Origin of the sequence: Novimethylophilus kurashikiensis (assembly GCF_003112435.1) — a bacterium.
Classification (GTDB): Bacteria; Pseudomonadota; Gammaproteobacteria; order Burkholderiales; family Methylophilaceae; genus Novimethylophilus; species Novimethylophilus kurashikiensis.
Genome location: NZ_BDOQ01000006.1, coordinates 57,672 through 115,342, shown reverse-complemented (window position 1 = coordinate 115,342; position 57,671 = coordinate 57,672). Strand labels below are relative to the sequence as shown.

The 57,671-nt window shown below is 56.1% G+C and carries 49 protein-coding genes and 2 tRNA genes (1 of these 51 only partly in view); 39 read left to right on the top strand and 12 right to left on the bottom strand.

Annotated elements, in window-relative coordinates:
• Positions 1-76: the 3' end of a two-component system response regulator gene (locus NMK_RS08100; RefSeq protein WP_109015276.1), read on the top strand. The gene continues 1,784 nt to the left of window position 1, outside the view; the window shows 76 of its 1,860 coding nt (coding positions 1,785-1,860); the start codon falls outside the window, past its left edge; the stop codon is at positions 74-76.
• Between the two features lie 132 nt (positions 77-208).
• On the top strand, positions 209-2,374 hold the full coding sequence (locus tag NMK_RS08095) for a CHASE2 domain-containing protein (protein ID WP_227871420.1): 2,166 nt from the start codon (positions 209-211) through the stop codon (positions 2,372-2,374).
• Between the two features lie 6 nt (positions 2,375-2,380).
• Here the strand turns inward: NMK_RS08095 and NMK_RS08090 are convergent, their stop codons facing one another.
• Both NMK_RS08090 and NMK_RS08085 read right to left on the bottom strand, forming a co-directional pair.
• Complete coding sequence (locus NMK_RS08090) at positions 2,381-3,004, bottom strand: OmpA family protein (protein ID WP_109015274.1); 624 nt, start codon at positions 3,002-3,004, stop codon at positions 2,381-2,383.
• A gap of 10 nt (positions 3,005-3,014) precedes the next feature.
• A complete protein-coding gene (locus tag NMK_RS08085) occupies positions 3,015-3,563 on the bottom strand; it encodes a FecR family protein (RefSeq protein WP_109015273.1) in 549 nt (182 codons plus the stop codon).
• A gap of 134 nt (positions 3,564-3,697) precedes the next feature.
• On the opposite strand from NMK_RS08085, the gene NMK_RS08080 reads away from it, so the two are divergent.
• The gene (locus NMK_RS08080; RefSeq protein ID WP_109015272.1) at positions 3,698-6,487 is read left to right on the top strand and encodes an HD domain-containing phosphohydrolase; all 2,790 of its coding nucleotides are present in this window, start codon (positions 3,698-3,700) and stop codon (positions 6,485-6,487) included.
• Positions 6,488-6,586: 99 nt separating this feature from the next.
• On the opposite strand, the gene NMK_RS08075 is transcribed toward NMK_RS08080, so the two are convergent.
• Positions 6,587-7,537, bottom strand: a complete 951-nt coding sequence (locus NMK_RS08075) for a GGDEF domain-containing protein (RefSeq protein WP_109015271.1) — start codon at positions 7,535-7,537, stop codon at positions 6,587-6,589.
• A 159-nt stretch (positions 7,538-7,696) separates the two neighbouring features.
• Between NMK_RS08075 and NMK_RS08070 the strand changes: the two genes are divergently transcribed.
• From NMK_RS08070 to NMK_RS08060, 3 genes are all read left to right on the top strand, one after another.
• A complete protein-coding gene (locus NMK_RS08070; RefSeq protein WP_146187144.1) occupies positions 7,697-8,053 on the top strand; it encodes a hypothetical protein in 357 nt (118 codons plus the stop codon).
• Positions 8,054-8,198: 145 nt separating this feature from the next.
• Entirely contained in the window at positions 8,199-8,510 is a 312-nt protein-coding gene (locus NMK_RS08065) for a hypothetical protein (RefSeq protein ID WP_109015269.1), read from the top strand.
• Positions 8,507-9,259 carry a YdcF family protein gene (locus NMK_RS08060; RefSeq protein WP_109015268.1) on the top strand — a complete coding sequence of 251 codons (753 nt, stop codon included), beginning with the start codon at positions 8,507-8,509 and terminating at the stop codon, positions 9,257-9,259. Before NMK_RS08065 ends, NMK_RS08060 begins: the two co-directional genes overlap by 4 nt.
• A gap of 16 nt (positions 9,260-9,275) precedes the next feature.
• Here NMK_RS08060 and NMK_RS08055 read toward each other — a convergent pair whose 3' ends face one another.
• Genes NMK_RS08055 through sucC form a run of 4 tightly spaced genes read right to left on the bottom strand, consistent with a single transcriptional unit; the run spans position 9,276 to position 13,930 of the window.
• Entirely contained in the window at positions 9,276-10,886 is a 1,611-nt protein-coding gene (locus NMK_RS08055; RefSeq protein WP_109015267.1) for an NAD+ synthase, read from the bottom strand.
• Positions 10,887-10,916: 30 nt separating this feature from the next.
• Entirely contained in the window at positions 10,917-11,864 is a 948-nt protein-coding gene (locus NMK_RS08050) for an ankyrin repeat domain-containing protein (RefSeq protein ID WP_109015266.1), read from the bottom strand.
• A gap of 14 nt (positions 11,865-11,878) precedes the next feature.
• Positions 11,879-12,754: a succinate--CoA ligase subunit alpha gene (gene sucD / locus NMK_RS08045; protein ID WP_109015265.1), complete on the bottom strand. Its 876-nt coding sequence runs from the start codon at positions 12,752-12,754 to the stop codon at positions 11,879-11,881.
• Between the two features lie 15 nt (positions 12,755-12,769).
• Positions 12,770-13,930 carry an ADP-forming succinate--CoA ligase subunit beta gene (gene sucC / locus NMK_RS08040; protein ID WP_109015264.1) on the bottom strand — a complete coding sequence of 387 codons (1,161 nt, stop codon included), beginning with the start codon at positions 13,928-13,930 and terminating at the stop codon, positions 12,770-12,772.
• A 253-nt stretch (positions 13,931-14,183) separates the two neighbouring features.
• Between sucC and NMK_RS08035 the strand changes: the two genes are divergently transcribed.
• The 16 genes from NMK_RS08035 (at position 14,184) to NMK_RS07960 (ending at position 29,448) form a co-directional block, all read left to right on the top strand.
• A complete protein-coding gene (locus NMK_RS08035; RefSeq protein WP_109015433.1) occupies positions 14,184-14,540 on the top strand; it encodes an NADH-quinone oxidoreductase subunit A in 357 nt (118 codons plus the stop codon).
• Positions 14,541-14,544: 4 nt separating this feature from the next.
• Complete coding sequence (locus NMK_RS08030; RefSeq protein ID WP_109015263.1) at positions 14,545-15,021, top strand: NuoB/complex I 20 kDa subunit family protein; 477 nt, start codon at positions 14,545-14,547, stop codon at positions 15,019-15,021.
• Between the two features lie 13 nt (positions 15,022-15,034).
• Positions 15,035-15,631 carry an NADH-quinone oxidoreductase subunit C gene (locus NMK_RS08025; RefSeq protein WP_109015262.1) on the top strand — a complete coding sequence of 199 codons (597 nt, stop codon included), beginning with the start codon at positions 15,035-15,037 and terminating at the stop codon, positions 15,629-15,631.
• Positions 15,624-16,877 (top strand): NADH-quinone oxidoreductase subunit D, encoded by a 1,254-nt coding sequence (locus NMK_RS08020; protein ID WP_109015261.1) that lies wholly within the window; start codon positions 15,624-15,626, stop codon positions 16,875-16,877. The genes NMK_RS08025 and NMK_RS08020 overlap by 8 nt, the downstream gene beginning before the upstream one ends.
• On the top strand, positions 16,877-17,350 hold the full coding sequence (nuoE, locus tag NMK_RS08015) for an NADH-quinone oxidoreductase subunit NuoE (protein WP_109015260.1): 474 nt from the start codon (positions 16,877-16,879) through the stop codon (positions 17,348-17,350). Before NMK_RS08020 ends, nuoE begins: the two co-directional genes overlap by 1 nt.
• Positions 17,350-18,624: an NADH-quinone oxidoreductase subunit NuoF gene (nuoF, locus tag NMK_RS08010; protein WP_109015259.1), complete on the top strand. Its 1,275-nt coding sequence runs from the start codon at positions 17,350-17,352 to the stop codon at positions 18,622-18,624. Before nuoE ends, nuoF begins: the two co-directional genes overlap by 1 nt.
• A 14-nt stretch (positions 18,625-18,638) precedes the next feature.
• Complete coding sequence (nuoG, locus tag NMK_RS08005; protein ID WP_109015258.1) at positions 18,639-21,026, top strand: NADH-quinone oxidoreductase subunit NuoG; 2,388 nt, start codon at positions 18,639-18,641, stop codon at positions 21,024-21,026.
• Positions 21,026-22,042 carry an NADH-quinone oxidoreductase subunit NuoH gene (gene nuoH / locus NMK_RS08000; RefSeq protein WP_109015257.1) on the top strand — a complete coding sequence of 339 codons (1,017 nt, stop codon included), beginning with the start codon at positions 21,026-21,028 and terminating at the stop codon, positions 22,040-22,042. Before nuoG ends, nuoH begins: the two co-directional genes overlap by 1 nt.
• A gap of 16 nt (positions 22,043-22,058) precedes the next feature.
• Positions 22,059-22,550, top strand: coding sequence for an NADH-quinone oxidoreductase subunit NuoI (gene nuoI / locus NMK_RS07995; RefSeq protein ID WP_109015256.1), 492 nt, complete (start codon positions 22,059-22,061; stop codon positions 22,548-22,550).
• A gap of 12 nt (positions 22,551-22,562) precedes the next feature.
• Positions 22,563-23,207, top strand: a complete 645-nt coding sequence (locus NMK_RS07990; RefSeq protein ID WP_181376201.1) for an NADH-quinone oxidoreductase subunit J — start codon at positions 22,563-22,565, stop codon at positions 23,205-23,207.
• Positions 23,204-23,512: an NADH-quinone oxidoreductase subunit NuoK gene (gene nuoK / locus NMK_RS07985; RefSeq protein ID WP_109015255.1), complete on the top strand. Its 309-nt coding sequence runs from the start codon at positions 23,204-23,206 to the stop codon at positions 23,510-23,512. Before NMK_RS07990 ends, nuoK begins: the two co-directional genes overlap by 4 nt.
• Positions 23,513-23,539: 27 nt before the next feature.
• Entirely contained in the window at positions 23,540-25,567 is a 2,028-nt protein-coding gene (gene nuoL, locus NMK_RS07980; protein WP_109015254.1) for an NADH-quinone oxidoreductase subunit L, read from the top strand.
• Positions 25,568-25,594: 27 nt separating this feature from the next.
• A complete protein-coding gene (locus NMK_RS07975) occupies positions 25,595-27,079 on the top strand; it encodes an NADH-quinone oxidoreductase subunit M (protein ID WP_109015253.1) in 1,485 nt (494 codons plus the stop codon).
• A 2-nt stretch (positions 27,080-27,081) separates the two neighbouring features.
• Positions 27,082-28,530, top strand: coding sequence for an NADH-quinone oxidoreductase subunit NuoN (gene nuoN, locus NMK_RS07970; protein WP_109015252.1), 1,449 nt, complete (start codon positions 27,082-27,084; stop codon positions 28,528-28,530).
• A 12-nt stretch (positions 28,531-28,542) separates the two neighbouring features.
• Positions 28,543-28,836, top strand: coding sequence for a DUF2818 family protein (locus NMK_RS07965; RefSeq protein WP_109015251.1), 294 nt, complete (start codon positions 28,543-28,545; stop codon positions 28,834-28,836).
• A gap of 69 nt (positions 28,837-28,905) precedes the next feature.
• A complete protein-coding gene (locus tag NMK_RS07960; RefSeq protein WP_109015250.1) occupies positions 28,906-29,448 on the top strand; it encodes an NUDIX domain-containing protein in 543 nt (180 codons plus the stop codon).
• Here the strand turns inward: NMK_RS07960 and NMK_RS07955 are convergent.
• Positions 29,445-30,893, bottom strand: coding sequence for a pyridoxal phosphate-dependent decarboxylase family protein (locus tag NMK_RS07955; RefSeq protein WP_227871419.1), 1,449 nt, complete (start codon positions 30,891-30,893; stop codon positions 29,445-29,447). The genes NMK_RS07960 and NMK_RS07955 overlap by 4 nt on opposite strands.
• A 65-nt stretch (positions 30,894-30,958) precedes the next feature.
• On the opposite strand from NMK_RS07955, the gene NMK_RS07950 reads away from it, so the two are divergent.
• The 13 genes from NMK_RS07950 to NMK_RS07890 all read left to right on the top strand — a co-directional run bounded on the left by NMK_RS07950 (position 30,959) and on the right by NMK_RS07890 (position 47,239).
• A tRNA-Val gene (locus NMK_RS07950) sits at positions 30,959-31,035 on the top strand.
• A gap of 203 nt (positions 31,036-31,238) precedes the next feature.
• The gene (locus NMK_RS07945; protein ID WP_227871418.1) at positions 31,239-31,754 is read left to right on the top strand and encodes a thermonuclease family protein; all 516 of its coding nucleotides are present in this window, start codon (positions 31,239-31,241) and stop codon (positions 31,752-31,754) included.
• Positions 31,755-31,975: 221 nt separating this feature from the next.
• Positions 31,976-33,859: an EAL domain-containing response regulator gene (locus tag NMK_RS07940; RefSeq protein ID WP_109015248.1), complete on the top strand. Its 1,884-nt coding sequence runs from the start codon at positions 31,976-31,978 to the stop codon at positions 33,857-33,859.
• A gap of 45 nt (positions 33,860-33,904) precedes the next feature.
• Complete coding sequence (locus NMK_RS07935) at positions 33,905-39,628, top strand: HAMP domain-containing protein (protein ID WP_227871417.1); 5,724 nt, start codon at positions 33,905-33,907, stop codon at positions 39,626-39,628.
• A gap of 152 nt (positions 39,629-39,780) precedes the next feature.
• The gene (gene thrS / locus NMK_RS07930) at positions 39,781-41,700 is read left to right on the top strand and encodes a threonine--tRNA ligase (RefSeq protein ID WP_109015247.1); all 1,920 of its coding nucleotides are present in this window, start codon (positions 39,781-39,783) and stop codon (positions 41,698-41,700) included.
• A gap of 32 nt (positions 41,701-41,732) precedes the next feature.
• Positions 41,733-42,263, top strand: a complete 531-nt coding sequence (gene infC, locus NMK_RS07925; protein WP_109015246.1) for a translation initiation factor IF-3 — start codon at positions 41,733-41,735, stop codon at positions 42,261-42,263.
• A gap of 95 nt (positions 42,264-42,358) precedes the next feature.
• A complete protein-coding gene (gene rpmI / locus NMK_RS07920) occupies positions 42,359-42,556 on the top strand; it encodes a 50S ribosomal protein L35 (protein ID WP_109015245.1) in 198 nt (65 codons plus the stop codon).
• Positions 42,557-42,568: 12 nt separating this feature from the next.
• Complete coding sequence (gene rplT / locus NMK_RS07915) at positions 42,569-42,931, top strand: 50S ribosomal protein L20 (RefSeq protein WP_109015244.1); 363 nt, start codon at positions 42,569-42,571, stop codon at positions 42,929-42,931.
• Between the two features lie 63 nt (positions 42,932-42,994).
• Complete coding sequence (pheS, locus tag NMK_RS07910; protein WP_109015429.1) at positions 42,995-43,978, top strand: phenylalanine--tRNA ligase subunit alpha; 984 nt, start codon at positions 42,995-42,997, stop codon at positions 43,976-43,978.
• 5 nt (positions 43,979-43,983) lie between these two features.
• Entirely contained in the window at positions 43,984-46,341 is a 2,358-nt protein-coding gene (pheT, locus tag NMK_RS07905) for a phenylalanine--tRNA ligase subunit beta (protein ID WP_109015243.1), read from the top strand.
• Between the two features lie 14 nt (positions 46,342-46,355).
• Entirely contained in the window at positions 46,356-46,655 is a 300-nt protein-coding gene (locus NMK_RS07900) for an integration host factor subunit alpha (protein WP_109015242.1), read from the top strand.
• Positions 46,639-47,073 carry a MerR family transcriptional regulator gene (locus tag NMK_RS07895; protein ID WP_109015241.1) on the top strand — a complete coding sequence of 145 codons (435 nt, stop codon included), beginning with the start codon at positions 46,639-46,641 and terminating at the stop codon, positions 47,071-47,073. The genes NMK_RS07900 and NMK_RS07895 overlap by 17 nt, the downstream gene beginning before the upstream one ends.
• Positions 47,074-47,162: 89 nt before the next feature.
• Positions 47,163-47,239: transfer RNA gene (locus tag NMK_RS07890), tRNA-Pro, on the top strand.
• A gap of 75 nt (positions 47,240-47,314) precedes the next feature.
• Here the strand turns inward: NMK_RS07890 and NMK_RS07885 are convergent.
• Positions 47,315-47,677: a hypothetical protein gene (locus NMK_RS07885; RefSeq protein ID WP_109015240.1), complete on the bottom strand. Its 363-nt coding sequence runs from the start codon at positions 47,675-47,677 to the stop codon at positions 47,315-47,317.
• A gap of 142 nt (positions 47,678-47,819) precedes the next feature.
• Between NMK_RS07885 and NMK_RS07880 the strand changes: the two genes are divergently transcribed.
• From NMK_RS07880 to eda, 3 genes are all read left to right on the top strand, one after another.
• Positions 47,820-49,079 carry an MFS transporter gene (locus NMK_RS07880; protein WP_109015239.1) on the top strand — a complete coding sequence of 420 codons (1,260 nt, stop codon included), beginning with the start codon at positions 47,820-47,822 and terminating at the stop codon, positions 49,077-49,079.
• Positions 49,080-49,352: 273 nt separating this feature from the next.
• A complete protein-coding gene (gene edd / locus NMK_RS07875; RefSeq protein ID WP_109015238.1) occupies positions 49,353-51,173 on the top strand; it encodes a phosphogluconate dehydratase in 1,821 nt (606 codons plus the stop codon).
• Positions 51,164-51,808, top strand: coding sequence for a bifunctional 4-hydroxy-2-oxoglutarate aldolase/2-dehydro-3-deoxy-phosphogluconate aldolase (gene eda / locus NMK_RS07870; RefSeq protein WP_109015237.1), 645 nt, complete (start codon positions 51,164-51,166; stop codon positions 51,806-51,808). Before edd ends, eda begins: the two co-directional genes overlap by 10 nt.
• Positions 51,809-51,868: 60 nt before the next feature.
• Here the strand turns inward: eda and NMK_RS07865 are convergent, their stop codons facing one another.
• From NMK_RS07865 to NMK_RS07855, 3 genes are all read right to left on the bottom strand, one after another.
• Positions 51,869-53,053: a cation diffusion facilitator family transporter gene (locus NMK_RS07865; RefSeq protein ID WP_109015236.1), complete on the bottom strand. Its 1,185-nt coding sequence runs from the start codon at positions 53,051-53,053 to the stop codon at positions 51,869-51,871.
• 140 nt (positions 53,054-53,193) lie between these two features.
• Positions 53,194-54,180: a Tim44 domain-containing protein gene (locus NMK_RS07860; protein WP_109015235.1), complete on the bottom strand. Its 987-nt coding sequence runs from the start codon at positions 54,178-54,180 to the stop codon at positions 53,194-53,196.
• A 113-nt stretch (positions 54,181-54,293) separates the two neighbouring features.
• Positions 54,294-55,532, bottom strand: a complete 1,239-nt coding sequence (locus NMK_RS07855) for a cation:proton antiporter (RefSeq protein ID WP_109015234.1) — start codon at positions 55,530-55,532, stop codon at positions 54,294-54,296.
• A gap of 125 nt (positions 55,533-55,657) precedes the next feature.
• Here NMK_RS07855 and NMK_RS07850 point away from each other — a divergent pair, with 125 nt between their 5' ends.
• Entirely contained in the window at positions 55,658-57,640 is a 1,983-nt protein-coding gene (locus NMK_RS07850; protein ID WP_109015233.1) for a GGDEF domain-containing protein, read from the top strand.
• The last annotated feature ends 31 nt before the right edge of the window (positions 57,641-57,671 follow it).

The following is a 57,671-nucleotide window of genomic DNA, read 5'->3' as shown; positions in this document are numbered from 1 at the left end:
TTTTGGCAGGCCAGTGCCGGCTGAAAACTTTCAGGTAGGGACCTTGCATCCCATCACATTCATGTTGGGATCTTAATACGTAGTATCAGTATAAAAATCAGGTATTACTCGGCATTGATCCGTTGCAATCCTGGCTCACGAGCGAAGGGCTGAACTTCGTGAGACACTAGGACCAGCCTGGGTATTAATGTTCAGGGGATAATATCAATTGATTAAAGTCCTGCTTCAAAAGATCACCACGATACTTTCTGACCGGCTAATGCAGTTGGGACTGTTAGCTGTGATTGGTGCCATTCTTGCCGGAGGCTTCGTTTATCTGACCGAGCCGCTGCCTTTGCAGGTTCTGCGTAATTCCCTGTTTGACCAATATCAACGCTGGCAGCCCCGCCAGTACAAACCCCAGCCGGTAAAAATTATCGATGTAGACGATGCCAGTCTAGCAAGAATGGGCCAGTGGCCTTGGCCGCGTACACGCATCGCGGAGTTGATCGAGCGTCTTCAGCGTGCCCAAGTCGCAGCGATTGGTTTTGACGTGATTTTCGCCGAGCTGGATCGTACCGCGCCCAAGGCCATGTTGAACCTTTGGAACTTGCCGCCTGCTGCGCGAAATACCATCAACAGTCTGCCTGATCATGATGCCGTCATGGCCGAGGCGCTAGGCAAGGGGAGAGCGATTGTCGGTTTCTCGCTGGATCAAGACGGGGCTGGAAGCAAGTTACCGAGTCGGTCGTTCAGCGTGGTGACGCTAGGTGAATCCCCGTTGCCTTTTTTGCACGGGTTTTCGAGTGCCGTGACCTCGCTCCCCGATTTTGAGATGAAGGCTTCCGGTAACGGAGCGCTGACATTCGTGCCGGACGCCGATGGTGTTGTGCGGCGTGTGCCACTTTTCCTGAAACTGCATGATCAGGTATTGCCTACCCTCGTCTCGGAAGTGTTGCGCGTGGCGCAAGGGGCGAGCAATTACATCATCAAGACTTCGCAGGTGGAGAAGACTGGCATTGAAACAGTTGGCATTGGGAAACTGAAAATCCCGACTACGCCCAAGGGGGAGCTGTGGGTACATTACACGCCTGCAGTGGCAGATCGCTATATTCCTGCATGGAAGATTTTTTCAGGAGAAGTGCCGGCGGAATCAGTGAAAGGCAGCATTGTGCTGGTGGGCACCTCGGCACAGGGATTGATGGATTTGCGCCTTAATGCCCGAGGAGAAGTCATGCCGGGGGTGGAGGCCCATGCTCAGGTACTGGAACAGATTCTAGGCGCTACTTATCTCGAACGGCCTATTTGGGCGGGATCGATTGAAGCGTTGGTAATCGTCGTGGGTGGGTTGCTGCTTGGCATTCTGACGCTGGTGACGGGCGCAATTGCTTCGGCCGGGCTGGCAGCGTTAATGGTTGTAGGGATGAGTGTTGGTGCATGGTTTGCATTTTCGCGCCATGGTTTGCTGCTTGATCCCCTCACGCCCAGCTTATGCCTGATCGCGATTTTTATTCTCGCCAGCGTTATTCATCATCTATCTACCGAGCAAAAGCAGCGATGGATCAAGCAGGCCTTCGCACGTTATGTTTCACCTAACCTGGTCTCGTATCTAGTGCAGCATCCGGACGACCTCGAGCTTGGCGGGCATCGACGGCAGTGCAGTTTCATCTTCACCGACCTCGCCGGATTTACCAGCCTCATGGAGAAAATCGATCCTGCTGAGGCAGTGGCGATGTTGAATGCCTATCTGGATGAAATGATTGCAATCGCTTTCCGCCACCAAGGTACGCTGGACCGTATTGTAGGAGATGCGGTTGCCATCATGTTTTCTGCGCCGGTGACGCAGGCTGACCATCAACAGCGTGCGTATGATTGCGCCTTAGATATGCATGCGTTTGCGTCAAAATATGCTGCTGAGCTCAATGCCAAAGGCATCCCTTTCGGCCAAACCCGTATCGGCATTCACAGTGGAGAGGTGATCGTCGGTAACTTTGGGGGATCGACAATTTTCGACTACCGTGCGTTGGGCGATACCGTCAACACGGCATCACGACTGGAAAGTGTCAACAAGCATCTCGGTACCAAGGTGTGCATTTCCGAGGCGACCTTGGCAGGATGCAGCCAAGCGGATGTGCGTCCGGTCGGCCGTTTGGTGCTGAAAGGTAAAACGCAACCGTTGATGGTCTATCAACCTTGCATGACAGCGCTGAGTTCGCAAGCGCCGGTCGCAGAGTATGTGCAAGCCTATTCAATGCTTCAGGGTAACGCCGAGGATGCCTTGTTTGCTTTCGAAGTATTGGCTACCAATTATCCCGAAGACCCACTGGTAAGGCTCCATCTCGATCGACTGAAAGCCGGTCAAGCGGGGGAACTGATCGTGATGGCCGAGAAGTAGGCTGCCTTAACGCACGGTAATTTCGACACGACGGTTCCGTTCTTCCGCGACTTCGTCCGCCGTTTTGATTAGCAGATTGCGTTCGCCATGTGACGTCACCGTAATGTCCTTGGTCTTGATTCCCGCTTGTTCGATCATGTCAGCAATAGCTTGGGCGCGCTTCAGCGCCAACGCTTCGTTGACTTCCGCTTTGCCCACAGTATCAGTGTGTCCGATGATGGAGACGTCTGGTGCCTGGCGGTTTTCAACTTCACGCAATACCTGGGGGACCAAGGCTTCCGATTCTGGGGTCAGCGCGGTGCCGCCGGTCTTGAAATACAACAAGAAACTCACAGGCAACGGCGGCCTGATCGAGGTCGCCTCCTTGAAGTCGTTGGCCAGTTTGTCCTTATCCAGCTCATGCGAACCTGCAGCAGGATCATTGAGTTCAACAGCCAAACCGGCATGATCCACAGTCGTGGAGTTGGCAAAATTATCGCTGACGATGATTTGCCCTGTGCTGCCGTCATTGTTCTGCATCAGAACGACGTAAGAATCCGGTTTCCTTGGTTCGGGTTGGGCGAGTTCGGGTTGTTGGGCGCATCCTGCCATCAACATCAGGAGCATGCTGGTCACGATTTTATAACGCATGATGTTCTCCCTATTCTTGTGGTGTTTGTGGATTGTTCATGGACTGCTCTTCTGCATTGGGCGTGTCTGCACCTTCTACTGCCTTGGCCGATTCGTTGGCGTCGTCCGAGGGCGATTCGGAGAGATCGTCCACTTTCACCATGAAGTGCGTCCCGCGAACCCCGATTGTGCCGGTAGGCGTTTTTATTGCGACGGCCTGCGGTTTAAGCTTTGCAATGACACCAGAAACATATTCCATGGTGCCCTTGTTGATTTTCGCGCTTAACGAGAGTTGCTCCTTGCTGGGCGCGTAAAGAAATTCATCAATCGTGATTTCAGTGTTGGGCCCGAAGGACATGACCGTATTGTCCTTGAAGGTCACGCCCATCGCTCCGTTTGACGCAGTCTTGAGGGCGTCTTTCATATATAGGGGAGTGCCGGGAACTGCTTGAATGGGTGTGCCGGCATGTGTAACAGCGGCAGATCCGGTGACGGTTTTCACGTAGCCAATCACTTCGTCATTGGCAGTGGCAGCCATCGATGCGAGAAACAATAAAAATGCCGTAATCAGACGTTTCATTTTTATTCCCCCAATTTAGAGAAACTGCTGAGTGAGATAATATCCTTAAAAAAATTAAAGGACTAGAATCTTAACGACAAGCATGAGATTGAGGTTGTTAGCAGCATTTTTCTATTTCCAATAGTAGAGGACATATGTCTAACATTGGTCGGAACGGAAAAATATTCCTGGTATTTCTCGCCTCAGCGCTGCTGGTTTGGTCGGCGGATAAGGTATACGTCCGCTATCAGAAGCAGCATGAACTCAATGTTTTCAGGAGCAATGTCGAAAAAATTGCCCGCAGTCTCGAGTTTGAAACCATGCGCGGACAGGCTATGGGCATGGTTTCGCTATTGGGGTTGAACGAGCCTCTTATCAAGGATGTTGCCCGCGGCAAACTACCCAGGGATGCACCACAAGCCTTGGCCAGATTGCGGAGCACACGCCAGCTGCTCGGTGCGAACGGTCTATTTATCATCAATGCTGACGGCATTATCGTCGGCCACGAATCATCCACTGAAAAAAGCACAGGAAAAGACGTTAAGTTCCGGCCTTATTTCCAGCAGGCCTTTTCCGGTAAGGAAAATATCTACGCGGCTGCGGGGACGACGGGTGGTGTCAGAGGTCTTTATATTGCCGCGCCGCTAAGGGAGAACGATTCTCCCCAGGGGAAAATTATTGGTGTCGTGGCGGTCAAGATGCTGGCGGCCTTTCTTGACGAAAAACTCAAGCTGTTTGGATCGCAAGGAATGCTACTGACGCCCCAAGGGGTCGTGTTCGCGTCGACTCAAGAAGATTGGCTGTTTCATTTTTCGGGTGAAGCAACACCTGAACGAATAGCTTCTATCAAAAATCAGAGGCAGTTCGGCAAGGTCTTCGAACAGGCGGATCCTGTGCGGTTGCCGATTTCTCTCGATCAGGATTATGTTCAATATGCTGGAAATACTTACGCGGTAGCCTCTAGCAAATTGCACTGGGCCGATCCCGCAGGATCATGGGACGTCGTGATTCTGCAAAACACGGCTCACTGGGTGCCATTGGGTGAACGCGTGGTGCTTTCCACCGTGCTGGGGTTTGGCAGCCTGTTAATTGGATTGTTGGCACTGCTTCGTCATGAAACCAAGCTGCGGAATCTGGTGTACAAGCAAAAGCTTGAAGATTCCAATAAAGCGTTGGAGACGTTGACGCATACGCTTGAAGACAAGGTTAATGAGCGTACTGCGGAATTAATTGCGACACAGATGAAGCTTGAAAACCTCATCGATACTGGCCTTGAACTCGGACGCGAGCGGGACCGGATGGCTTTGCTGCACAAAACTTTGTTTTCCGGAAAAACTCTCCTCAATTGCGATGCAGGCACCATGTATCTGGTGACGGATCACAAAACCCTGCGTTTCGCGCTTCGTACTAGGGATGATGAATTGCCTTCATTCGAGATCCCCTTGTACGACGAGGAAACCGGCCAGCCGGTCGAACGGTTCGTTTCGACTTATACCGCGCTCCATAATGAGCCGGTTGTGATCGATAACATTTATGAGGAAACGCGTTTTGATGTTTCCGGCGCCAAACGCTTTGATGAGGTTTCCGGCTATCGTACGGTTTCGATGTTGACAGTACCGCTTACGCCTCGCGACGGTGAAGTGATCGGCGTCATGCAGTTCCTGAATGCAATGGATCCGAATACCGGTGCAGTGACGACCTTTAACCCGGAATTGGTACGGTTCGTAACAGCGATGGCAGCACAGGCTTCATTGGCGCTGGATAACTATCAGCTGATTCAAGCTCAGAAGGATCTCATGGATTCTTTGATCAAGCTGATTGCCGGCGCTATCGACGCCAAGAGCCCTTACACGGGCGGCCATTGTGAGCGTGTGCCGCAACTCGCCATGATGCTCGCTGAACAGGCGTGCAGGCAGACGGAAGGTGCGTTTGCCGATTTCGACTTCAAATCGGACGATGAATGGCGAGAATTCCGCATTGGCGCGTGGCTGCACGATTGCGGCAAGGTAACGACGCCTGAGTTCGTGGTAGATAAAGCCAGCAAGCTCGAGACAATTTATAACCGCATCCATGAAATCCGGACACGTTTTGAAGTGCTGCTGCGCGATGCGACCATTACTCGGCTTGAGGCTGTGGCAAGCGGCATTGATGAGGTAGAGGCGGCTCGAATCTTTGAGGCACGCAAGGTACAGCTGATCGACGACTTTGCATTTGTTGCCGAGTGCAATATTGGTGGCGAATTCATGGCGCCCGAAAAGCTGGAACGGCTGAAACGCATCGCGGAAGAAACCTGGGTAAGACACTTCGATGATCGGCTGGGACTGGCCCATGGAGAATTGCTACGCTACGAGGGTGAATCGGAAGCGGTACCGGCGCAGGAGCAATTGTTATCCGATAAACCCCACCATATCCTACCGCGTAAAGATTTCCGCGCATTCGATCCGAAATATGAATTTAAGGTCAACGTTCCGGAGAATCTTTACAACTATGGAGAAATTTACAATCTTTCCATTGGACGCGGCACGCTGACTGAAGAAGAGCGCTTTAAAATCAACGAGCATATTATTCAGACCATCGTCATGCTGGAGCAGCTTCCGTTGCCTAAAAATATGAAACGGGTTGCTGAGTATGCCGGCACTCACCATGAAACCATGATTGGGACCGGTTATCCGAGACAGCTTGATGGAAGCAGTTTGTCGATTCCTTCGCGCATCATGGCGATTGCTGACATATTCGAAGCGCTGACTGCCTCTGACCGGCCCTATAAGAAAGCCAAGACACTTTCGGAGTCGATAAAAATATTATCGTTTTTCAAAAGAGACAAGCATGTGGACGCCGATCTTTTTGATCTGTTCCTGACATCTGGTGTTTATCGCCAATATGCTGAGAAATATTTGCTGCCTGAGCAGATCGATGAAGTTGATATTGAGCAGTATCTTGCTTGAGCGCGGTAACTTATTAAGTATCAAAACTCTTGAAAACAGCCCTTCGCGGATTGTTTTTGTTTCAAGCGGTAGGTACTTGAAAACATGACCGCGATGTACCTAAGATTTTTTGGCGACAGTCACGAGTCGATTCCTGCCATTTTGCTTTGCAGAATAGAGTAAGCGATCAACACTTTCGACAAAACCAACTTGTTCATCCCCGCGCGCAGGGATTATTGTGCCAACCCCCATGCTTATTGTAAGTAATTGGCTTACTTGCGATTTTTGATGGGGGATTTGCTCTTTGAATATGAGTTCCCGGCATCGTTCTGCGACCTTCTTGGCAGACTCTTCACTTGTTTCTGGCAATACCAATACGAATTCTTCTCCGCCGAAGCGTGCAATAAAATCCCTGGATCGTGTTGCTGCCAAGCCTAGAACTTGTGCGACTTGTTTTAAGCAGTTGTCGCCCTGTATATGCCCGTAATGATCGTTATATTGTTTGAAATAATCGATATCGATCATGATTAATGAAAGTGGCTGCTGGTTGCGCTGAGCGTGCGACCATTCCTCTTCTAGGATCAGATCAAATCTGCGTCGATTCGAGATTCCCGTCAAACTATCCTTGAACGATAACTCCTCGAGTTCTTTCTGGAGAATGATGAGTTGTTGTTCGGTAGCTTTTCGCTCGCTAATGTCGAACATGAATCCAATGAGGGAATCCACTTCCCCCGCTTCGTTCCTGACGACATGCACGACGTCACGAATCCACACATATTCGCCACTCTTTGTCAGTGCGCGATAATCGGCTTCATGATCAGTGCCGGCCTTTGACTGCGCTACGCAAAAATCTACCACCCAGTCCCTGTCCTCAGGGTGCATTCTTGATGCCCAGTCTTCGATCGACACCCAACTGGATGGCGACCACCCAAGTAAACTCTCAATCTGCGGACCGATGTACGAAAATGTCAGGCTGTTCCAGTCGATTTTCCACGGAATGGCTTTCGTGGATTCCAACAGGGTTTTGTATACCGCGCTGTCAATATCAATATGATTTCTTGTATCAGCCATGAGATGAGAGTTATCAGTAACTATTCAATGAGATTATATAGGCGGGTGGATACAAAAACGCGGATTTGATGCAACCAAAATCGTTACCTAATCTCGAAAGCGATAAGGTACATTGAGTGCCTCGTAATCCACATCTTAACGAAATAAGAGGGCTTCTTAATGATGAGAGCAAGACTGCGTAAGGTAGCCGCATTTGCGGGTATGGCGGTATTGATTGGACTCTCCGGTAGCGTGTTGGCGGGAGATTTCGAAGGCAAGTGGCTACTGGACGACACCAGCGGCAACCCATTCGAGGCTGTCCTGAGTAGCGACGGAACAGCCAGCGGCACGCATGGTGACTCAATGAAACACGGCACGTGGAAGGAAGAAAATGGAGCCGCCGTCATTCACTGGAACACAGGATGGACGACACGCATCTTTAAACAGGGTAACAAGTACATGAAGGAAGCATTTAAACCGGGTGCGTCACTTACTGACAAGCCGACGAACACTTCGGGTGCGAGTAAAAAGGACTGAGCAGGATAGACCCGAGCACCATAAGCACAGCCCATCGAAAAGCTCGATGGGCTGTTTGTTTTTACGGTCTGATAAGTCGTGTCGTATTAAAATTGGCATAATCCGTAGCACCATTAACTAAATCAAAAATGTCAGGAATGGGTACATGAGATTTGCCGCGAGTAAATGGCTGGTTCTGATTGCTGTGTTAGTGGCTCCCTCTTTGGTAGAGGCACGTGACGTCATCACCGAGCAGCATAACGTTGCCGTTGCAGAGCGTATCCTGGAAAAAGCACAGTCTGCCTACGACCAGGATGCAGAGCGGGTCCGGCTGCTCAAGGAGCGCTTGGCACAGCAGCAGAGCCAGTTGGCCGATGCTGAGAAAAAAGCGGATGCCTCTCGTCGCAACCTTGATAAAGCGCGTGAGGAGTACGACCACCAGCAGAAAATCCTCGATCAGGCCTGGAAGGCGCATTGAGTTATCTCACGATCAAGTTTGTTTCGGCATTCCTGCTGCCGCCCCTGAGTTTCCTGTTAATTGCCATCGTTGGACTGGTGCTTGTGCGTCGCCTCCCCATCGCTGGATGGCGAGTAGTGGCAGTCGGCATTGCACTCTTGTGGCTATTTTCTTTGCCCGTTGTCGGCAACGCTATGCTGATGTGGTTGGAGCGCGATAGTCGTCCTGCTGTTGTTGTGCCGGCATCTGCTCAAGCCATCGTCGTGCTGGGTGGGGGTGTTTATCTGGATGCGCCTGAGTATCCGGGGGGTACGGTAGGGCGGGATACGCCGGAAAGATTGCGTTATGCGGCCCGGCTTTACCGACAGAGCAGGTTGCCGATTCTTGTGACGGGCGGAGATGCCGGGGAGCGAGGGGTTTCTGAAGGCAGTTTGATGAAGCGAACGCTTGAGGAGGATTTCGGCGTTCCGGTGAAATGGGTTGAATCCACCTCAACCGATACGCTGCAAAACGTCGCGTTCAGTAAAAGAATATTGGACGCTGCGCATATCAAGACCATCGTGTTGTTAACGCACGCCTGGCACATGCCGCGATCGAAGCAGTTGTTCGAGCAAGCCGGTTTTCAAGTCATTCCAGCGGCGATTGGGTTTCATTCGCTAAAGCATCTGGACATCACGGATTTTCTTCCCAACAGTGACGGGCTTCATGCCAGTCGCCTGTTTTTTCACGAAGCGATCGGCATGATATGGTCGCGGCTTCATCAGGCGTGAGGCGCAACACGACTCATTAAAACGTCAAGGGGCGATATCCCGAGGTGATGGGGTAGCGTCTATCCTTGCCGAATCCACGATGGGTAATACGAACGCCTACGGGAGATTGGCGGCGTTTGTATTCGTTGCGATCGATAAGGGTGACCACTCGCCGCACGTCCTGCTCTAGATAACCTGCACCGACAATATCTTCGGGGCTCCGGTCGTTCTCGACGTACATTTCCATGATGGCGTCCAGAATTTCGTAGGGCGGCAAGGAGTCCTGATCGGTCTGGTTGGCACGAAGTTCGGCAGACGGTGCACGAGTAATGATGCGTTCCGGGATGGTCGGCGACAGGCTGTTGCGATAGTGCGACAGGCGATATACCAAGGTTTTGGGGACGTCTTTCAAGACTGCGTAGCCGCCTGCCATGTCGCCATATAGCGTGGAGTAGCCTACGGCCATTTCGCTCTTGTTACCGGTTGTGAGGACGATGCTGCCGAATTTGTTGGACAGCGCCATGAGCAAGGTGCCGCGAATCCGGGCTTGAAGATTTTCCTCGGCAAGGTCGAAAGGCAATCCCTCGAACTCGCCTGCCAGTGTCTGCAAGAAACTATCGAACACCGGTTTGATGGGCATTTCGTCGTAACGTACCCCCAGGTTGTCCGCCATGATTCTTGCATCGGATACGCTGATCCCGGCGGTGTATTCGGAAGGCATCATGACTGCCCGAACCCGATCTTTGCCCAGCGCATCGACAGCAATTGCCAGCGTCAATGCAGAATCGATGCCGCCGGATAACCCTAGTAGTACGCCTGGAAAGCCGTTCTTGACAACGTAGTCGTGGACGCCCAGGCAGAGCGCCTTGTAAACGCTGGCTTCGATTCCTGGGTCGGAAAACAACGGGCCTGGGGCGGGGTTGCCGTCTGCGTCGATTTCGATGAAATGCAGGCTTTCCTCGAACGCGGCGAGCTGATGGATGATCTCTCCCCGTTGATCCATAACGAAGCTTGCGCCGTCGAACACCAGCTCATCCTGCCCACCTACCATGTTGGCGTAGACGACCGGCATGCCCGTCTGATTGACACGGTCGCGGAGGGTATCGTAACGAGTGAATTGTTTTTCCAGGTGATAGGGCGAAGCGTTCAGCGCAAGCAGACATTCGGCGCCGTGCTGCTGCGCCAGCTTGGCCGGCGCGGATTCCCAAACGTCCGCACAGATGTTGATACCGAACTTGATGCCATCCAAATCGAATACCACCGCCTCTGTGCCTGGCGTGAAATACCGCACCTCATCGAAGACGCTATGGTTGGGCAGGATATGCTTGAGATAGGTGGCCTCGATCTGGCCGTTCCTGATCAGGGAGGCGGCGTTGTAGAGCTTGCCGTGCCGCTTGTGCGGGTGGCCGACAAGTAGCGCGATACCGCGGGTTTGTTCTGCAAGCTGAGCCAGTACTGTTCCGCACGCCCGGATGAAATCGTCGCGCAGCAGTAGGTCTTCCGGCGGATAGCCGCACAGCGCCAGTTCGGGCGTCATCAGGAGCTGGGCGCCGCCTGCACGAGCCTTCTCGGCGGCATCCAGAATCAAGCGGGTATTACCCGCAAGATCGCCTACGGTGAAGTTGAACTGGGCGATTGCGAGCTTCATCGAATCGAATTCCTGGGGTTGATAATAGCCTTAATAAGTACCGCCGGCATCCTTGAGAATCTTGACCATCTCGGTTTGGCCGCGCTTCATGGCGTACACCAGCGCGTTCAAGCCATATTGGTCTTTGGCCTTCACTTTGGCGCCGTGTTCCAGCAGAAGCTGCAAAATAGGCACGGAACCGCTATCCACCGCGAAATGAAGCAAGGGGATATCTTCGGAATCCTTGATGTTGACGTCGCTGCCGCGTTCGACCAACAGCTTGACGGCATCTACCTGGGCCTTGCGGATAGCCCAGGTAAGGGCAGTCCAGCCAGTGTTGTCCTTGAGATCGATCTGCGCACCCTTGTCGAGCAGCAACTGCATCCCCGGCACATTGCCCTGGCGGGATGCGTACATGAGCGCGGTCGTTCCGAAGCGGTCGCGGGTGCCGGTGTCTGCTCCATGCTTGAGCAGTGTTTCGATCGTGGGGGAGTCACCGTTTTTAGCGGCGTACATCAGGACGGTCTTGCCGTCGTCGCTCTTGGCGTTGGCGCTGGCGCCGTGGTCGATCAACAAGCCCACGGCATCGCTGAAGCCTGACGTTGCGGAGAGTCCCATCGCGCTCCAGCCGGCCTCGTCGCGAATGCTAAGGTCGGCGCCGTGGTCGAGCAGGATTTTCATGACTTCGACGAAGTCCTTTTTCGCTGCAAACATCAATGCCGTCCAGCCGCCATCATCCTTGGCATTGACCTCTGCGCCTTTTTTGAGCAGGGCCTGCACGACGTCGGCATTGCCTTTGCGTGCTGCATACATCAGCGCCGTAATGCCGTCCTTGTCGCGGGTGTTGGGGTTGACGCCGCTATCCAGCATCGCCTGAACTGTTGCGATATCGCCCCTGGCCGAAGCGTTGAGCAGAAAGGGGATGCTTTCTTCCGCCATGGCAGACAACGGCAGCAACAGCACGCCGCACAGTACCAACAAACGCCCGATCAATTTCATGCCTGAGTCCCTGGTTATTTTGCGTTAATGGCAGCGAGGACGGCTTCGCCCAAACCGGCAGGCGAGCTGGCGATGACCACGCCGGCTTTTTCCAGCGCGGCCATCTTGTCTTCAGCCTTGCCGCTGCCACCCGAGATGATTGCGCCGGCATGGCCCATGCGCTTGCCTTTGGGGGCGGTTACGCCGGCGATATAGCCGGCCACTGGCTTGGTGACGTTGGATTTAATAAAGTCAGCCGCAGCCTCTTCATCGCTACCGCCGATTTCTCCCACCATGATGATGGCTTCGGTCTCGGGGTCGGCCTGGAACATTTCCAGGCACTCGATGAAGTTGAGCCCCTTGATGGGGTCGCCGCCGATGCCGACACAGGTGGTCTGGCCGAGGCCGAGTTGCGTGGTCTGGTGAACCGCTTCATAGGTTAGCGTGCCGGAGCGGGAAACGATCCCTACCTTGCCGCGCTTGTGGATGATGCCGGGCATGATGCCGATCTTGCATTCGTCCGGGGTGATGACGCCGGGGCAGTTGGGTCCGATGAGCTTGACGCCGTTGGCCTTGAGCGCGGCCTTAACGTTAAGCATGTCCAGCACCGGGATGCCTTCGGTGATGCAAACTACCAGTTCGATACCGGCGTCGGCGGCTTCGATAATGGAATCGGCTGCGAAGGGCGGCGGGACGTAGATCACGCTAGCATTGGCTCCGGTCGTTTTAACGGCATCGCGCATGGTGTTGAACACTGGCAGGCCGAGATGCGTTTGTCCGCCCTTGCCGGGGGTGACGCCACCGACCATCTTGGTGCCGTAGGCCAGCGCTTGTTCAGAGTGGAATGACCCCTGCTTACCGGTAAAGCCTTGGCACAGGACCTTGGTATTGCTATTGACCAGAATACTCATATTAGAAGCGTGACCTTATGCCACGGCGGCGACCGCACGCTTGGCAGCGTCGGTCAGGCCGTCGGCGGAAATGATGGAAAGACCGCTTTCAGCCAGCATCTTGCGGCCGAGTTCTACGTTGGTGCCTTCGAGGCGTACCACGACGGGCACTTGGACACCGACTTCCTTCACTGCGGTGATGATGCCCTCGGCGATGATGTCGCAACGCATGATGCCGCCGAAGATGTTGACCAGGATGGCCTTGACGTTGCTGTCGGAGAGGATGATCTTGAACGCTTTTGCCACCGTCTCGGCCGTTGCGCCGCCGCCTACGTCGAGGAAGTTGGCCGGCTGGCCGCCATGCAGTTTGATCAAGTCCATAGTGGCCATTGCCAAACCGGCGCCATTGACCATGCAACCAATGTTGCCGTTGAGCGCGATGTAGTTAAGGCCGGAAGCATGGGCTTCCGCCTCCTTGGGGTCGTCCTGGCTCCAGTCGCGCTGCTCTCCCAGCTTTTTCTGGCGGTACAGTGCGTTGTCGTCTACGCTGATCTTGCAATCCAGCGCCACTAGGGTGCCTTGCTCGGTCACGATCAGCGGATTGATTTCCAGCATGCTCAGGTCGTTGTCCTTGAACAGCCGGTAGAGATTCTTGAGCAGTTTGGTGAATGCACTGATCTGCTCGCCTTGCAGACCCAATGAAAACGCAAGATTGCGGGCCTGGTAATCGACCATGCCAAGAAGGGGGTCGCATACTTCGCGCAGGATTTTTTCCGGGGTAGCAGCCGCGATCTCTTCGATTTCCATGCCGCCCGCGGCTGAGGCTACGATAACGATACGCTCTGCAGTGCGATCGACCAGCAGGCTCAGATAAAGCTCGCGGGTGATGGGCAGGGTTTCCTCGATCAGGAGTTGATTGACGGGCTGGCCTTCGGGCGCGTTTTGCAGGGTGACGAGTGGTTTGCCGAGCAACGAACCAACCACCGACTTCAATTCGTCTAGCGACTTGGTGACCTTGACGCCTCCAACTTTGCCGCGTCCACCGGCGTGAATCTGGGCTTTGGCGACCCAGGCACTACCCCCGAGTTCCCCCGCGGCTGCCACGGCAGCATCGACACTATCGGCAGTCAAGCCGCGAGGCGTGGGTATGCCGTATTGCTGCAGCAACTGCTTGGCCTGAAATTCATGCAAATTCATGAAAAATCCCGTGCAAAAAAATTATTGCAATTTTGGCGGAAAAGCCGAAAAGAAGCCAGCGACGTCAGGCGGGGAATCGGGTGCGATGGAACCAGAGAATAATCGGTCGACCAAAATGTTGTCTTTTTCGTTACAAATTCGGTTGACCGGCAATCGCGGTATCTAGGATAATTGGCTCCGCTTGAATGACGGGTCGCCGGATTGCGTTGTACAGCCGTGCGGCTTTACAAAAATTTATTGTGGTACTGACGTCGTGCTGGAAAATTATTTCCCGATTCTGTTGTTTATCCTGGTGGGGCTTGCCGTCGGCGTGGCACCCATGGTGCTAGGCAAGATCGTCGGTCCCAATCGCCCTGACAGCGAAAAGAATTCCCCCTACGAATGCGGCTTCGAGGCCTTCGAAGATGCGCGCATGAAGTTCGACGTGCGGTATTACCTCGTCGCTATCCTGTTTATCCTGTTCGACCTCGAAATCGCCTTTCTCTTTCCGTGGGCCGTGGTGCTCAAGGAAATCGGCCTGTTCGGCTTCATTGCCATGATGGTGTTCCTCGGCATTCTGGTCGTTGGCTTTATTTACGAGTGGATGAAGGGCGCCTTGGAGTGGGAGTGACGAAATGAGCATCGAAGGCGTTTTGGAAAAAGGGTTTGTCACCACGACCCTCGATACCGTCATCAACTACACCCGTACCGGTTCGCTGTGGCCGATGACCTTCGGTTTGGCCTGTTGTGCCGTCGAAATGATGCATGCAGGTGCTTCGCGGTACGACCTTGACCGTTTCGGTGTAGTGTTCCGTCCAAGCCCGCGCCAGTCCGATGTCATGATCGTTGCCGGTACGCTCATTAATAAAATGGCGCCTGCGCTGCGCAAGGTATACGACCAGATGGCCGAGCCGCGCTGGGTGATTTCCATGGGTAGCTGCGCCAACGGCGGCGGCTATTACCATTATTCCTATTCCGTCGTCCGCGGCTGCGATCGCATCGTGCCAGTGGATGTCTATGTGCCGGGCTGTCCGCCCACTGCGGAGGCTTTGCTGTACGGCATCATCCAGCTGCAAAACAAGATTAAACGAACCAATACCATCGCCCGCTGATCAATTACCCACTATGAGTCCTCGTCTGGAAAAGCTGGCGGAAAGCCTGAAGAGTGCACTTGGCGACAAGCTGCTGCAGTTGTCTGAGCATGTGGGCGAGTTGACGGCCGAGATCAATGGTGTGGATGCTATTGCTGTCTGTACCATATTGCGCGATGGTCAAGGGTTGCAATTCGAGCAACTCATCGATCTTTGCGGCGTCGATTACAGCGATTACAAAGAAGGCTTGTGGGAAGGTCGGCGCTTTGCCGTCGTATATCACTTGCTCTCCGTGGCGCTCAATCAGCGTGTCCGGGTGAAGGCCTTCATTGCTGATGACGAATTTCCGCTCATCGCTTCCATGATCAATGTTTGGCCTGTGGCCAACTGGTTCGAGCGCGAGGCGTTCGATCTGTATGGGATCATGTTCGACGGTCATCCCGATTTGCGTCGCCTCCTGACCGACTACGGCTTCATCGGCCATCCGTTCCGCAAGGATTTTCCGGTTATCGGCAATGTCGAGATGCGTTACGACCCTGACCAGCAGCGCGTGGTCTACCAGCCGGTTTCTATTGAATTACGCAACAACGTTCCAAGAATGATCCGCGAAGAGGGGTTCCATCGTGGCTGAGATCAGAAACTACACGATGAACTTCGGTCCCCAGCACCCGGCTGCGCACGGGGTGCTGCGCTTGGTGCTGGAGCTCGACGGAGAAGTGATCGAGCGCGCCGATCCGCACATCGGTCTCTTGCATCGTGCTACGGAAAAACTGGCCGAGAACCGTACTTTCCTGCAAGCCCTGCCTTATATGGATCGTCTGGACTATGTGTCCATGATGTCCAACGAGCACGCCTATGTTATGGCCATCGAGAAGCTGATGGGCGTCGATGTGCCGATCCGTGCTCAATATATCCGCGTGATGTTCGACGAAATAACCCGCATTCTCAATCATTTGCTCTGGCTGGGCGCGCACGCGCTGGACGTCGGCGCGATGACGGTTTTCCTTTATGCTTTCCGCGAGCGTGAGGATTTGTTCGACGTTTACGAAGCGGTGTCCGGTGCGCGTATGCACGCGGCCTACTATCGTCCTGGCGGTGTCTATCGCGACCTGCCTGATCGTATGCCGCAGTATCAGGAGTCCAAGATTCATAGCGCCGACGACGTTCGACGCATGAACGAGAACCGCCAGGGTTCCGTGCTGGATTTCATTGAAGACTTCACTAATCGGTTCATCGGCTATGTCGATGAATACGAAACCCTGCTGACTGATAACCGTATCTGGAAGCAGCGTACCGTGGGCATCGGTGTCGTAACGCCGGAGCGGGCGCTTGCCTTGGGTATGACTGGCCCCATGCTTCGCGGCTCTGGCATTGCCTGGGATTTGCGCAAGAAGCAGCCGTACGAAGTCTACGACAAAATGGATTTCGATATTCCCATCGGTACCAACGGCGATTGCTACGATCGCTATCTCGTTCGTATCGAGGAAATGCGTCAGTCCAATCGCATCATCAAGCAATGTATCGCATGGCTGCGCGCCAATCCAGGCCCTGTCATCAGTGATAACTACAAGGTGGCACCGCCGTCGCGTGAGATCATGAAGCACGACATGGAGGCGCTGATCCACCATTTCAAACTGTTTACCGAAGGGTTCCACGTGCCGGAAGGCGAAGCCTATGCCGCCGTTGAACATCCCAAGGGCGAGTTTGGCATCTACCTGATTTCCGACGGTGCCAACAAGCCCTACCGCCTCAAGATTCGCGCTCCTGGATTCCCGCATCTGGCTGCGCTGGACGAAATGACGCGTGGCCACATGATTGCCGACCTCGTCGCCATCATCGGCACGCAAGATATTGTTTTCGGAGAGATCGACCGCTGATGTTGTCTCAGGATTCCACCGCCCAGATCGACAAGGAACTCGCTAAATACCCGGCCGACCAGCGCCGTGCTGCAGTGATGTCGGCCTTGCGCATCGTTCAAGCGGAGCAGGGCTGGTTGTCGAAGGAAGCCATTGCCGACGTGGCGAACTATCTCGGCATTCCCGAAATTGCCGCGCTCGAAGTCGCTACGTTCTACAACATGTACGAACTCGAGCCGGTGGGTAAATACAAGTTGACGGTGTGCACCAACATCTCATGCCTGCTGCGCGATTCACAGGAGATCGTCGAGCATCTCGAAAGCTGCTTGGGTGTGCACTGCGGCGAAACTACCGCGGATGGCAAGTTCACCTTGCGTGAAGGCGAGTGCATGGGCGCGTGCGGTGGAGCGCCTTTGCTGCACATCAACAATACCGATATGCATGAATTCCTGACGCCCGAAAAGATCGATGCGTTGCTAGCAGGGTTGAAATAATGGCAAACGAAGTCTGCTTCCGTACCCTGGATCTGCCGAACCCAGCGTCGCTCGAAACCTATCGCAGCATCGGCGGCTACGAAACGCTCAAACGTATCGTTACCGAAAAGGTGCCTGCTACGGAGATCATCAACCAGGTCAAGATTTCCGGCCTGCGTGGTCGCGGTGGTGCCGGTTTCCCGACCGGCCTCAAGTGGAGCTTCATGCCGCGTTATTACGACGGCGAGAAGTACCTAGTCTGCAATAGCGACGAAGGCGAGCCCGGCACATTCAAGGACCGCGACATCATCCGCTACAACCCTCATCAGGTGATCGAAGGGATGGCGATAGCCGCGTACACCATGGGGGTGCGGACCGGTTACAACTACATCCACGGTGAAATCTGGGCCGAGTACCAGATTTTCGAGCGTGCTTTGGAAGAGGCTCGCGCCGCTGGTTTCCTGGGCGAGAACCTGTTCGGGACCAATTTCAGTTTCAACCTGTTTGCGCATCACGGCTACGGCGCCTACATATGCGGCGAAGAAACGGCGCTGATCGAGTCCATCGAGGGCAAGAAGGGCCAGCCGCGCTTCAAGCCGCCGTTCCCCGCGAGCTATGGTGTGTTCGGAAAGCCGACCAACGTCAACAATACCGAATCGTACGCGTCCATCCCGTACATCATGCAGCATGGCGGGCAGGCATTCCAGGATCTGGGCGTGCCCAACTCCGGCGGCACCAAGATTTTTTCGGTTTCCGGCCATGTGGAAAAGCCGGGCAATTTCGAAATCGGCATGGGCACGCCGTTCCCCGACCTGCTGGCACTAGCTGGTGGCGTGTGGAAGGGCCGCAAGCTCAAGGCCGTGATTCCTGGTGGCTCGTCTACGGCAGTCGTTCCGGCCGACATGATGATGCAGTGCACTATGGATTACGACTCCATCTCCAAGGTAGGCAAATCCAGTCTGGGCGCAGGTTCTGTGATTGTCATGGATGAGTCAACGGATATGGTCAAGGCCTTGTCGCGGCTCTCGTATTTCTACTATGAGGAATCCTGCGGGCAGTGCACCCCTTGCCGTGAAGGCACCGGTTGGCTGTGGCGCGTGGTGCGCCGTATTGCCGAAGGCAAGGGCCGTCCTGAAGACCTCGAATTGCTGACTGACGTCAGTAACAACATTTCCGGCCGCACCATCTGCGCGCTGGGCGACGCGGCGGCAACGCCGGTGATCAGTTTCATCAAGCATTTCCGTCCGGAATTCGAGTACTACATCGAACACGGCCGCAGCATGCTGGCAGCCTAATGGTGGCAGATTAAATGTTACAGATCGAAATAGACGGTAAAGCGGTAGAAGTCGAGCACGGCAGCACTATTATTGAAGCTGCCGATAAGCTCGGGATCCCCATTCCCCGTTTCTGTTATCACAAGAAGCTCTCTGTCGCGGCCAATTGCCGTATGTGCTTGGTGCAGGTGGAGAAGTTCGCCAAGCCGCTGCCCGCGTGTGCTACGCCGGTTTCGGACGGCATGAAGATTTTCACGCGTTCCGAAGCCGCCGTCGATGCACAGAAAAGCGTGATGGAGTTCCTGCTCATCAACCACCCGCTGGATTGCCCGATCTGCGACCAGGGCGGCGAATGCGAATTGCAGGATATCGCTGTGGGTTACGGTGCGAGCAAGACGCGCTATACCGAAGAAAAGCGCGTGGTGCTGAACAAGAATATCGGGCCGTTGGTTGCCACCGATATGACGCGCTGCATCCAGTGTACCCGTTGCGTGCGCTTCCTCAAGGAAGTCGGCGGCATGATGGAACTGGGCCTGATCAATCGCGGCGAGCATGCCGAGATCACCGCCTACGTCGACAAGAGCGTCGATTCGGAGCTGTCCGGCAACATCATCGACCTGTGCCCGGTCGGCGCGCTGACCAGCAAGCCGTTCCGCTACACAGCACGTCCTTGGGAACTGGCCCGGCGTCCGACGATTTCGGCGCATGATGCCCTGGGCAGCCAGCTGGAAATGCACGTCAAGAATAACCGCGTACTGAGGACGATCCCGCGCGAGAAGGAAAGCATCAACGAATGCTGGATTTCCGACCGCGACCGCTTTGCCTATGAAGGGCTGAACAGCGACGAACGCCTGACCGTGCCGATGATTCGCCGCGGCGATCAGTGGGTGGAAACCGACTGGCAGAGCGCATTGGAGTTTGCATCGAGCCGCATCAAGGATGCCGTTGCCCGTGAAGGCGGAAATGCACTGGGTGTGCTGGTGTCGCCCAACAGCACGATGGAAGAGGGCTTTCTCGCGAAGAAGATTGCCCGCGAATTAGGATGCGGCAATGTGGACCACCGTCTGCGCCGCAGCGATTTCCGCCTGGATGGCCATTTTCAGGGCACGCCTTGGATGGGATGCAACATTCCCGATGTTCAGGACATGGATCGCGTCCTCATCATCGGCAGTAATCTGCGTAACGAACATCCATTGCTGACGCATCGCTTGCGCCAGGCCGTGCGCTTGAATGCTGCCGAAATCTCGGTGGTGAATGCACTCGAAGATGATCCTTTGATGCGCGTGGCCTTCAAGAACACTTGTTCGCCGGATGACACGATCAATTTCCTGCTGCAACTCCTCAAGGCGATGTCCGGTTTGCAGCGCTTGTCGCTGTGCTTGCCGCCGACCTTGAACGGTTTGCTGGAAGATGTGGTTGTCAGCAATAACGCCCAAGCCATGGCGGAAAGCCTGGCCGGGCACGGCAAGGATTACGACCTGGTGAATCCGCGTTCCGCGGTATTCCTGGGCAACATGGCGCAGCAGCATCCACGTTATTCGGAAATGTACAGTCTCGCGGAAGCGATCTCCGCGCTCTGCGGCGCGACCTTCGGCGTACTGTCCGAAGCCGCAAACCGAGTGGGTCTCGACCTCGCACGCGTATTGCCGAGCAGCGGTGCCTTGAATGCCCGGACCATGCTCGAACAGCCGCGCTCTGCTTATCTCCTGGTCAACGTCGAGCCGGAAGTAGATTGCCACAATGCGCAGTTGGTCAATCAGGCTTTGGCCGCTGCGGGATGTGTGGTGGCGATGACCGCCTACAAGTCTTCCGCCTTGCGCGAAGCCGACGTACTGCTGCCGGTGACGCCTTACACGGAATCCTCCGGCACCTTTATGAGCATGGAAGGTCGCGTGCAAAGCTTTACCGCAGTCGCAAAACCGCTTGGCGAAGCGCGCCCTGGATGGAAGGTGCTGCGCGTGCTGGGAAATCTGCTGGGTTTGAGCGGTTTCGAGTATGACAGCAGCGAACAGGTCAAGAACGAAATCTTCGGCGGGGAGAAGCCCTCGCGCGTCGTGTGGAACCGTCTTAACAACAATTTGCGCGAATTGACGGAAGTGAATGCCAAGGTGCGTACCGAGTCCTTGCAGCGCGTAGGCGAAGTTCCGTTGTACGAATCCGATGCTATCGTGCGTCGCGCACCATCCTTGCAGAAAATGGCCGCGAAAAAGCCCGTGGTTGCTGCCATGAACGCCAAGTTGCTCGCTCAGCTCGGGTTGCAGGACGGCGAATTGGTCAAAGTTAGCCAAGGCAACGGTAGCGTGCGTCTTGCCGCCAAGTGCGACGACCGCGTTGCCGATTATTGCGTCCGTGTTCCGATCTGCGCCCAAACGGCAGCGCTGGGCGACTTGTACGGTGAAATCCAAGTGGAAAGGGCTGCTTGATGGATGCGATCCAGCAAATGTTCGGTCCTTTCTGGCCCCTAGTCTGGAGTCTGGCCAAGATCGTCGCCATCGTCGCGCCTTTGATGGGTGCCGTAGCCTACCTGACCTTGGCCGAGCGCAAGGTTATCGGCTATATGCAGGTTCGTATCGGTCCCAACCGTGTTGGTTACTACGGCTTGCTACAGCCGCTGGCCGATGGCCTGAAGCTGCTGTTCAAAGAAATCATCATGCCCACGGCGGCGAGCAAAAAGCTGTTCCTGCTTGGACCAATTTTGGCGATTGCTCCAGCCCTTGCTGCCTGGGCTGTCGTGCCGTTCTCGTCCAGCCTCGTGCTGGCCAATGTCGACGCGAGTCTGCTGTACATCATGGCGGTGACGTCCATGGGTGTTTATGGGGTGATCGTGGCCGGCTGGGCCTCTAACTCCAAGTACGCCTTCCTGGGTTCCTTGCGTTCCGCAGCCCAAATCGTGTCTTACGAAATCGCCATGGGCTTCGCCCTGGTCGGCGTCCTGATGTCGGCCAATTCACTCAATCTGGTCAAGATCGTCGAGGCGCAATCCGGTGGCTTCTGGCAATGGTATTTCATTCCGCTGCTGCCGTTGTTCATCGTCTACCTGATCTCCGGCGTGGCGGAAACCAACCGGGCACCTTTCGACGTGGCTGAAGGCGAATCGGAAATCGTCGCGGGTTTCCACGTGGAATACTCCGGTATGGCCTTCGCGGTGTTCTTCCTGGCTGAATACGCCAACATGATCCTAATTTCGGCGTTGACCTCCATCATGTTCCTGGGTGGTTGGCTGTCGCCGTTCCCCTTCCTGCCGGATAGCGCCCTGTGGCTGTTCGCCAAGATGGCGTTTGTGCTGTTCCTATTCCTGTGGTTCCGTGCGACATTCCCGCGTTACCGCTACGACCAGATCATGCGCCTGGGCTGGAAAGTGTTCATTCCTGTAACGTTGGTGTGGATCATCGTGATCGGCGCTTTCATGCAGACCCCCTTGGCTTATCTTTTCCATTAAAGGCGAGGGACGACTTATGATCAATCGAATCAAAGACCTGTTTTCCAGCCTGATTCTGGTGGAACTCTTGAAGGGGATGGCGCTCACCGGACGTTATTTCTTCGCTCGCAAGATCACTGTGCAGTACCCGGACGAACGTACCCCGATGTCGAATCGTTTCCGCGGCTTGCATGCACTGCGTCGCTATCCCAATGGTGAAGAGCGGTGTATCGCCTGCAAACTTTGCGAAGCAGTGTGTCCGGCGATGGCGATCACTATCGAGTCTGACCAGCGTGATGACGGTACCCGCCGTACGACCCGTTACGACATTGACCTGACCAAATGCATTTTCTGCGGGTTCTGCGAGGAGTCCTGCCCGGTAGATTCTATCGTCGAGACGCGCATTTTCGATTATCACGGAGAAAAGCGCGGCGATCTTCTGTACACCAAGCCCATGCTGCTCGCAGTCGGCGACAAGCACGAGAACCAGATTGCGGCGGACCGCGCAGCGGATGCCAAATACAGGTAAGCGCCAACAACAATGCTGAACATCCAAGACATCGTTTTCTACATCCTTGCCGCGATTGTGCTGTTTGCCGGACTACGCGTCATTACTGCTCGCAATCCGGTGCACGCAGCGCTATACCTGGTGCTCGCCTTTTTTACCGCTGCGGGAATCTGGATGCTGTTGGAAGCGGAATTCCTGGCAATTGCACTGGTACTGGTCTACGTCGGTGCGGTGATGGTGCTGTTCCTGTTTGTGGTGATGATGCTGGATATCAACCTAGACAAGCTGCGCGAAGGCTTCTGGGATTACGCACCGCTAGCAGGTTTCGTCGGTATCCTCATGGCTGCCGAGATGGCGATGGTGCTGGGCAGCAAACATTTCGGTCCAGAGCGCGTCCCTGCGCCGCCAGTCCACAGTGCCGATTACAGCAATACCGCCGAACTCGGTCGCCTCCTATATACCGATTACGTCTATCCATTTGAGTTGGCCGCGGTTGTGCTGTTGGTGGCAATTGTTGCTGCCATCGCGCTGACCATGCGTCGCCGCAAGGATAGCAAATACATCGATCCAGCCCAGCAGGTTCGCGTCAAGCGAAATGATCGTCTCAAGATCGTCAGCATGCCGGCTGAAAAGGAAAGCGTGGAAACGCCGGCCGAATCCCAGGGAGAACAAGCATGACCGTCGGTCTTTCGCATTATCTGGTGCTCGGCGCCCTGTTGTTCGCCATTAGCGTGGTCGGTATCTTCCTCAACCGCAAGAACGTCATCATCCTGTTGATGGCAATCGAGTTGATGCTGCTCGCGGTGAACATGAATTTCATCGCGTTCTCGCACTACCTTAAGGACACCGCGGGCCAGGTTTTCGTATTTTTCATCCTTACCGTTGCAGCAGCAGAGTCCGCGATTGGCCTCGCCATTCTGGTGGTGCTGTTCCGCAACCTGAAGACGATCAACGTGGATGACCTGGACAGCCTCAAGGGCTGATGACGACGCCGAAAGCCGATCGATAACATGAACGAAATGCAGAACATCTACCTGGCGATTCCTTTACTGCCGCTGATCGCGGCAGCGGTGGTCGGATTATTCGGACGCTTCCTCCCGCGCGCAGCAGCGCATGTGTTGACCATCGCCGGTGTTGGCGCCGCTTTCGTGCTTTCTGCTCTCGTGTTCAAGGACGTGCTGGCCGGACACACCTTCAATGGCCCAGTCTATACTTGGCTAACCAGCGGCAATACTTCCTTCGAGGTGGGATTCCAGATCGATAGTCTTTCCGCGATGATGATGGTTGTCGTCACCTTCGTCTCGCTGATGGTCCACGTTTATACCATCGGCTATATGCATGAAGATCCGGGTTACAGCCGTTTCTTCAGCTACATTTCACTGTTCACCTTCTCCATGCTCATGCTGGTGATGAGCAACAACTTCATGCAGTTGTTCTTCGGTTGGGAAGCCGTGGGCTTGGTGTCTTACTTGCTGATCGGTTTCTGGTACACGCGGCCGACCGCAATCTATGCCAATTTGAAGGCGTTTCTGGTCAATCGCGTAGGCGATTTCGGCTTCCTGCTTGGCATCGGCATGGTGTTGTACACCATGGGTAGCCTGGATTACCAAGCCGTATTCTCCGTTGCTCCGCAATTCGCTGATGCGACAGTCGAACTCATTCCGGGACATCCTTGGCAGTTGATGACTGTGATTTGCCTGCTGCTGTTCGTCGGCGCGATGGGTAAATCGGCGCAAGTTCCGTTGCATGTTTGGTTGCCGGACTCCATGGAAGGCCCGACGCCGATTTCTGCCTTGATTCACGCCGCGACTATGGTCACGGCGGGCATTTTCATGGTGGCCCGCATGTCGCCGCTGTACGAACTCTCGACCACCGCCTTATCCACTGTGATGGTCATCGGCGCAATCACGGCGTTGTTCATGGGTTTCCTGGGCATCATCCAGAACGATATCAAGCGGGTCGTGGCGTATTCCACCTTGTCGCAGTTGGGCTATATGACGGTGGCACTGGGTGCCTCGGCCTATTCGGTGGCGATTTTCCACCTCATGACCCACGCATTCTTTAAAGCCTTGCTGTTCCTTGGTGCTGGCTCGGTCATCATGGGCATGCACCACGACCAGGACATCCGCAATATGGGTGGCTTGCGCAAATACATGCCGATTACCTGGCTCACATCTTTGGTCGGCTCGCTGGCATTGATCGGCACACCGTTCTTGTCCGGCTTCTATTCCAAGGATTCGATTATCGAGGCGGCCGAGCTCTCGACGATCCCCGGTAGCGGCTTCGCATATTTCGCAGTGCTCGCCGGCGTATTCGTCACCGCGTTCTATTCCTTCCGCATGTATTTCATGGTGTTCCATGGCGAAGAACGCTTTGGCAAGGCACATCATCACGAGCATCACGGCGACCATGCCGACGAAGAAGCCACAACGGATCATCATCACGGCCTCGCGCCAGGCCAAAAGCCGCATGAATCGCCTTGGGTCGTGACCTTGCCTTTGGTCATGCTTGCGATTCCTTCGTTGATCATCGGTTATGTGGCCATCGAGCCCATGCTGTACGGAGGTTTCTTCAATGGCGTAATTTTTGTGAACCCAGAAGTGCATCCTGCAATGCATCACCTTGCTCATCATTTCCACGGTGCTGCCGAGATGGGCCTGCATGCATTTACCAGCTTGCCCCTGTTGCTTGCTGCCAGTGGTGTCGCCCTGTCTTACTTCTTCACCATGAAGCGACCCGATATTCCGGAAGCCATCAAGCATCGCTTCCATGGAATTTATGTGATTCTCGAGAACAAATACGGTTTCGATAGCTTCAACGAGAAGGTCTTTGCCGGGGGCTCCCGTTGGATCGGCGACAAGCTGTGGCGCTATGGCGATGTCCAAATCATCGACGGTACGCTCGTTAACGGTACGGCGCGCCTCATCGGTCGTTTGTCCGGCATCATCCGCAATTTGCAGTCGGGGCTGATTTATCACTATGCGTTTGCGATGATTATCGGCGCGTTCGTCCTGTTGACCTTCTTCATGAAGGCTTAAATGGTTAAGAAAGTTTAAAAAGCAACAATGGATTATCCGATCCTCAGCTATTCCATCTGGGTGCCCATCTTGGCAGGCGTGTTGGTGCTTGCTACGGGCAACGACAAGAACGCCAATGTCTCGCGATGGCTCGCGCTGTTCGGAAGTATTGCCAGTTTTCTGGTGACGCTCCCGCTCTGGACCCGTTTCGACCGCAATGATGGCGGCTTCCAACTTCAGGAAGGTGCCAACTGGATCCCGGCCTTCAATATTCACTATCACCTCGGCGTAGACGGCATTGCCATGCCGCTGATCCTGCTGACGAGCTTCACTACGGTAATCGTCGTGCTTGCAGCATGGGAAGTGATCCAGAAGAAAGTCGCCCAATACATGGCGGCGTTCCTCATTATGTCGGGATTGATGATCGGGGTTTTTTCCGCACTCGATGGCATCTTGTTCTACATGTTCTGGGAAGCCATGTTGATTCCGATGTTCATCGTCATCGGCGTATGGGGTGGACCGAACCGGGTGTACGCGACCATCAAGTTCTTCCTCTACACGCTGCTCGGCTCGCTCTTGATGCTGATCGCGTTTATCTATCTGTACCACCAGACCAATAGCTTTGAGCTGGTGGACTACTACGAACTGCAATTACCGATGACAGCGCAGCTGCTGATCTTCGGCGCGTTCTTCATGGCCTTTGCCGTCAAGATTCCGATGTGGCCGGTACATACCTGGCTGCCGGATGCTCACGTGGAAGCACCGACGGGTGGTTCCGTCGTACTGGCGGCTATCATGCTGAAGCTGGGCGGCTACGGCTTCCTGCGCTTCGCCATGCCGATCGCTCCGGATGCAGCCAACTATCTTTCCGGTTTCATGATTGCGCTCTCGCTGATTGCCGTGGTCTACATCGCCCTGGTAGCCCTGGTGCAGCAGGACATGAAAAAGCTCATCGCTTACTCGTCGATCTCCCACATGGGCTTCGTCACGCTGGGCATGTTCATCTTCAACCCGCTCGGGATGGAAGGCGCCATGGTGCAGATGATTTCGCACGGCTTTGTTTCCGGTGCGCTGTTCCTTAGCGTCGGCGTGCTGTACGACCGCATGCATTCTCGCCAGATCAAGGATTACGGCGGTGTGGTCAACACCATGCCTACCTTCACCGCGTTGGCAGTATTGTTTGCCATGGCGAATGCTGGATTGCCGGGAACTTCCGGTTTCGTCGGAGAATTCATGGTGATCCTGGGGGCGTTGCAAGCCAATTTCTGGTTTGCCGTCTTTGCAGCAACCACGCTGATCTTTGGCGCGGCCTACACCTTGTGGATGGTGAAGCGCGTGTATTTCGGCGATATCGGCAACCAACACGTGGCCGAGCTTAAAGACATCAACAAGCGCGAAATGCTGATCCTGGGCGTACTGGCGCTCATGGTGCTTGGTTTTGGTATTTATCCCCAGCCGCTGACCGAGGTGACCCATGCCACGGTCAACCAACTGCTGACGCACATGGCGCAATCCAAGCTTCCTGGGATGTAACGATGAACCCGATTTTTAACGATATCTACGCCGCGCTGCCTGAGGTTTTCGTCCTGACCATGGCCATGGTCATCCTGCTGGGCGACCTGTTCATCCAGGAACGCTACCGCTTCGTGACCTACGTCATGGCGCAAGTCACCCTGCTGGGCGCAGCCATGATCACCATCGCCACCCATACTTCCGCTGTGGGCTACGCCTTCAACGGCTTGTTCGTGGACGACCCGCTGTCCGACCTGCTCAAGCTGATGACCTATCTCGCGGTATCGGTCGTGCTGGTCTACTCGCGCGGCTACATCACAGCGCGCGGCATGTATCGCGGTGAGTTCTACGTGCTCGTGTTGATGGCGATGCTGGGCATGATGGTCATGATTTCAGGGCAGAATCTGCTGACCATCTACATGGGCCTGGAATTGCTCTCACTGTGCTTATATTCCCTCGTGGCGCTCGACCGCGACAATGCGCGTGCAACTGAAGCCGCCATGAAATACTTCGTGCTGGGTGCGTTGGCTTCCGGGATGCTGCTCTACGGCATGTCCATGCTCTACGGTATGTCGGGCAGCCTGGACGTTTCCCAGATCAGCAACGCCATCCTCAACGGATCTCCGGATCATGCGGTTCTTATTCTTGGCTTGGTGTTCGTCGTCGCCGGCATCGCCTTCAAGTTCGGTGCTGCACCTTTCCAGATGTGGATTCCCGACGTCTACCATGGAGCGCCAACATCCATGACGCTCTTCGTCGGTTCTGCGCCCAAGCTAGCAGCCTATGCCATGACCATCCGTTTGCTGGTCCAAGGTCTGCAGAACATGGTGCACGACTGGCAGGGCATGCTGATTATCATGGCCGTGCTGTCCATCATCATCGGCAACATTACCGCCATTGCGCAAACCAACCTCAAGCGCATGCTGGCGTATTCGACCATTTCGCATGTCGGATTCCTGTTGTTCGGCTTCTTCAGCGGTACGCTCAACGGCTTCATCGCATCGATGTTCTACGTGGCGTCTTATGTGCTGATGACGCTGGGCGGTTTCGGCATCATCCTGCTGTTGTCGCGCAAGGGGTTCGAGGCGGAAAACCTGGACGATCTCAAGGGTCTCAATAATCGTAGCCCCTGGTATGCCTTCCTCATGATGCTGCTGATGTTCTCCATGGCAGGCGTGCCGCCGACCATCGGCTTCTATGCGAAGTTTGCTGTGCTGCAGGCAGCGTTGCAGGCAGGCTATGTCTGGCTGACGGTCTTTGCCGTGCTGTTGGCTGTAACAGGGGCGTTCTACTATCTGCGTATCGTCAAGCTGATGTATTTCGACGAAGCAGAAGATCATCATGCTATCCGTACTTCGCCGGACATGGCGCTGGTGTTGGGCGTTAACGGGCTTGCCATGTTGGTTTTGGGCATATTCCCCCAGCGTCTCATGGAACTCTGCGCTTACGCCGTACTCCATAGCGTGCAGTAACCGAGTTTTTCTATGAACAACGCGATCGTCTTTTTATTGCTGCTTTCCTTCGTGGCCGCCAACTTGCCATGGTTCAGCGAGCGTTTTTTCTATGTGTTGCCGCTCAAGCACGGCAAGCATCTGGGCTGGCGCGTACTGGAACTGGTGGTGCTGTATTTCGTGATGGGCGGTATTGCACGTTTGGCTGAAGGTAAGGTCATGGGGCAAGCCGCAGCGCAGCATTGGGAATTTTACGCCGTGACGGCTTGTCTCTTCCTGGTATTCGCGTTTCCCGGCTTCGTCTATCGCCATCTCTGGCGCCGCTAATCGCCAACTGCGGCGTCAGTAGCAGTACGGCCATAGCAAAGCCGAGTATCCCTATTAGGAAACCTGCTGATGTCCGACCCTTTGGCTGAAACCATGCTTTCCACCGAGACCGTATTCAACGGTCGGCTGCTGCACGTGAATCGAGATACCGTACGCTTGCCGAACGGCCACGAAACGGGAAGGGAATATATCGTCCATCCAGGTGCCGTGCTGGTGATCCCGGTGCTGGACGACGGTCGGCTGGTATTCGAGCGTCAGTTTCGCTATCCACTGGGAAAATCCTTCATCGAACTGCCCGCCGGTAAAATCGATCCTAAGGAGGATCCGCTTGTCACTGGCCAGCGCGAGTTGCTGGAAGAAACCGGCTATACCGCACGAGAGTGGCAGGCGGTAACGCAACTCCATCCCTGCATCGGGTATTCCAACGAAGTCATCCACGTCTATCTGGCGCGAGGATTGCAAGCCGGCGATCACCGACGTGATGAAGACGAAACCTTGGAAGTCTTTACATTGAGCCTGGAGGAGGCGATGCAAAAGGTAATGAAGGGTGAAATCACGGATGCGAAGACCGTGATCGCCCTATTCTGGGCCGATAAGCTACTCCAAGCCTAAGTCGCACGCCTTCTCAGCGTCTCCAGTAACTCATCGAGATCTTTTTCAGTCGTCAACGGATTCATGATGGTGGTGCGCAACCAAACCTCGTCCCGTAGCGTCACTTGGGTCACATGGAACGCCCCTGCTTCGATGACTGCGCTACGCAACGAAGCTTGATCGGCACCTCGCAAGCGAAAACACACGATATTGGTCTGCGGGGGCATCAGACATTCGAAATCCTCAGCCTGTTCGAGTTTCTGAGCCAGAAGCCGCGCAGTGCCGAATACGCGCTCTACCAGCAACGCTATACCCTCACGTCCATAAAGTGAAAAAGCCGCCCACAGCTTGAGGCCCATCATGCGTTTGGTGCATTCCAGGGTGCGGTAACTGGTGTTGTAAGTCTCGTCACCGTGAGAGCTACCCTGGAATAAGTAGGAAGCCTCTTGCGCAAAAGCTTCGTTGGCGTGCTCGGGTTTCTGGAACAGCACCGCCGAAACCGCTGCAGGCATATAAAGCAGCTTGTGACCGTCCCACACCACCGAGTCGGCATACTCGATACCAGACAGCGCTTCACGGTAAATAGGGGAAAGCAGGGCGGAGGCCCCATGTGCTCCGTCCACGTGCAGCCATAAGTTGTGCTGTCGGCAATAAGCTCCGACCGATGAAAGTGGATCGACGCTACCAGTGGGCGTACAACCGGCGGTAGCGACTACAGCCATGACGATGGTGCCTTGTTCGATGGCTTCACGATGCGCTTGCTGCAATGCCGCGATATCCATACGTCCCTCTGCATCAGCAGCTACCTTGACCACTGCATTGGCGCCCAAGCCCATGATGCCTGCAGCGCGGGAGATGGAGTAGTGAGCGTGTTCGCTAGCCAGGATTCTCAGAGGCCGGCCAGCCGAAACGCCTTTCTGCCATATGTCCCAATCGGCGGAATGCTGACGGGCTGCAAGCAAGGCAGTGAGATTGGCTTGCGCCCCACCGGAAGTCAGCACGCCTTCCACATTTTTCCAACCGATTAATTCACCGAGCCAACGAATTACCTGGCGTTCGAGCAAGGTGGCGGATGGCCCGGTTTCATACACTGCCATGGCCTGATTGGCGAGGGCGGCAACGAGGTCACACAAGGCAGCCAAAGGCAGCGGCGCCGCGACTTGATGCCCCAGATTGTGCGGATGATGGATGGCGAGGGTGCCCGGCAATATCTCATGGCGCAGCCTCTCCAACAGATCAGTGGGATTAAGCACCGGGTGTTGGGGCAGGGGCGCAAGCCAGTCTAACTCGGCAAGATGCGGAGGCACCCAATCGATGACCTTTCCTGTCCCTTCCATGTTGGTCGCAAGATAATCGGCAAGCAGGTCGATCAATGCATGACCGGTGTTACGAAATTGCTGGGGATCGAACATGCCGAGGATGCGGCTATCGGCAATATCTGCGGGGGAGAGGGCGTTGTTGTGCATGGTTGAAAATATTATATCCCGGTGTTGCATTGGGTCGCTCCTCTCCGTATAATGCGCAGCTCTTCAGGCGCGTAGCTCAGCTGGTTAGAGCACCACCTTGACATGGTGGGGGTCGTTGGTTCGAGTCCAATCGCGCCTACCAAATCTGTCCGAACGGGCCAATCCTTGTGATTGGCCCGTTTGTTTTTGTGCTGTCGATATTCCTTCCGGTGCACTCGTCTCCAGCCATTGTTTCCTCTTCGCCAAATGTCGGTACTTACCTAAGCCAGCGTAACGCGGTAAGGTAAGGGCTGGGTTTCGCAGTTCAAAACAACAATAACGATCAGAACAATAAGAATCATGACGATGAAATATTGCCTCGCTGCCTGCATGCTGTGCTTTTCCCTGGTTGCTTTCGGCGAGACTATCCACGGACGAATTACCGCCGTTCCGGATGGTGATACCCTTGATCTGCTCACTGCTGGCGATGTTTCCATGCGAGTCCGAGTCGTCGGTATCGATGCGCCGGAAAAAGGCCAACCCTTCGGTCGGCAGGCGAAGGCGGCGATGCGAGAGCTGGTATGGAGCCGGGAAGTGGTGGTCGATTGGGCTAAACGAGATCGCTACGGTCGCCTCCTGGGAACGGTCACCGTCGATGGATCCGATGTCGGGTTAGCCATGCTGCGCTCGGGTTGGGCCTGGTATTACAAGCAATACGAGCGCGATCTGCTGTTGAGCCAGCGCATGCAGTATGCCGAGGCGGAGAGCGAAGCCCGTCTCCATGCCATTGGGCTATGGGTGGATTTTGCGCCGGTGCCTCCTTGGCAATGGCGTCGCGGTAGCCAGAAACGACATCAAGACGAACCTTTCCTCCCTTACTAACTCCACGACTTTTCAGAATTTTCTTCTTATGTGGGTTAACGCACATAAGCTCTTTGATCGGCTGGCTATGATGCGCTTGTCTGTGGTCTAGAGCCCATTGCACAACTCTTCCATAAGCTGAATCGGCAGCTGGGGCTCTTTTTCTTTGTCGAAAAGGGGACGATGTTGACGAGGCTCAAGATTTGTAGCGGTGCGGCGCGACTTTATCCCGGTTAAGCCTGATGCCTCTCATTCCCAAGATTCTGTTGGTCAACGATCATTTGCCTACGTTGACCGCGCTCGAAACCTTGTTGACTGCGCCCCATCCCGAGGAGCAGGAATACGAGGTGCTCACCGCGCAATCCGGCGCGGAAGCTTTGCGCCTAGTGCTGGCCCACCAATTTGCCGTCATCCTGCTCGATGTCAGCATGCCCGACATGGATGGTTTCGAAACCGCCGAGCTCATCCATTCCCGTCCCAGTTCTGCCACTACGCCCATCATTTTCATCACGGCTTATTACGCCGATGAGATGAACCGGCTGCGAGGCTATGAACTCGGCGCGGTCGACTTCCTCATTACCCCGGTGATCCCGCAAATCCTGCGAAGCAAAATCGGCGTGTTCGTCGAGCTGGCCAAGAAAAATCTCGAGCTTGAATCCACCACGCAGCAGCTCGAAGCGCTCAACCAGAACCTGATCGTGCAGCAGATGCGCGAGCTCAAGTATCACAACGAGATGCTGCAACAGGAAATCATCGAGCGACGCCAAGCCGAGCAGCGCGCCCACGAACTCGCCACCCGCGATGCCCTTACCGGGCTGCTCAACCGCCGGTCGCTGCTAGAAGGCCTGGAGTCCGCACTGGTGAGTGCTCGACGCCACGATCACAAGCTGGCCGTGCTGTTTATCGATATGGATCGCTTCAAAACCATCAACGATACGCTGGGCCACGACATCGGCGACCAGCTGCTGATCCAGGCGTCCCAGCGCATCAGTGCCTCGGTACGTGACGAAGACATCGTGGCACGTCTGGGCGGTGACGAATTCGTGGTCGTGGTCAAGGCCATGTCGAGCTATGAAGACGCGGCAAAAATCGCCAACAACATCCTAGAAGCCACGGCGCAACCGTTCGAGATCGGTACTCATTCGATTAAAAATTCGCTCAGCATCGGTATCAGCCTGTTTCCGCAAGATGGCGAGGATGCCCAGTGCCTCACCAAGAAGGCCGACATGGCGATGTATCACGTCAAGAAGGAACAACGTGGCCGCATCTACTTCTACAACGACCACCTCAATTCCCGCGTCATGGAGCGCATGCAGCTTGAGCGCGAATTGCAGCAAGCCCTCGACAAGGGGGAACTGGAGTTGTTCTATCAGCCAAAGATCGATATTGCGAGTGACCGTATCGCTGGCCTGGAAGCCCTGATTCGGTGGCGCCATCCCCAGCGCGGACTATTGCGGAGCGGTGCTTTTATCGATGATGCCATCGAGGCCGAACTGGTTGCGAAGGTGGGGGATTGGGTGATCGCGGCAGCTTGCACCCAATTGCGCCGGTGGCAGGATGCGGGCTTGGAGTTTTACGAGATGCCGTTGGCGGTCAACATTGCCATCCCGCAGATCAATCCCGATTTGCCAAGTTACATTAACCAGGAACTGCAACGCACAGGCCTGCATCCGTCCTATCTTCAACTGGAAATCACCGAATCCCTGCTGATCCGCGACCTAGATCGCGTCGCACATATCCTCCAGGAAATCAGCCATACCGGCGTCACCATTGCCATCGACGATTTCGGCACCGGCTATTCCTCGCTTTCTCGCTTGAAGGCGCTCCCCATCGACATCCTCAAAATCGACCAGTCTTTCGTTCGCAACCTGGAACTGGATCGCAACGACAGCGCCATCATCGCCGCCATCGTCAACATGGCGCATGCCCTTGACCTCAAGGTCGTGGCGGAAGGCGTAGAAACCGAGGCACAACTCAATATCCTGCGCGAACTGCAATGCGACGAGCATCAGGGCTACCTCTACAGCGAACCGCTCAACGCCCACGACATGACCGTCCTGCTCAAGCGCAAGCAACGACGCCTGCGTAGCATTCCCGCTTCCCGTGCGCTCACCGCTCACGGCTAATCCCTAAGATCTTCACCCCATCAACCGACACCCAAGGACACCATCATGGACATGATGACCGACGAAATCACGGGCACCCACGCACGCGAGTTGCTGCTTGCCATGGTGGCGTTCAAGAAAGGCGACTTCTCCACGCGGTTGCCTTCCGACTGGACCGGATTGGCGGGCAAGATCGCCGACACCTTCAACGAAGTCATCGAAACCAACGAGCAGATGGCGCAAAGCATCGTCAAGGTGAGCCGCGTGGTCGGTCACGACGGACGGCTGACGCAACGTGCACCGCTCGTCAACGCTTCCGGGGGGTGGGCCACCATCACGACCTCGGTCAATACCTTGATCGACGACCTGGTGCGCCCGACGACCGAAATGGCACGCGTGATCGGCGCGGTCGCCAAGGGTGACTTGTCCCAGACCATGTCGCTCGACGTGGACGGACGTCTGCTCAAGGGCCAGTTCCTGCGGGCGGCAGAAACGGCGAATACCATGGTCGCGCAGTTGAGTTCTTTCGCCGCCGAAGTGACCCGGGTGGCGCGTGAAGTGGGCACCGAAGGCAAGCTGGGCGGACAGGCCGAAGTGACTGGCGTCGCAGGCACTTGGAAAGACTTGACCGATTCGGTCAATTCCATGGCCGGTAACCTGACCTCGCAAGTGCGAAACATTGCAGAGGTGACGACGGCGGTGGCCAACGGCGACCTCTCCAAGAAAATTACCGTCGACGTGCGCGGCGAAATCCTCCAGCTCAAGGACACCATCAATACCATGGTGGACCAGTTGCGGTCCTTCGCCTCGGAAGTGACGCGGGTGGCGCGGGAAGTGGGTACCGAAGGCAAGCTGGGCGGCCAGGCTTATGTGCCGGGCGTAGGCGGGACATGGAAAGACTTGACCGACAACGTCAACTTCATGGCGTCCAACCTGACGGCGCAGGTGCGGAATATTGCAGACGTGACGACGGCCGTGGCAAACGGAGACTTGTCGAAGAAGATTACGGTGGATGTGAAGGGTGAAATCCTCCAGCTCAAGGACACCATCAACGTGATGGTGGACCAGCTCTCTTCGTTCGCTTCCGAAGTGACACGGGTGGCGCGAGAAGTGGGGACCGAAGGCAAGCTGGGCGGCCAGGCCAATGTGAAAGGCGTGGCCGGTACATGGAAAGATTTGACCGATTCGGTGAACTCTATGGCCGGTAACCTGACCGGCCAGGTGCGGAACATCGCCGAGGTGACGACGGCCGTGGCGAACGGCGACTTGTCGAAGAAAATTACCGTCGATGTGAAAGGCGAAATCCTCGAACTCAAGAACACCATCAACGTCATGGTGGACCAGCTTAATTCCTTCGCTTCAGAGGTGACGCGGGTGGCGCGCGAGGTGGGTACGGAAGGCAAGCTGGGCGGCCAGGCCAATGTGCCGGAAGTGGCCGGTACGTGGAAGGACTTGACCGATTCGGTGAACTCCATGGCCGGTAACCTGACCGGGCAGGTGCGTAACATCGCGGAAGTGACCACGGCGGTGGCGAACGGCGATCTGTCGAAAAAGATCACCGTGGATGTGAAGGGTGAGATTCTCGAGCTCAAGATCACCATCAACACCATGGTGGACCAGCTTTCCTCGTTTGCCTCGGAAGTGACGCGGGTGGCGCGTGAGGTGGGTACCGAAGGCAAGCTGGGCGGGCAGGCTTATGTACCGGGTGTTGGCGGTACCTGGAAGGACTTGACCGACAACGTCAATTTTATGGCCTCCAACCTGACCGGCCAGGTGCGGAACATTGCCGAAGTGACCACGGCCGTGGCGCGCGGCGACTTGTCCAAGAAGATCGCGGTGCACGTGAAGGGCGAGATTCTGGAACTCAAGAACACCATCAATACCATGGTGGACCAACTTTCCTCGTTCGCTTCAGAAGTCACGCGGGTGGCGCGAGAAGTGGGTACCGAGGGCAAGCTGGGTGGCCAGGCTGAGGTTACAGGGGTGGCAGGGACCTGGAAAGACCTCACCGACTCGGTGAACTCCATGGCTGGCAACTTGACGGCGCAGGTGCGGAATATCGCCGACGTAACGACCGCGGTGGCAAACGGCGATCTTTCCAAGAAGATCACCGTGGACGTGAAGGGCGAAATCCTCGAGCTCAAGAACACCATCAACGTCATGGTGGACCAGTTGCGGTCGTTTGCTTCTGAAGTGACGCGGGTAGCCCGCGAAGTAGGTACCGAAGGTCGCTTGGGAGGCCAGGCCAATGTGCCGGGTGCATCGGGCACGTGGAAGGACCTCACCGAAAACGTCAACTTCATGGCTTCCAACCTGACCTCCCAGGTGCGCAATATCGCCGCGGTGACGACGGCTGTGGCGCGCGGCGACTTGTCGAAGAAGATTACCGTGGACGTGAAAGGCGAAATCCTCGAGCTCAAGGACACTATCAACGTCATGGTCGACCAATTGAGCTCGTTCGCATCGGAAGTCACGCGGGTGGCTTGGGAAGTGGGTACCGAGGGCAAGCTGGGCGGCCAGGCGCAGGTCAAGGGCGCTGCCGGTACCTGGAAGGACCTGACCGACAACGTGAACTTCATGGCCGCTAACCTCACGGCTCAGGTGCGCGGCATCGCCGGCGTGGTGAGCGCGGTGGCACAGGGCGACTTGAAGAAGAAATTGACCGTGGTCGCCCGCGGCGAAATTGCGACCCTGGCGAATACCATCAACGAGATGATCGATACCCTGGCCGTGTTCGCCGATCAGGCGACCACGGTGGCTCGCGAGGTGGGCGTGGAAGGCAAGCTGGGCGGCCAGGCCAGCGTTCCGGGCGCGGCGGGCACCTGGAAGGATTTGACCGAGAATGTGAACCAGCTCGCGGCTAACTTGACGACGCAGGTGCGTGCGATTGCTGAAGTGGCAACGGCCGTGACGCGCGGCGACTTGTCGCGGTCGATCCAGGTGGAAGCCCGCGGCGAAGTGGCGGACCTCAAGGACAACATCAACGAGATGATCCGCAACCTCAAGGAAACCACGCAGAAGAACGCGCAGCAGGATTGGCTCAAGACCAACCTGGCGCGTTTCACCCGCACGATGCAGGGCCAGCGAGACTTGGAAACGGTGACGTCGCTCATCCTGTCCGAACTCGCTCCTCTGATTTCCGCCCACTACGGTATGTTCTACATGATGAGCGCCAACGTGAGGGAACCGCGCTTGCACATGATCGCGAGCTACGGTTTCAGGGAAATCAACGATTTCGGCATGTCCTTCCTGCCGGGCGAGGGCTTGGTGGGCCAGTGCGCCAAGGAGAAGCAGCGCATTCTGCTCAACAATATCCCGCCGAATTACCTCATCGTCTCATCCGGCATGGGTGCGGCAGCGCCGACCAATATCGTCGTTCTGCCTATCCTGTTCGAGCAGCAGGTCAAGGCTGTCATCGAAATCGCCTCGCTGGAGCGCTTTACCGACACGCATTTGTCTTTCCTCGACCAGTTGATGGAGTCGGTCGGCGTGGTGCTCAATACTATCGAAGCCAATAGTCGTACGGAAAGCCTGCTGAAGCAGTCCCAATCCTTGACGCAAGAACTCCAGCAGACCAATCAGGAACTCGCGGAAAAGGCGCGGCTCTTGTCCGACCAGAACATTGAGGTGGAACGCAAGAACCGCGAGGTGGAACAGGCCAAGCTGGCACTGGAAGAAAAGGCGACGCAGTTAGCGCTGTCTTCCAAGTACAAGTCGGAATTCTTGGCGAACATGTCGCACGAGTTGCGCACACCGCTCAACAGCTTGCTGATTCTAGCCCAGCAGCTGAGCAACAATCCGGATTCCCACCTGTCGGAAAAAGAAGTCGAGTTCGCCAAGATGATTCACGGTTCCGGCAGCGATTTGCTGACCTTGATCAACGACATCCTCGACCTCTCCAAGATCGAATCCGGCACTGTGACGCTGGAAGTCAGCGATTACCGTCTTGAAACACTGCGCGCCTACATGGAGCGTACTTTCAAGCACATGGCCGAGGTCAAGCGTATCGACTTCTCCATCAACCTGCACGAATCGACTCCGGAAACCATTACGACCGATTCGACGCGCTTGCAGCAGATTCTTAAAAATCTGCTTTCCAATGCCTTCAAGTTCACCTCTCGCGGCAGCGTGTCGCTCAAGATCGGCATGGTGGAAAGCGGATGGACGCTGGACCATCCCAACCTGTCCAAGACAGGAGGCGTGATCGCATTTTCCGTATCCGACACCGGCGTCGGTATCCCGGACGACAAGCTGCAGCTGATCTTCGAAGCATTCCAGCAGGCCGACGGCAGTACGGCGCGCAAATACGGCGGCACGGGGTTGGGGTTATCCATCAGCCGTGAATTGGCACGCCTGTTGGGCGGCGAAATCCAGGTCAGCAGCAAGGTGGGCGAGGGCAGTATCTTCACCCTGTTCCTGCCGTATGCCCGCGGCGAGGTGGTAGCTTACGACAAGGCCAGCAGCAAGGCGTTGCCGGCCTTTTTGCCCGACGTGGTGTACGTGACCAAGGAGGTGGGCACCGAGATTACCGATGCCGTCAAAATGAACCATCAGGCCGATCTGACGGATATGGACGAGGAGGCGACCTTCGACGACCGCACCTTCATGGCACCGGGCGACCCGTCGGTATTGATCGTGGTCTCTGACGCCGAGTTGGCTCACTTGCTGTTGGAACAGGCGCGGGAGCGCAATTTCAAGGGCATCTTTACCTTAAGCGGAGAATCCGCGCTCACTCTGGCGCGTGATTACCAGCCTACGGCCATTTTGCTGGATGTCGACCTGCCGGGCATCGAAGGCTTTACCGTGCTGGAGATGCTGAAGCGGCATCCCAATACCCGTCATCTGCCCGTTCATGTGTTTTCTCAAAACCTTCAACGCGAGCGTGCGCTACGGCAAGGAGCGATTTCGTTCCTGCAAAAGCCTTTGTCCTCGGAACGCATCGCGCAGGAGTTCACCTTCATCCAGCAATACCTGGTGGCCGGTAAGCGCAAACTGCTGGTGGTGGAGGACGACAAGGCGCAGCAATTGGCGATCAGCCAGTTGATCGGGGAAAGCGATGTGGAAATCACCGTTGCCGAATCGGGCCGCGCCGCCTTCGAAACCGTCATGCAAACCTCGTTCGATTGCATGGTGCTGGACTTGTCACTGCCGGACATGGACGGTTTCGAACTGGTGAGCCTGATGAGCGAGGACGAGAAGCTGCGAGCGCTGCCGGTGGTGATCTATACCGCCAAGGACCTGGGCGATGAGGAATCGGAAAAGCTCAAGACCATGGCGAAATCCATCGTGCTCAAGGACGCGCGCTCCCCTGAGCGCTTGTTGAGCGAAACCGCCTTGTTCCTCCATCGCTCGCCTGCAGTGCTCACGGAGCAGCAGCGGCGCATGCTGGAAGAGCTGCAGGTGACGGACTACAGCCTCGCCGGTAAGACGGTGCTGATCGTGGACGATGACATGCGCAATATCTTTGCGTTGAGTTCGGTGCTGGAAAAGCAGGAGATGATCGTGCTGCACGCCGAAAACGGCCGCAGCGGTATCGACGTGTTGAAAAACAATCCGGGCATCGAGATCGTGCTGATGGACATCATGATGCCGGAGATGGACGGCTACGACACTATGCGGGCCATTCGCAAGATTCCCGAGTTCAAGGCGCTGCCCATCATCACGCTGACCGCCAAGGCGATGAAGGGCGACCGCGACAAATGCATCTCGGCGGGCGCTTCGGATTACATCACCAAGCCGGTCGATATGGCCCAGTTGCTGTCGTTGATGCGCGTCTGGCTGTACAAGTAAGGGAAGCAAATGCCCGGTTTTACCGTCAATTAATCAGCTCTCCGGGATTTATGCGATAATGCCGGGCATTCCAAGCAATGCCACAAAAGCCGTTTTGCGGCTTTTGTCGTTTTTGCACTTTGCCGATAACGAAGAACCGAGCGGAAGAATCCATGCCTGTTGTACGCCTGCCTGACGGCTCCGAACGCCCATTTGAAGCGCCTGTGACCATTGCCGAGGTCGCGCAAAGTATCGGGGCGGGCCTTGCCCGCGCTGCATTGGCCGGCAAGGTGACCGTAGACGGTACCACGCGCACCGTGGATACCTCCTACCTGATCGACCGCGACGTCGATTTGTCGATTATCACCGATCGCGATCCGGACGGCCTGGACATCATCCGCCACTCTACCGCCCACTTGCTGGCTTATGCGGTCAAGGAGTTGTTCCCCGAAGCCCAGGTGACCATTGGGCCCGTCATCGACAACGGCTTTTATTACGACTTTTCGTACAAGCGCCCTTTTACCCCGGAAGACCTCGAAGCCATCGAAAAGCGCATGGCCGAACTCGCCAAGCGCGACATTCCGGTCACGCGTAAAGTCTTGCCGCGCGACGCAGCCATTGCGTATTTCAAGTCCATCGGCGAACACTACAAGGCCGAGATCATCGGCAGCATCCCGCAGGATCAAGAAGTATCGCTTTATACCGAGGGCGAATTCACCGACTTGTGCCGCGGCCCGCACGTGCCTTCCACCGGCAAGCTCAAGGTATTCAAGCTGATGAAGGTGGCTGGAGCCTACTGGCGCGGCGACTCCAAGAACGAGATGCTGCAACGCGTCTACGGCACGGCCTGGGCCAAGAAGGAAGATCAGGACGCCTACCTGCATGCGCTGGAAGAAGCTGAGAAGCGCGACCACCGTAAGTTGGGCAAGCAGTTCGACCTGTTCCACATGCAGGACGAAGCGCCTGGCATGGTGTTCTGGCACCCCAAGGGCTGGTCGCTTTGGCAGCAGATCGAGCAGTACATGCGCAACAAGTTTGTAGAACATGGCTACCAAGAGGTGCGCACGCCAACGGTGATGGATCGTACCCTGTGGGAGAAATCCGGCCACTGGGAAAACTACCGCGACAACATGTTCACCACGGCTTCCGAAAACCGCGACTACGCGGTGAAGCCCATGAACTGCCCGGGTCACGTGCAAATCTTCAACCACGGCCTGCACAGCTACCGCGAATTGCCGCTGCGTCTCGCGGAGTTCGGTTCCTGCCATCGCAACGAGCCTTCCGGCGCGCTGCATGGCCTGATGCGCGTGCGCGGCTTTACGCAGGACGACGCGCATATCTTCTGTACCGAAGAGCAGATTCAGTCCGAAGTGTCTTCCTTCATCGTCATGCTGCAGCAGGTATATGCCGATTTCGGTTTTAATGACGTGCTGGTCAAGCTGTCTACCCGCCCGGAGAAGCGCGTCGGTTCCGACGAAACCTGGGATAAGGCCGAAGCCGGCCTGGCTGCCGCGCTTGAGCAGAACGGCCTCGCTTACGACCTGCAGCCCGGCGAAGGCGCCTTCTACGGCCCCAAGATCGAATTCACGCTCAAGGATTCGCTGGGTCGCCTGTGGCAGTGCGGTACGATTCAGCTCGACTTCAACCTGCCGGTTCGTTTGTCAGCAGAGTATGTAGCCGAAGACAACAGTCGCAAGCCGCCCGTCATGCTGCACCGCGCCATCCTAGGCTCCATGGAGCGCTTCATCGGCATCCTCATCGAAAACTATGCCGGTGCGCTGCCGCTGTGGTTGTCGCCGGTGCAGGCGGTGGTGATGAGCATCACCGATGCGCACGCGCCGTATGCCGAACAAGTGGCCGAAGAACTCAAGAAAAACGGCTTCCGTGTGGCGTCGGACTTGAGAAATGAGAAAATAACCTATAAAATTCGCGAACATAGCCTACAGCGCCAGCCTTACCTCCTTGTAACGGGGGAGCGCGAGATGCAAAGTGGGCAAGTTGCCGTGCGTACCCGCAAGGGCGAAGACCTGGGATCCATGCCGCTGCAAGCCTTTATCGACAGGCTGCGGGCTGAGGTCGAAAGCCGAGGGTAATCGCGCGGTTTGTTTTTTAACGACTTGGAGAAATAGCTATAGCTCAGGATAAAGAAACCCGAATCAACGGCGAGATTACTGCGTCGGAAATTCGGTTGGTGGGCCCGGAAGGCGAGCCGATTGGCATCGTCACTCTGCATCAGGCATTGGCAGCAGCGGAAGAAGCCGAACTCGACTTGGTCGAGATTGCGCCGACAGCGAAGCCGCCTGTTTGTCGTCTCATGGATTACGGCAAGTTCAAGTACCGTGAGAGCAAGAAGCAGCACGAGGCCCGACTGAAGCAGAAGCAGGTCCAGGTCAAGGAAGTCAAGTTCCGTCCTGGGACGGATGAAGGGGACTATCAGGTCAAGCTGCGTAACCTGAAGAACTTCCTCGGCGATGGGGATAAAGCCAAGATCACCCTGCGTTATCGCGGGCGCGAAATCACCCATCAGGAATTGGGGCAAGCAATGCTGAAGCGGATTGAAGCGGATCTTTCCGAATTCGCGACAGTTGAGCAATACCCTAAAATGGAGGGCCGTCAGCTAGTGATGGTGCTGGCCCCCCATAAGAAAGCGAAGTAATCCTTCGCAAGCAACAGCAGGCGACGTGGCCTGGGTATAAACCCTACAAGGCATGCCCGATCGCTTGTTTCGAGTAATCCAGACAGGAGTACAAAATGCCCAAGATGAAGACCAAGAGCGGTGCTGCCAAGCGCTTCAAAGTGCGCGCAGGCGGTAGCATCAAGCGGGGACAGGCGTTCAAGCGTCACATCCTCACCAAGAAGACCACCAAGAACAAGCGTCATCTGCGTGGTTCCGTCGATGTGGTTGCGAGCGATGTCAAGTCGATCCGCGCCATGATGCCGTTCGCGTAAAGGAGAGAGACCATGCCAAGAGTCAAACGTGGTGTCATCGCCCGCGCACGTCACAAGAAGGTTTTAGACGCAGCCAAGGGTTACCGCGGCCGTCGCAAGAACGTCTACCGCATTGCCAAGCAAGCGGTGATGAAGGCAGGCCAATACGCCTATCGCGACCGTCGTCAAAGAAAGCGTCAGTTCCGTGCTCTGTGGATCGCCCGTATCAACGCCGGCGCCCGCGAGTATGGCCTTACCTACAGCCGTTTCATGAACGGTCTGAAGAAGGCCGCGATCGAAGTCGATCGCAAGGTTCTGGCCGATCTGGCTGTATTCGACAAGCCGGCATTCGCTAAGATTGCCGACCTGGCGAAAGCTAGCCTAGGCGCCGTTTAAATCCGGTGACCGCAAAAAAGGAGGCTTTCGGGCCTCCTTTTTTTGTTGCCTCAAATCCTGAATATGAGCAATTTCGAACATTTGATTTCCGAAGCGCAAGCATCGCTAGCGACGGTAGCCTCCATTGTCGACCTCGAGCAGGTCAAGGCGCGCTATCTGGGCAAGAGCGGCGTGCTGACCGAGCAACTGAAGCAACTCGGTAAACTGCCTCCAGAAGAACGCCGCACCGCCGGCAGCGTGATCAACCAGGCCAAGCAGGCCGTGGAAGAATTGGTCGCCGCTCGCCGAGAACAGTTGCTGGCTGAAGAGCAGGCGAAAAAACTCGCTGCGGAAGTGATCGACGTGACCTTGCCCGGACGCGGTAAGGCACAGGGCGGACTGCATCCGGTGACGCTGGCATTGCAGCGCATCGAGGAGTTGTTCCGTTCCATCGGATTCGAGGTGGCCCAAGGCCCCGAGATCGAGACCGATTTTTATAATTTCACCGCGCTGAACATCCCGGAAGACCATCCGGCCCGCGCCATGCACGATACGTTCTACGTTGACGAAGAGCATGTGCTGCGTACCCATACTTCGCCGGTGCAAATCCGTTACATGCAGAACAAGAAGCCCCCGCTGCGCATCATTGCGCCAGGTCGCGTCTACCGCGTCGACTCCGACGCAACTCACTCGCCCATGTTCCACCAAGTGGAAGGCCTGTGGGTGGACGACCAAGTGAGCTTCGCCAACTTGAAGGGCGTTGTGCAGGATTTCCTACAACGCTTCTTCGAGCGCGACGACCTCCAAGTACGCTTCCGTCCATCCTTCTTCCCGTTCACCGAGCCCTCGGCCGAAATGGACATGAGTTGGGGCGATAAATGGCTGGAAATCGGTGGTTGCGGCATGGTGCATCCTAATGTGCTGAAGCACGTGGATATCGATGCCGAGCAATACCGCGGATTTGCCTTCGGCCTTGGCGTCGAGCGTCTCGCCATGTTGCGCTACGGTGTGAACGACCTGAGATTGTTCTTCGAGAACGATCTCCGTTTCCTCAAACAGTTTTCCTAAAAAATATGAAGTTCTCCGAAAATTGGCTGCGTAGTTACGTCGATCCGAAGCTGTCCAGCGACGAACTGAACCATTTGCTGACCATGGCTGGATTGGAAGTCGAATCCCAGGAGCCTGTTGCGCCTGTCTTCAACAAAGTCGTCATTGCACACATCCTGAGTGCAGAAAAACATCCGGACGCCGATCGCCTGCAGGTGCTGCGCGTGGATGTGGGACAGGGTGAGCCGTTGCAAATCGTGTGTGGCGGCGCAAATGCCCGGGTTGGGTTGAAGTCTGCCTGCGCGCTTGTCGGCGCCAGCCTGCCAGGATTCGAAATCAAGCGCGCCAAGGTGCGTGGTGTCGAGTCTTTCGGCATGATGTGTTCCGAGAAGGAGCTCGGCTTGGCTGCTGAAAGTGCCGGCATTATTGAACTGCCCGAAGATGCGCCTGTTGGCCAGGACGTCCGGGAGTATTTCGATCTCAACGACCAAGTATTCGAGCTCAAGCTCACCCCCAATCGCAGCGATTGCTTGAGCCTAGCCGGCATCGCTCGCGATGTTTCTGCACTCACGAGCGCCCCGCTTAAAATGCCGCAGGTCGGCGAAGTCTCGGTGACTACCCAGCAGACCGGAAATGTGCGCGTTGATGCCCAAGTGGCGTGCCCGCGGTATTGCGGTCGTGTGATTACTGGTGTGAATGCACAGGCCGAAACGCCGCTCTGGATGCGCCGCCAGCTCGAACGCAGCGGTTTGCGAGGCATTAGCGCGGTCGTGGATATCACCAATTACGTCCTGCTCGAAATGGGACAGCCCCTGCATGCTTTCGATCTCGCCAAGTTGACCGGTGATATTCAGGTTCGCATGGCAAAGCAGGGCGAATCGCTGACGCTGCTGAACGATCAGGTGGCCGAATTGCATGACGACATGCTCGTCATCGCGGATGGAAGCGGTCCGATCGCGTTGGCCGGCATCATGGGTGGATCGAGCACGGCTGTTTCGGATGCGACGACAAATATTTTTCTGGAAAGTGCTTATTTCGCCCCTGCGGCGATTGCCGGACGGGCACGCCGCCTCGGCTTGTCCACCGATTCGTCCTACCGTTTCGAACGGGGGGTGGACTTTGCAGCTACCCGTACCTGCCTTGAACGGGCCACGCAGCTTATCCTCGAAATTTGCGGCGGCCAGGCTGGCCCAGTGACAGAAGTCGCGGCAGCATTGCCTATACGACAGCCGGTAAGCCTGCGCCTCAGCAAGGCTGTCGATGTGCTGGGTATCCCGCTCACGCAGGAAAAAGTCGCCGATTTGCTGACGCGACTGCAATTCCAGTTCACGCAGGATGGTGACGTCTTTACGGTCACGCCGCCCAGTTATCGTTTCGATATCGTGATCGAAGAAGATCTCATCGAGGAAATCGTGCGCCTGCACGGCTACGAGCACTTGCCCGCGCTGCCGCCGAAAAACGATGCACTGGTCATGCTGCCCTCCGATGAAAGCAAACGCGGATTGGCTCGCCTGCGCCAGTTGCTGGTGGATGCCGATTATCGCGAAGCGATTACCTACAGCTTTGTGGATGCTGCGTGGGAACGCGATCTGATGGGCAATGTTGCCGCGATTCCATTGCGCAATCCCATCGCCAGCAACATGAGCGTGATGCGTTCCTCCTTGTGGGGCGGATTGCTGGATGCGCTGCAATACAACCTCAATCGAACCCAAGCGCGCGTGCGCTTGTTCGAAGTGGGTGCCTGTTTTTACCAGGAAGGTACTTCGTATCGCGAGATCACCCATATTGGCGGTCTGTGTTACGGCGATGCGTACCCAGAACAATGGGGCGAAACGGAACGCAGTGTGGATTTCTTCGACGTTAAAACGGATGTCGAGGCGCTCGTCGGTGCCGGCGCTGTCTTTAAGCCGGCGCAGCATCCTGCCTTGCATCCGGGGCAGACGGCACAGGTATGGCTAAACGGTCGTGCTATCGGCTGGATCGGTACGCTGCATCCGCGCTGGCAGCAGCATTACGATTTCCCACGAGGCGTGGTGTTGTTCGAACTGGAACTGGACGCCCTGAATTCTAAGGCGGTGCCTAAATACGCCGAGATTTCCAAGTTCCCCACCACGCGACGCGACCTCGCTGTCGTAGTGGATGAAAATATTCCGGTACAGGACATGCTGGACGCGATGCGTGCGGCGTCCGAAACCTTGGTAAATGACGTTGCAGTATTCGATATCTATCGCGGAAAAGGAATTGCTGAAGGCCAAAAAAGTGTTGCTTTTCTGGTGCTTATGCAAGATACTCAAAAAACACTGACCGACGAAGATGCCGATGCGGCAATGGTTAAATTGATTGCCGTGCTCACCAATAATTTCGGCGCGGCCCTGCGTAGTTGAAGGAAAAAATCCAAATGACATTGACTAAAGCTGATTTGGCGGACCTGCTATTCGAACAGGTCGGCCTGAATAAGCGTGAAGCCAAGGACATGGTTGAAGCATTTTTCGAGGAAATCCGTACCTCGTTAGAAGATGGGGATAGTGTGAAGCTTTCCGGCTTCGGAAATTTCGAACTGCGTCAAAAGTCCGAGCGCCCAGGCCGCAATCCCAAGACCGGGGAAGAAATTCCCATCACGGCGCGCCGCGTTGTGACATTCCACGCCAGCCAAAAACTGAAGACCCAAGTGGACGAGGCTTATGCAGGAACAAATTGATAAGGCACCGCTGCCGCCTATTCCAGCCAAGCGTTATTTCACCATCGGTGAAGTGAGCGAGTTGTGCGGCGTCAAGCCGCACGTGCTCCGCTACTGGGAACAGGAGTTTACACAGCTCAAGCCTGTCAAGCGTCGTGGCAACCGCCGCTACTACCAGCATCATGAAGTCCTATTGATCCGCCGCATTCGCGAACTGCTCTATCAGCAAGGCTTTACCATCAACGGTGCGCGTAATCGCCTGGAAGAAGGTGACCTCGGCGAAGAGTCGCACACCGAAATCGCCATTGACCCTCAAGTGGCAAGTGCCGTTGTGCCGGTCGTGCAAGCAGCACCTGCCCAGCCAGCTTATGATTGGGTTGGTTTGCGTTCCGAACTGGCCGAAGTGCTCGATTTGCTGCGCGCACCGCTGCACCAATAAATAATTTCTCCAAGCGTTGTAGCGGCATGCAAATGTTTCCGCTATAATGCGCGCCTGCTTGAGAGGGCGTTAGCTCTCTCGGGCTCGGTCGGGATGTAGCGCAGCCTGGTAGCGCACTTGCATGGGGTGCAAGGGGTCGCGAGTTCGAATCCCGCCATCCCGACCAATTTCCCTAGGGAAAGCAAAAAGCCGCGATAAGCGGCTTTTTTATTTTCTGAATCGCGCTCGCTTTTCTTGTGTGCTAAATGATCCCTTTCTCTTTCATCAGCGCTTTTGAAAACGCCTTCCAGGCATTGCCGCCGTGAGTATGAATGCCTTTATCGGCGCTGGCAGCCATCATGTCCATCATCATCGCGGCCAATGCGAACAGGGTTGCCTTGGCTTGTTTCTGATAATCTCGGTGGGCGTGTTCGTAATCGCTGATAGCCTTCTGAGCGTGTTCCAGCGCCTCTTTCGCCAATGACTGAACCTGGCTTTCGTCATCCCAGTTGATGCCGAGCACGATACCCATGCGTTCGATCTCATGTTCGATGTCTTTGGACTGTTGCTCGCAAAATCCGGCTACGTTGACGTGTGTTTCTAATGCAATCGATTCTTCAGCCATGGAATATTTAGCCTCGTGGCGAGGTCAGATAAAAATTAAGCGCCGCAGCAAAGCGGGCGCGGAGAAAATTCCGGGACATTGTAATCCTGCTTGCCCCTACATGGGCGAGCATCGGTTCTGACTTCAATAACGGAGAGAATACATGCCGATGGCTAAGCCTGTAGCGCTACAGCACATGTTCCGGTCCTTGTCCGGCCGCGATTTTCGGATCTATTTTTTCGGCCAGGTTGTTTCCCTGGTAGGCACCTGGGTACAGCAGGTGGCGCTATCGTGGATCGCCTATCGAGTCACAGGCTCGGCTTTCATGTTAGGGCTGATCGCCTTTTCTGGCCAGATTCCCATGTTGCTGTTGACCCCGGTTGGCGGGATGTTGTCCGACCGAATGAGTCGCCGGGAACTGCTGCTCATCACCCAGTATGCCGAAATGGCCGTTGCCCTGTTGCTGGCCGTACTGGCTTATCGAGGAGCGATGGCGCCGTGGGTATTGGTGGTGACGGCCATATTATCAGGCGTGGCCGCTGCGCTAGAGATGCCGACGCGCCAGGCTTTCGTCACGGAGATTTTGCATGACCCTCGGCATATGTCGAATGCCATTGCCCTTAATTCCCTGACCTTCAACGTGGCCCGCTTGGCGGGCCCGGCAGTCGCCGGCTTGATGCTGGCAGCTTTCGGGGATGTCGTTTGTTTTAGTTTGAATGCTGCCTCCTATATTGCCGCGATTATTTCGTTATGGATGATCCGGCCTGCCAAGCACGTCGAGCGTACAAGAGGAGGGGGCTTGCGCGAGGGGCTGGAATACTTGCGATCCTTCTCGCCCGCGGCCTGGCTCATCGGCGCAGTTGCAGCGGCAAGTTTTTGCGTTTCACCTTTCATGACATTCATGCCGGTCTATGCCAAGGATATTTTCAAAGGCGGCCCGGACATGCTGGGGACGTTGATGGGCGCCTCGGGCATGGGTGCGTTGCTGGCCGCATTGATACTGGCCAACCGCAAGACGGTGTTCGGCTTGGGACGATACATCTGGCGCGGCTTCCTGCTCTGCGGCATAGCCTCGTTGGGGTTCGCTCACAATACGCTACTGACCTTTGCGCTGCCTCTACTGGTGGCGTCCGGCTTCTCGCTGATTACCATTGTCACTTCATGCAATATCCTGTTGCAGACGCTGGTGCCAGAAAACCTTCGCGGGCGGGTGATGGCGCTTTACACCATGTCTTTTATCGGTATGTTGCCGGTGGGGAGTTTGCTGATGGGGAGTGTTGCGCATCACTTCGGCGTACAGACGACATTTTTGATTTCAGGCTTGGCATCACTTGCCATGTTCTACGTTCTGCGAAACGTCCTCCCGACGCTCAAGGAAAAAGCGATGCCCGTTTTATCTGCCAAGGGATTATTTCCCGAGTGATATACTCGGGTATGATTGATGTTGGAAAAGTTACCACAAATGCGGTTGGGGCTTGTTTGGTAAGGCAAACCGCCCACTGTCGCGGAAGAGCTTTTTTGGAATTCTGACGATTTTCGCTTACAATACGTCGATAAAAAACGACTCTGGTAGGCCTAAGTCGATTATATTCAGCCGAGGATTCCCAGTTTCTTTTTCAAGCATTTCTTGTAATTAAACTCGAATCTAGTTTGCCCTCGCCGGGCCGGGATTGCTTTACTTAATAGATACAATCGAATGAAACTAAATCTCACTGTTGCCGAAGTTACACAGCGCATTCGCGAGCGTAGCGCTGAAACCCGTCAAGCCTATCTCCAGCAGCTTGATAAGATGGCCAAGCGTCCGCCGGGTGCATCCCGCATGGGTTGCGCTAACGTGGCGCACTCGTTTGCAGCCATGCCGGCCAACGATAAATTCAAGGTCGTCAAGGAACATGTGCCCAACATCGGCATCGTGACTGCCTACAACGACATGCTGTCGGCACACGCACCGTTCCAGCATTTCCCCGACCTGATCAAGGAAGAGGCTCGCAAGCACAATGCTACCGCTCAAGTTGCGGGCGGCGTGCCTGCCATGTGCGACGGCATTACCCAAGGTATGCCCGGCATGGAGCTTTCGCTGTTTAGCCGCGACGTGATCGCCATGTCGACCTCGGTCGCGCTGAGCCACGACGTGTTCGACGCTACCCTGATGCTCGGCGTATGCGACAAGATTGTTCCGGGCCTGTTGATCGGCGCATTGCATTTCGGCCATCTGCCGACGGTGTTCGTGCCTGCTGGCCCGATGACGTCCGGCTTGTCCAACAGCGAAAAATCCCACATGCGCGTGCTGGCCGCAGAAGGCAAGGTCGGCCGTGAAGAGTTGCTGGAAGCCGAATCCAAGGCCTATCACGGTCCCGGTACCTGTACGTTCTACGGCACTGCCAACAGCAACCAGATGTTGCTGGAAGCCATGGGCCTGCATGTGCCCGGCACGGCATTTATCAATCCGGGCAGCGAATTCCGCAACGAATTGACGCGCGAAGCCGTCCGTACGGTGCTCGATATCACCCGTAACAAGAATTTCACCCCGATCGGCCATGTCGTCGACGAGCGTTGCATTGTCAATGCCATGATCGCTTTGCTGGCAACGGGCGGCTCTACCAATCACCTCATCCATTGGGTGGCTGTGGCACGTGCTGCCGGCATCATCATCAACTGGGACGACTTCTGTACGCTTTCCGACGTGGTGCCGCTCATCGCGCGCGTTTATCCGAACGGCGAAGCCGACGTCAATGCATTCCAGGAAGCAGGCGGCCCTGGCTATGTCATCCGCGAACTCCTGGATGCAGGCCTCATGCACGAAGACGTCGCTACTGTGCGGCCCAACGGCATTCGCGAAGCGACCGGTATCCCGGCGCCCAAGGAAGACGGCAGCATTGTCTGGACAGTGGCTGGCGCTTCCAAGGACGATTCGGTCGTGCGTCCGGTTCCCGCACCGTTCAGCCCCAACGGCGGTATCAAGGTGCTGCGCGGCAACCTCGGCCGCAGCGTCATCAAGATTTCGGCGGTGCCTGAAGACTTGCACGTCATTGAGGCTCCGGCCAAGGTGTTCGATTCGCAAGAATCGCTGATCGCCGCATTCCAGGCTGGCGAGTTGAATATGAACGTGGTGTGCGTGGTGCGCTGGCAAGGCCCGCATGCCAACGGCATGCCCGAACTGCACAAGCTCACGCCGCCGCTCAAGGCGCTGCAAAGCAAGGGCTTCGACGTGGCACTGGTTACCGACGGTCGCATGAGCGGTGCGTCCGGCAAGATTCCTGCTGCGATCCACGTCTCGCCTGAAGCCGCTGCCGGCGGTCCGCTGGCCAAGGTGCAGGACGGCGATATCATCCGCCTCGATGCCATTACCGGTCGCTTGGAAGTGCTGATCGATCCGGAAGACTGGGCCGGTCGCGTACCGAGCAAGATGCCGCACAGCCTGCGCGAATCCAACAACCAAGGCATGGGCCGCGAACTGTTCGCCGGTCTGCGCCACAACGTCACATCTGCTGAAGAAGGAGCTTGCACGTGGCTGTAACCCAAGAAAAACTCACCGCGCTGCAAGTCATGCAGGATGCGCCGGTGATCCCGGTCATCGTGCTCAATGATGTCAAGCATGCCGTTCCCATGGCTAAGGCCTTGGTGGCAGGCGGTATCCGCATGCTGGAAATCACGCTGCGTACCTCGGTCGCACTCGATTGCATGCGCGCTATTGCCGCTGAAGTGCCGGATGCCGTGGTCGGTGCCGGCACCATCCGCAGTGCTGCCGATGCCAAGGCGGCACTCGCCGCCGGTGCCCGCTTCGGCGTTAGCCCGGGCTACACCAGCACGGTCGGCAAGACCTGCCAGGATATCGGCCTGTCGTTGCTGCCTGGCGTTGCTACCGGCAGCGAAATCATGATGGCGCAGGAAGACGGTTTTACCGAACTCAAGTTCTTCCCGGCCATGCAAGCCGGCGGCCCCAACCTGTTGAAGGCCTGGGCCGGTCCGTTCACTGACGTGCGCTTTTGCCCCACCGGCGGCGTTTCTCTCGAGAACGCACCGCAGCTGCTGGCACTGCCTAACGTGGTATGCGTTGGTGGTTCCTGGTTGGTGACGCCGCAAGATCTGGCAAACGGCGATTGGGCGAAGATCACCCAATTGGCGAAGGAAGCCAGTGCGTTAAGCCGCTGATCTTCAAGCGAGTGCAGCAATAAAAAAGGCCGGAATTCCCGGCCTTTTCTTTTAGTTCGATTACTTGATAGTGGTTGGTGCCGCAGAGCAATGCAGCAATACTGAACTAAAAAATTGATGATCGACTAGGCGCTCGTCGATATCGTGCTGCGCTTTGGCCCAGGATTCGCTGCTATCCAACGTACCGTGCGGCAGGAATACCTCGGCTTCGGCCTTTCCGTTGATGTAGTGGAAAACCACTCGCTGGGGTTCAGGCAGATGCTTGATCAGTGGTGCCAGATGTTGCAGCAGTTCATCACGGGGCGGCATCTTTTGCGCATTGGTATCGTGATGCGTATCGTCCTCGGGGTCGACGTGGACCAGTACGTCGGTGATCTCAGGGTGATACCGCAGCACGCGAGCACGCGCCCGTTCGGCGATGCTATGGCCTTCCGAAACACTGATGCGAGGATTGACCAGGATATGCGCGTCGACCAGCCCGCGCTGCGCCATGCGGCGCGTCCGCAGCTCGTGCAGGCTTTCCACCCCCGGCGTATCAATCAGCGTTTGGCGGATTCCGTTAACTTCTTCAATGGAAAGCCCCGCATCGATAAGCTCCTGAAAAGCATCCCAGGCGAACACCACGCCCATGCGTACGATCATGAAGCCCACGATGATCGCTGCGACCGAGTCCGCATAAATAAATCCCAGCAGATTGCCGCCGATGCCTACGGCAACGACGAGCGAAGAAGCTGCATCTGAGCGGGCATGCCAGGCATTCGCGATGAGCATGGGCGAACGCAATTTTTCGCCCACATGCAGCATGTAGCGGAAAAGTCCTTCCTTCGCCACGAGTGCCAATCCGGCTGTCCAAAGCGCGAGCGGCGCAACCGGGGGAAGGTTCTCGATATTCTGCAGCTTGAGCGCCGCGGCGGCCATGATGCCCATGCCTGTCACCGTCAGGATGGCCCCCAGGGCGAACGAGGCCGCCGTCTCGACACGGCCGTGGCCGTAGGGGTGGCTTTCGTCAGCGGGGTCTTTGCTGTGGTAGCTGGCGATGAGGACGAGGAAGTCGCACACCAGGTCGGAAAGCGAGTGCAGGCCGTCCGCGATCAAGCTTTGGGAATGCGCGAAAATGCCGGCAAGGATTTGCACGGCGGTCAGCATGACATTGACGGCAACGCTGACCCAGGTAGATTTGTTCGCCATCGCATGGCGCTCGGGGTCGTCGAATGCAATAGGCGTAAGGTCTTCGCCGGCGCTCATGGCTTCCTCTGATAACAATGATGGTCGAGCGGAATTTTACGCGACTATGGCTGAGTAGGCGTAAACAAAAACCCCGGAGAACGATGTTCTGCCGGGGCTTTTGTTAATGGCAGGAGTAATTCCTGCCGGAAGGGCAATATTTAAACCTGTTCGATGCCTGCCAGCTGCCATTGGTTGCCAGCGTCGCTGCCGCGAACGAAATGCCATACCTCATCGATTTGCTCAGGCGCTGCGTTGGCGTCCTCGCTGATCATGCCGCGGAAACGCACGCTGGCAATGCTGCGGTCGCCTTCCTCGGTCAGGTCCACACGTTCGGCTTTCATCATCATGGTTTGCGTATGGCTTGCAGTGGGACGTTCTTCGATATCGGAGATTAATTGCGTTCTCAACGGCTCGGTGACGTGCTGCTGCATGTGAGCGATATCACCGCGATTATTGGCTTCTTGCAAATCGTTGAAGAACTTGAGCGCATTACGTTCGAATTCTTGCTTTTCGCCGTCTTGGGCGCTGCTTGCCAGCGACGCGGCGCTCGCTCTGTTGATATTGACGGGGATGGTGCCTGCAGCGGCTTCGCGACGGCGTGAAAGCATCATCAGGAAACCCATGACGGCGGCCGTGCCGAGCAGCAACAGCAGGATAAAGCCCCAGGGAGAGCTGGCGTTCTCGCGCTGATCGGCGGCCAACGGTGCGCCATAGCTGCCATTGGCGCCTGTCGAGGCTTGCGGCACGGTATTGTTGCCGTTGTGCATTGCAGAGTTGGCAAGGTAGCCAACGGCTGCACCTGCGGCCGCCGCGCCTACCATGCTGCCCACGCCAAATTGGCGCGGCTGCTGTTGGGTCGGAGCCTGCGTGCCGACCGGAGCTTGGGCTGGCATGGGCTGAGGGGCTACGCCTGGCTGCGTGCTTTGCGGATTACTGCGCACCTGGTTCATGACATCGGAACGCTGCATGCCTGCACTGGTGCCGCCGCCGACGCGTTGCGGCGTGGAGGAGGGGGCGCTCATGCTGCTGCGGCTGGAATAGCTGGATGAGGAAGAACGGCTGCCTACTCGAGCGCCGGCCTCCAAGGATTGCAGGGTCAAAGACAGCATCATCGCGGTGACGATCGCTAATCGGGTCTTGCGCATGAATCGAATTCCTTTAATTTTGGAAACAACTAATTTTTGCCGCCGTTGATGACAGACGGTTTACAAAGGACAGCAGGAAACCGCCTCGGTTCCTGCAACATGGGGGTGAAAGTTTATTCCTCAACCAGCAGGTCGAGTTTTTTTGCCAGCCATTGAGTCGTCGTGGCTTGGATCAGGATCGTCATGAGGATGGCGATGAAGGTCACGGAGGCGATCATTTCTGCCCCCGGCGCTTTCATGCCCAGCAGCAGCCCCGCTAGTGCGCCAGGGATCACGCCGGTTTCGCGTGTCCAGCACATGAATAGCAACTCCCTAAGACTCCATTTTGCGCGGCGGTCCGGCAAGGCGCACAGGAATACCGTGAGTGGTCGCCCAACCAGCATGAAAATGGTGACGACGGCTATGCCGCCGACCAGGTATTGATTCATCAGGCTGAAATTCACCTGCGAGCCGAGCAGGATGAAAATGAACATGCGCATGATGAGGGAGGTCGTCAGGACGAAATCTTCCAACTGAGCTTCGTCGCGTTCGGCGACCTGGAACCCGAGCGATTGCTGGTTGCCGAGCATGATGCCGAACACGAACACGGCCATGTAACCGCTGGAGTGCAACCCATCGGCCCCCATGTAGGCGCCGATCACGGCCATCAAGGTCACCACAGGCGCATATTCCGCCAGGAAGCCGAATTTCTCGTGCGCAATCAGTACCGCAGCCAGGTAGCCAAGCGCGCCGCCGACAACGATGCCGAGCCCGGATTGCTTCAGCAGGTCCAGCACCGCATCGCCGGCCGAAAACGTACCCGCGCCCATGGCGATGCCCAACACGGTGAAGGTCAGGATGGCGCCCATGGCATCGTTGAACGCGGATTCGCTCATGACGGTCTGCGCAACCCTGTCCTTGATGTGAATCTGCTTGAACACCGGGACCAAGGTCGCCGGATCGGTAGATGCGATGGCTGCGCCCAGTAGCAGTGCCACAATGACGGGTACGCCCAGAATGTAATAGGCTGCGAGGCCGGTCACAGCCATGCTGACGACGACTCCCAGGGTCGCCAGGATCACCACGCTCAGCCAGACTTCCTTGAGTACCTTGAGCCGAATGGAGGCGCCGCCGTCGAACAGGATATAACTAGACCCGAAGATGAGAATGAGCTGGTTGATGGCGGAGTCTGCCTTGATATCGACCAGTCCTGTCGCTTGCGGCCCCAGCGCAATGCCGAACAGTAGGAAGACGACGACATCGGGGACGCGCAAGGCGCGGGCGACAAGACCCGAAAGGGTCCCTATGCTCAGGATGATCCCGATCAGAAGCAGGATATGTTTGGCAAATTCGAGCGAGGCATTGGTTTCCATGTGAGTATTTTAGCGTAGATGTGGGCTGGGGCTGGAAACATGGGGCAAGCCGACTAAAAACCGAATATAAGTCCTTGTTGCGGTTATAATGCTGAGCCTGAAGCCCACTAACAAAGAGCAACAAAATGCTTCCGCTTCTGCTAGAAAAACTAAGAAAAAACCGGCCCCAATCCATCGTTTCTCGCTCGCTGATCCTCGTCGTTATCAGGATCGGATTGGTCTCGCTCGCTGCAGGAGCCGTTTCTTACTTTGTTAACGCCTACTCTATCGAGGATGGCGTGCGACGCCAGTTGTTGCTCTCCACCGAGCAAAAACTTCAGCGCGAGTCCTTGCCTTTCAAGGAAATCAAAGACCTTCACCTGAGCTTTCTCCGCGAATTCGAGGAAACCTATCGCGAGGAGGCCCTCAAGCCCGGCTTGCTGCAGGATTTCAATCGCATTTTTTACCGGCAACCGGACGGTTCCTATGTGCAGCGGCCGGGGCTGTACGAAGGGGCGCGGCTCCCCGACGAACGTCAGTTCTCCATGATGTCGGCCACCTATGCGCCGGATGTCCCACTCACGGACGACATCCGCGAGCGCATGGCGCTGAGCTATACGCTCGGCTTCAAATACGGCTCCAGCACCAAGAATCGCTTCTTCAATTTCTACGGCATGGTGCCGGAGAAGGGGTTTTCCATCTACCAGCCGGTGGATGTAGCCAAGGCTTATACCTATACCGGCAGCGATGCGTTCAAGCTGGAAACCTACGAATTTTATTACCGCGGTTTTGCTGCCAGGCCTTACGACACCATCTTTACCAGCGTGTATTGGGATCATTCCAATAACGACTGGATGACCACGCTAGCGACGCCCGGAAGACGCGGCGCAGACGGTAAGTCGCGCATTCTGGCGTGCGTGGATTTTCCGCTCAAGGACTTGATGCGCCGCACTGCCAAACCTGCCATACAGGGTTCGAAAACGACCATCTTCCAGAACGATCCAACAGGCATCCTGATTTTCGATGCCGATCACGCCGAGCAGATCAAGCAAAGTCAGGGAACAGCCTCTATCCGCTCCCTTGCGCTGGGCGATTATTACCCCTTGCTGGATACCGGGTTGAAACTCGATTCAGGCCGTATCGCTCTGGTCACCACCGAAAGCGAGATCGTTGCCGTAGGCATGATTCCGGAAACGCCGTGGATCATGGCGGTGCATTATCCCAAGGCGCTGATGCATCCTGCCATTGTAGAAAACCTCGCTATCGTCATCGCTCTGGGTTTGATCACCCTGCTGGTCGAAATCTTCGTCATCCGCTCGATCTTGCAGAACCAGGTCGCGATTCCGCTGGCGCGACTGATGCATGCCATGAGAATTGTGGGACGATCAGGCCAACGCATGGACCATAGCGACCTTCCGCTTCAGGCCGAGGACGAGATCGGCGAATTGGCACGCGAATTTGCGGGCATGGCGGAACGTGTACAACATTCGCATGAACAATTGGAAACCCTGGTACAGGAGCGTACATCCGAGCTTGAAACCTCGAATCGCCGCCTGCTTCAGATGAGCGTCACGGATGAATTGACGGGTATCGCCAATCGCCGACGTTTCGACGACGTACTGGCCAGCGAATGGAAGCGCGGTAAACGCCACGGGGAAGAGTTGACGCTCATCATGGTCGATGTCGATTGGTTCAAGGACTACAACGACCGCTATGGGCATCAGGCCGGAGATATCTGTCTGCGCCGCGTGGCTGAAATTCTCAAGCGCGAGATGCATCGTGCTGGCGATCTTGTCGCACGATACGGCGGTGAGGAATTCGCCATCGTTGCACCTGCTACCGATGCCAAAGCCGCGCTAAAAGTCGGTAGGGAACTCTGCGCTGCTGTTGAGGCGGCGCGCATTCCTCACGATAAGTCGCCGTACTCCTACGTTACTGTCAGCGTCGGTGTCGCCACCGCAAACCCGGCAGGCGATGATTCTTCCGATGTTATTCTCAGAAATGCCGACCAGGCGCTGTATCGTGCCAAATCGCAGGGCCGAAACCACGTGTGCATCAATGCCGAGCCAAGCCTTCCACGCGCCCCAGCCCCTAGCATGGCAGCGTCCGGAGAATTGGATGTTGAATGATGAATTTTCTTTCTAATCAATGGTTAATAAG

What these genes read in the sequence shown, in the direction of transcription:
- nuoN (WP_109015252.1), top strand. Translation starts at nt 27,082, where the DNA reads ATGAACCCGATTTTTAACGATATCTACGCCGCGCTGCCTGAGGTTTTC.
- NMK_RS08050 (WP_109015266.1), bottom strand. Translation starts at nt 11,864, where the DNA reads ATGAAATTGATCGGGCGTTTGTTGGTACTGTGCGGCGTGCTGTTGCTG.
- NMK_RS07965 (WP_109015251.1), top strand. Translation starts at nt 28,543, where the DNA reads ATGAACAACGCGATCGTCTTTTTATTGCTGCTTTCCTTCGTGGCCGCC.
- NMK_RS07900 (WP_109015242.1), top strand. Translation starts at nt 46,356, where the DNA reads ATGACATTGACTAAAGCTGATTTGGCGGACCTGCTATTCGAACAGGTC.
- rplT (WP_109015244.1), top strand. Translation starts at nt 42,569, where the DNA reads ATGCCAAGAGTCAAACGTGGTGTCATCGCCCGCGCACGTCACAAGAAG.
- NMK_RS08080 (WP_109015272.1), top strand. Translation starts at nt 3,698, where the DNA reads ATGTCTAACATTGGTCGGAACGGAAAAATATTCCTGGTATTTCTCGCC.
- nuoL (WP_109015254.1), top strand. Translation starts at nt 23,540, where the DNA reads ATGAACGAAATGCAGAACATCTACCTGGCGATTCCTTTACTGCCGCTG.
- NMK_RS07975 (WP_109015253.1), top strand. Translation starts at nt 25,595, where the DNA reads ATGGATTATCCGATCCTCAGCTATTCCATCTGGGTGCCCATCTTGGCA.
- NMK_RS07880 (WP_109015239.1), top strand. Translation starts at nt 47,820, where the DNA reads ATGCCGATGGCTAAGCCTGTAGCGCTACAGCACATGTTCCGGTCCTTG.
- NMK_RS07895 (WP_109015241.1), top strand. Translation starts at nt 46,639, where the DNA reads ATGCAGGAACAAATTGATAAGGCACCGCTGCCGCCTATTCCAGCCAAG.
- NMK_RS08025 (WP_109015262.1), top strand. Translation starts at nt 15,035, where the DNA reads ATGAGTCCTCGTCTGGAAAAGCTGGCGGAAAGCCTGAAGAGTGCACTT.
- NMK_RS08070 (WP_146187144.1), top strand. Translation starts at nt 7,697, where the DNA reads ATGATGAGAGCAAGACTGCGTAAGGTAGCCGCATTTGCGGGTATGGCG.
- NMK_RS08090 (WP_109015274.1), bottom strand. Translation starts at nt 3,004, where the DNA reads ATGCGTTATAAAATCGTGACCAGCATGCTCCTGATGTTGATGGCAGGA.
- NMK_RS07865 (WP_109015236.1), bottom strand. Translation starts at nt 53,053, where the DNA reads ATGAGCGCCGGCGAAGACCTTACGCCTATTGCATTCGACGACCCCGAG.
- nuoH (WP_109015257.1), top strand. Translation starts at nt 21,026, where the DNA reads ATGGATGCGATCCAGCAAATGTTCGGTCCTTTCTGGCCCCTAGTCTGG.
- sucC (WP_109015264.1), bottom strand. Translation starts at nt 13,930, where the DNA reads ATGAATTTGCATGAATTTCAGGCCAAGCAGTTGCTGCAGCAATACGGC.
- pheT (WP_109015243.1), top strand. Translation starts at nt 43,984, where the DNA reads ATGAAGTTCTCCGAAAATTGGCTGCGTAGTTACGTCGATCCGAAGCTG.
- NMK_RS07885 (WP_109015240.1), bottom strand. Translation starts at nt 47,677, where the DNA reads ATGGCTGAAGAATCGATTGCATTAGAAACACACGTCAACGTAGCCGGA.
- nuoF (WP_109015259.1), top strand. Translation starts at nt 17,350, where the DNA reads ATGGCAAACGAAGTCTGCTTCCGTACCCTGGATCTGCCGAACCCAGCG.
- NMK_RS07990 (WP_181376201.1), top strand. Translation starts at nt 22,563, where the DNA reads ATGCTGAACATCCAAGACATCGTTTTCTACATCCTTGCCGCGATTGTG.
- NMK_RS07855 (WP_109015234.1), bottom strand. Translation starts at nt 55,532, where the DNA reads ATGGAAACCAATGCCTCGCTCGAATTTGCCAAACATATCCTGCTTCTG.
- NMK_RS08065 (WP_109015269.1), top strand. Translation starts at nt 8,199, where the DNA reads ATGAGATTTGCCGCGAGTAAATGGCTGGTTCTGATTGCTGTGTTAGTG.
- NMK_RS07955 (WP_227871419.1), bottom strand. Translation starts at nt 30,893, where the DNA reads ATGCACAACAACGCCCTCTCCCCCGCAGATATTGCCGATAGCCGCATC.
- edd (WP_109015238.1), top strand. Translation starts at nt 49,353, where the DNA reads ATGAAACTAAATCTCACTGTTGCCGAAGTTACACAGCGCATTCGCGAG.
- NMK_RS08055 (WP_109015267.1), bottom strand. Translation starts at nt 10,886, where the DNA reads ATGAAGCTCGCAATCGCCCAGTTCAACTTCACCGTAGGCGATCTTGCG.
- nuoG (WP_109015258.1), top strand. Translation starts at nt 18,639, where the DNA reads ATGTTACAGATCGAAATAGACGGTAAAGCGGTAGAAGTCGAGCACGGC.
- nuoK (WP_109015255.1), top strand. Translation starts at nt 23,204, where the DNA reads ATGACCGTCGGTCTTTCGCATTATCTGGTGCTCGGCGCCCTGTTGTTC.
- nuoE (WP_109015260.1), top strand. Translation starts at nt 16,877, where the DNA reads ATGTTGTCTCAGGATTCCACCGCCCAGATCGACAAGGAACTCGCTAAA.
- nuoI (WP_109015256.1), top strand. Translation starts at nt 22,059, where the DNA reads ATGATCAATCGAATCAAAGACCTGTTTTCCAGCCTGATTCTGGTGGAA.
- NMK_RS08075 (WP_109015271.1), bottom strand. Translation starts at nt 7,537, where the DNA reads ATGGCTGATACAAGAAATCATATTGATATTGACAGCGCGGTATACAAA.
- NMK_RS08085 (WP_109015273.1), bottom strand. Translation starts at nt 3,563, where the DNA reads ATGAAACGTCTGATTACGGCATTTTTATTGTTTCTCGCATCGATGGCT.
- NMK_RS07945 (WP_227871418.1), top strand. Translation starts at nt 31,239, where the DNA reads ATGAAATATTGCCTCGCTGCCTGCATGCTGTGCTTTTCCCTGGTTGCT.
- NMK_RS08030 (WP_109015263.1), top strand. Translation starts at nt 14,545, where the DNA reads ATGAGCATCGAAGGCGTTTTGGAAAAAGGGTTTGTCACCACGACCCTC.
- rpmI (WP_109015245.1), top strand. Translation starts at nt 42,359, where the DNA reads ATGCCCAAGATGAAGACCAAGAGCGGTGCTGCCAAGCGCTTCAAAGTG.
- thrS (WP_109015247.1), top strand. Translation starts at nt 39,781, where the DNA reads ATGCCTGTTGTACGCCTGCCTGACGGCTCCGAACGCCCATTTGAAGCG.
- NMK_RS07960 (WP_109015250.1), top strand. Translation starts at nt 28,906, where the DNA reads ATGTCCGACCCTTTGGCTGAAACCATGCTTTCCACCGAGACCGTATTC.
- NMK_RS07860 (WP_109015235.1), bottom strand. Translation starts at nt 54,180, where the DNA reads ATGCGCAAGACCCGATTAGCGATCGTCACCGCGATGATGCTGTCTTTG.
- NMK_RS07850 (WP_109015233.1), top strand. Translation starts at nt 55,658, where the DNA reads ATGCTTCCGCTTCTGCTAGAAAAACTAAGAAAAAACCGGCCCCAATCC.
- sucD (WP_109015265.1), bottom strand. Translation starts at nt 12,754, where the DNA reads ATGAGTATTCTGGTCAATAGCAATACCAAGGTCCTGTGCCAAGGCTTT.
- NMK_RS07940 (WP_109015248.1), top strand. Translation starts at nt 31,976, where the DNA reads ATGCCTCTCATTCCCAAGATTCTGTTGGTCAACGATCATTTGCCTACG.
- pheS (WP_109015429.1), top strand. Translation starts at nt 42,995, where the DNA reads ATGAGCAATTTCGAACATTTGATTTCCGAAGCGCAAGCATCGCTAGCG.
- NMK_RS07935 (WP_227871417.1), top strand. Translation starts at nt 33,905, where the DNA reads ATGGACATGATGACCGACGAAATCACGGGCACCCACGCACGCGAGTTG.